Origin of the sequence: Micromonospora avicenniae, from assembly GCF_900156065.1 — a bacterium.
Taxonomy (GTDB): Bacteria; Actinomycetota; Actinomycetes; order Mycobacteriales; family Micromonosporaceae; genus Micromonospora; species Micromonospora avicenniae.
The window spans coordinates 172,372-230,042 of sequence record NZ_FTNF01000009.1 but is presented as its reverse complement, the minus strand read 5'-3'; the positions used below and the strand labels follow the sequence as shown (position 1 = coordinate 230,042).

Annotated in this window: 45 protein-coding genes and 1 pseudogene (2 of these 46 only partly in view); 19 read left to right on the top strand and 27 right to left on the bottom strand. The window is 72.5% G+C overall.

The features are described from left to right. The 4 genes in view from BXA10_RS16450 to BXA10_RS16435 are tightly spaced (at most 17 nt apart) and all read right to left on the bottom strand, a layout consistent with a single transcriptional unit that may run on beyond the window. Positions 1-222, bottom strand: partial view of a hypothetical protein gene (locus tag BXA10_RS16450; protein ID WP_245828275.1) — the 5' portion only. 198 nt of this gene lie to the left of the window's left edge; the window shows 222 of its 420 coding nt (coding positions 1-222); its start codon is at positions 220-222; its stop codon lies beyond the left edge, outside the window. 17 nt (positions 223-239) lie between these two features. Next, positions 240-4,451 (bottom strand): toxin glutamine deamidase domain-containing protein, encoded by a 4,212-nt coding sequence (locus BXA10_RS16445; RefSeq protein WP_076471233.1) that lies wholly within the window; start codon positions 4,449-4,451, stop codon positions 240-242. Between the two features lie 15 nt (positions 4,452-4,466). Then, the gene (locus tag BXA10_RS16440) at positions 4,467-4,811 is read right to left on the bottom strand and encodes a hypothetical protein (protein WP_076471232.1); all 345 of its coding nucleotides are present in this window, start codon (positions 4,809-4,811) and stop codon (positions 4,467-4,469) included. Next, positions 4,808-5,221: a YbaB/EbfC family nucleoid-associated protein gene (locus BXA10_RS16435; protein WP_076471231.1), complete on the bottom strand. Its 414-nt coding sequence runs from the start codon at positions 5,219-5,221 to the stop codon at positions 4,808-4,810. Before BXA10_RS16435 ends, BXA10_RS16440 begins: the two co-directional genes overlap by 4 nt. 78 nt (positions 5,222-5,299) lie before the next feature. Between BXA10_RS16435 and BXA10_RS16430 the strand changes: the two genes are divergently transcribed. Continuing rightward, complete coding sequence (locus BXA10_RS16430) at positions 5,300-6,532, top strand: SUKH-3 domain-containing protein (protein WP_076471230.1); 1,233 nt, start codon at positions 5,300-5,302, stop codon at positions 6,530-6,532. Positions 6,533-6,544: 12 nt separating this feature from the next. On the opposite strand, the gene BXA10_RS16425 is transcribed toward BXA10_RS16430, so the two are convergent. Then, positions 6,545-7,984: an aldehyde dehydrogenase family protein gene (locus tag BXA10_RS16425; protein WP_076471229.1), complete on the bottom strand. Its 1,440-nt coding sequence runs from the start codon at positions 7,982-7,984 to the stop codon at positions 6,545-6,547. A gap of 132 nt (positions 7,985-8,116) precedes the next feature. Here BXA10_RS16425 and BXA10_RS16420 point away from each other — a divergent pair, with 132 nt between their 5' ends. From BXA10_RS16420 to BXA10_RS16410, 3 genes are read left to right on the top strand one after another with little or no spacing between them, the layout of a single operon-like run. Beyond that, positions 8,117-8,536 carry a GntR family transcriptional regulator gene (locus tag BXA10_RS16420; RefSeq protein WP_076471228.1) on the top strand — a complete coding sequence of 140 codons (420 nt, stop codon included), beginning with the start codon at positions 8,117-8,119 and terminating at the stop codon, positions 8,534-8,536. Between the two features lie 12 nt (positions 8,537-8,548). Further along, positions 8,549-9,436 (top strand): ABC transporter ATP-binding protein, encoded by an 888-nt coding sequence (locus BXA10_RS16415; protein WP_076471227.1) that lies wholly within the window; start codon positions 8,549-8,551, stop codon positions 9,434-9,436. After that, positions 9,433-10,422: an ABC transporter permease subunit gene (locus tag BXA10_RS16410; RefSeq protein WP_076471226.1), complete on the top strand. Its 990-nt coding sequence runs from the start codon at positions 9,433-9,435 to the stop codon at positions 10,420-10,422. Before BXA10_RS16415 ends, BXA10_RS16410 begins: the two co-directional genes overlap by 4 nt. 135 nt (positions 10,423-10,557) lie before the next feature. Here BXA10_RS16410 and BXA10_RS16405 read toward each other — a convergent pair whose 3' ends face one another. From BXA10_RS16405 to BXA10_RS16385, 5 genes are all read right to left on the bottom strand, one after another. Beyond that, on the bottom strand, positions 10,558-11,193 hold the full coding sequence (locus tag BXA10_RS16405) for a M15 family metallopeptidase (protein WP_076471225.1): 636 nt from the start codon (positions 11,191-11,193) through the stop codon (positions 10,558-10,560). Beyond that, a complete protein-coding gene (locus BXA10_RS16400; protein ID WP_076471224.1) occupies positions 11,190-12,323 on the bottom strand; it encodes a D-alanine--D-alanine ligase family protein in 1,134 nt (377 codons plus the stop codon). The genes BXA10_RS16405 and BXA10_RS16400 overlap by 4 nt, the downstream gene beginning before the upstream one ends. Next, positions 12,320-14,533: a pyridoxal-phosphate dependent enzyme gene (locus BXA10_RS16395; protein WP_245828274.1), complete on the bottom strand. Its 2,214-nt coding sequence runs from the start codon at positions 14,531-14,533 to the stop codon at positions 12,320-12,322. Before BXA10_RS16395 ends, BXA10_RS16400 begins: the two co-directional genes overlap by 4 nt. 147 nt (positions 14,534-14,680) lie before the next feature. Beyond that, positions 14,681-15,739: a sensor histidine kinase gene (locus BXA10_RS16390; RefSeq protein ID WP_076471223.1), complete on the bottom strand. Its 1,059-nt coding sequence runs from the start codon at positions 15,737-15,739 to the stop codon at positions 14,681-14,683. Then, complete coding sequence (locus BXA10_RS16385) at positions 15,736-16,401, bottom strand: response regulator transcription factor (RefSeq protein ID WP_076471222.1); 666 nt, start codon at positions 16,399-16,401, stop codon at positions 15,736-15,738. The genes BXA10_RS16390 and BXA10_RS16385 overlap by 4 nt, the downstream gene beginning before the upstream one ends. Positions 16,402-16,689: 288 nt before the next feature. Between BXA10_RS16385 and BXA10_RS16380 the strand changes: the two genes are divergently transcribed. From BXA10_RS16380 to BXA10_RS16370, 3 genes are all read left to right on the top strand, one after another. Next, on the top strand, positions 16,690-17,973 hold the full coding sequence (locus tag BXA10_RS16380) for a GAF domain-containing protein (protein ID WP_076471221.1): 1,284 nt from the start codon (positions 16,690-16,692) through the stop codon (positions 17,971-17,973). Positions 17,974-18,012: 39 nt separating this feature from the next. Continuing rightward, positions 18,013-19,518, top strand: a complete 1,506-nt coding sequence (adh, locus tag BXA10_RS16375; RefSeq protein ID WP_076471220.1) for an aldehyde dehydrogenase — start codon at positions 18,013-18,015, stop codon at positions 19,516-19,518. A 98-nt stretch (positions 19,519-19,616) separates the two neighbouring features. After that, entirely contained in the window at positions 19,617-19,997 is a 381-nt protein-coding gene (locus BXA10_RS16370; protein WP_076471289.1) for a DUF779 domain-containing protein, read from the top strand. A gap of 63 nt (positions 19,998-20,060) precedes the next feature. Here BXA10_RS16370 and BXA10_RS16365 read toward each other — a convergent pair whose 3' ends face one another. Continuing rightward, positions 20,061-22,553: a hypothetical protein gene (locus BXA10_RS16365; protein WP_076471219.1), complete on the bottom strand. Its 2,493-nt coding sequence runs from the start codon at positions 22,551-22,553 to the stop codon at positions 20,061-20,063. 310 nt (positions 22,554-22,863) lie between these two features. Between BXA10_RS16365 and BXA10_RS16360 the strand changes: the two genes are divergently transcribed. Beyond that, positions 22,864-23,217 (top strand): nitroreductase/quinone reductase family protein, encoded by a 354-nt coding sequence (locus tag BXA10_RS16360; protein ID WP_076471218.1) that lies wholly within the window; start codon positions 22,864-22,866, stop codon positions 23,215-23,217. Between the two features lie 48 nt (positions 23,218-23,265). Here BXA10_RS16360 and BXA10_RS16355 read toward each other — a convergent pair whose 3' ends face one another. Next, the gene (locus BXA10_RS16355; protein ID WP_076471217.1) at positions 23,266-23,628 is read right to left on the bottom strand and encodes a DUF3499 domain-containing protein; all 363 of its coding nucleotides are present in this window, start codon (positions 23,626-23,628) and stop codon (positions 23,266-23,268) included. A gap of 162 nt (positions 23,629-23,790) precedes the next feature. Here BXA10_RS16355 and BXA10_RS16350 point away from each other — a divergent pair, with 162 nt between their 5' ends. Beyond that, positions 23,791-24,240 carry a metallopeptidase family protein gene (locus BXA10_RS16350; protein WP_076471216.1) on the top strand — a complete coding sequence of 150 codons (450 nt, stop codon included), beginning with the start codon at positions 23,791-23,793 and terminating at the stop codon, positions 24,238-24,240. Positions 24,241-24,343: 103 nt separating this feature from the next. Here the strand turns inward: BXA10_RS16350 and BXA10_RS16345 are convergent, their stop codons facing one another. The 3 genes from BXA10_RS16345 to BXA10_RS16335 form a co-directional block, all read right to left on the bottom strand. Beyond that, on the bottom strand, positions 24,344-24,601 hold the full coding sequence (locus BXA10_RS16345; protein ID WP_007455784.1) for a WhiB family transcriptional regulator: 258 nt from the start codon (positions 24,599-24,601) through the stop codon (positions 24,344-24,346). 1,034 nt (positions 24,602-25,635) lie between these two features. After that, positions 25,636-28,149, bottom strand: a complete 2,514-nt coding sequence (locus BXA10_RS16340; protein ID WP_076471215.1) for a bifunctional FO biosynthesis protein CofGH — start codon at positions 28,147-28,149, stop codon at positions 25,636-25,638. A 163-nt stretch (positions 28,150-28,312) separates the two neighbouring features. Continuing rightward, a complete protein-coding gene (locus BXA10_RS16335; RefSeq protein WP_076471214.1) occupies positions 28,313-29,266 on the bottom strand; it encodes a hypothetical protein in 954 nt (317 codons plus the stop codon). 99 nt (positions 29,267-29,365) lie between these two features. Between BXA10_RS16335 and cofD the strand changes: the two genes are divergently transcribed. Further along, on the top strand, positions 29,366-30,313 hold the full coding sequence (gene cofD / locus BXA10_RS16330) for a 2-phospho-L-lactate transferase (RefSeq protein ID WP_076471288.1): 948 nt from the start codon (positions 29,366-29,368) through the stop codon (positions 30,311-30,313). Beyond that, on the top strand, positions 30,310-31,395 hold the full coding sequence (locus BXA10_RS16325) for a coenzyme F420-0:L-glutamate ligase (protein ID WP_076471213.1): 1,086 nt from the start codon (positions 30,310-30,312) through the stop codon (positions 31,393-31,395). The genes cofD and BXA10_RS16325 overlap by 4 nt, the downstream gene beginning before the upstream one ends. 66 nt (positions 31,396-31,461) lie before the next feature. Here the strand turns inward: BXA10_RS16325 and BXA10_RS16320 are convergent, their stop codons facing one another. Further along, on the bottom strand, positions 31,462-32,454 hold the full coding sequence (locus BXA10_RS16320) for an ArsR/SmtB family transcription factor (RefSeq protein WP_076471212.1): 993 nt from the start codon (positions 32,452-32,454) through the stop codon (positions 31,462-31,464). Between the two features lie 369 nt (positions 32,455-32,823). Here BXA10_RS16320 and BXA10_RS16315 point away from each other — a divergent pair, with 369 nt between their 5' ends. Continuing rightward, a complete protein-coding gene (locus BXA10_RS16315) occupies positions 32,824-33,417 on the top strand; it encodes an NUDIX hydrolase (protein WP_076471211.1) in 594 nt (197 codons plus the stop codon). Here BXA10_RS16315 and BXA10_RS16310 read toward each other — a convergent pair. Together BXA10_RS16310 and BXA10_RS16305 are read right to left on the bottom strand one after the other, a co-directional pair. Beyond that, positions 33,386-34,474 (bottom strand): mannose-1-phosphate guanylyltransferase, encoded by a 1,089-nt coding sequence (locus BXA10_RS16310; RefSeq protein WP_076471287.1) that lies wholly within the window; start codon positions 34,472-34,474, stop codon positions 33,386-33,388. The two genes, BXA10_RS16315 and BXA10_RS16310, sit on opposite strands and share 32 nt — an antisense overlap. A gap of 52 nt (positions 34,475-34,526) precedes the next feature. Continuing rightward, positions 34,527-35,672: a glycosyltransferase family 4 protein gene (locus BXA10_RS16305; RefSeq protein ID WP_076471210.1), complete on the bottom strand. Its 1,146-nt coding sequence runs from the start codon at positions 35,670-35,672 to the stop codon at positions 34,527-34,529. A 151-nt stretch (positions 35,673-35,823) separates the two neighbouring features. Here BXA10_RS16305 and BXA10_RS16300 point away from each other — a divergent pair, with 151 nt between their 5' ends. After that, entirely contained in the window at positions 35,824-36,513 is a 690-nt protein-coding gene (locus BXA10_RS16300; protein WP_076471209.1) for a TIGR03089 family protein, read from the top strand. A 76-nt stretch (positions 36,514-36,589) separates the two neighbouring features. Here BXA10_RS16300 and BXA10_RS16295 read toward each other — a convergent pair whose 3' ends face one another. Further along, positions 36,590-38,575 carry an acetoacetate--CoA ligase gene (locus tag BXA10_RS16295; RefSeq protein ID WP_076471208.1) on the bottom strand — a complete coding sequence of 662 codons (1,986 nt, stop codon included), beginning with the start codon at positions 38,573-38,575 and terminating at the stop codon, positions 36,590-36,592. A gap of 270 nt (positions 38,576-38,845) precedes the next feature. Continuing rightward, positions 38,846-39,364, bottom strand: coding sequence for an acyl-CoA thioesterase (locus BXA10_RS16290; RefSeq protein ID WP_076471207.1), 519 nt, complete (start codon positions 39,362-39,364; stop codon positions 38,846-38,848). 23 nt (positions 39,365-39,387) lie between these two features. Here BXA10_RS16290 and BXA10_RS16285 point away from each other — a divergent pair, with 23 nt between their 5' ends. Continuing rightward, positions 39,388-40,041: a hypothetical protein gene (locus tag BXA10_RS16285; protein WP_076471206.1), complete on the top strand. Its 654-nt coding sequence runs from the start codon at positions 39,388-39,390 to the stop codon at positions 40,039-40,041. 81 nt (positions 40,042-40,122) lie between these two features. Here the strand turns inward: BXA10_RS16285 and BXA10_RS16280 are convergent, their stop codons facing one another. Then, positions 40,123-41,286 (bottom strand): acyl-CoA dehydrogenase family protein, encoded by a 1,164-nt coding sequence (locus BXA10_RS16280; RefSeq protein ID WP_076471205.1) that lies wholly within the window; start codon positions 41,284-41,286, stop codon positions 40,123-40,125. 245 nt (positions 41,287-41,531) lie between these two features. Here BXA10_RS16280 and BXA10_RS16275 point away from each other — a divergent pair, with 245 nt between their 5' ends. Continuing rightward, positions 41,532-42,959, top strand: a complete 1,428-nt coding sequence (locus BXA10_RS16275) for a UDP-glucose dehydrogenase family protein (protein ID WP_076471204.1) — start codon at positions 41,532-41,534, stop codon at positions 42,957-42,959. Positions 42,960-43,121: 162 nt separating this feature from the next. Further along, positions 43,122-48,032 (top strand): SCO7613 C-terminal domain-containing membrane protein, encoded by a 4,911-nt coding sequence (locus BXA10_RS16270; RefSeq protein ID WP_076471203.1) that lies wholly within the window; start codon positions 43,122-43,124, stop codon positions 48,030-48,032. Between the two features lie 368 nt (positions 48,033-48,400). On the opposite strand, the gene purE is transcribed toward BXA10_RS16270, so the two are convergent. The 4 genes and pseudogenes from purE to BXA10_RS16250 form a co-directional block, all read right to left on the bottom strand. Next, complete coding sequence (gene purE / locus BXA10_RS16265; RefSeq protein WP_076471286.1) at positions 48,401-48,901, bottom strand: 5-(carboxyamino)imidazole ribonucleotide mutase; 501 nt, start codon at positions 48,899-48,901, stop codon at positions 48,401-48,403. 53 nt (positions 48,902-48,954) lie between these two features. Then, a complete protein-coding gene (locus BXA10_RS16260; RefSeq protein ID WP_076471202.1) occupies positions 48,955-50,130 on the bottom strand; it encodes a 5-(carboxyamino)imidazole ribonucleotide synthase in 1,176 nt (391 codons plus the stop codon). Positions 50,131-50,261: 131 nt separating this feature from the next. Further along, positions 50,262-52,304: a thioredoxin domain-containing protein gene (locus tag BXA10_RS16255; protein ID WP_076471201.1), complete on the bottom strand. Its 2,043-nt coding sequence runs from the start codon at positions 52,302-52,304 to the stop codon at positions 50,262-50,264. A 28-nt stretch (positions 52,305-52,332) separates the two neighbouring features. Beyond that, a pseudogene (locus BXA10_RS16250) lies at positions 52,333-54,796 on the bottom strand (putative bifunctional diguanylate cyclase/phosphodiesterase). Here BXA10_RS16250 and BXA10_RS32450 point away from each other — a divergent pair. Then, positions 54,789-54,920, top strand: coding sequence for a hypothetical protein (locus BXA10_RS32450; RefSeq protein WP_281251436.1), 132 nt, complete (start codon positions 54,789-54,791; stop codon positions 54,918-54,920). The pseudogene BXA10_RS16250 and the gene BXA10_RS32450 sit on opposite strands and share 8 nt — an antisense overlap. A gap of 124 nt (positions 54,921-55,044) precedes the next feature. Here the strand turns inward: BXA10_RS32450 and BXA10_RS16245 are convergent, their stop codons facing one another. Next, positions 55,045-55,338, bottom strand: coding sequence for a hypothetical protein (locus BXA10_RS16245; protein WP_076471200.1), 294 nt, complete (start codon positions 55,336-55,338; stop codon positions 55,045-55,047). A 48-nt stretch (positions 55,339-55,386) separates the two neighbouring features. Then, positions 55,387-56,271 carry a mycothiol conjugate amidase Mca gene (mca, locus tag BXA10_RS16240; RefSeq protein ID WP_076471285.1) on the bottom strand — a complete coding sequence of 295 codons (885 nt, stop codon included), beginning with the start codon at positions 56,269-56,271 and terminating at the stop codon, positions 55,387-55,389. Between the two features lie 196 nt (positions 56,272-56,467). On the opposite strand from mca, the gene BXA10_RS16235 reads away from it, so the two are divergent. Then, positions 56,468-56,905, top strand: a complete 438-nt coding sequence (locus BXA10_RS16235) for a DUF4307 domain-containing protein (RefSeq protein ID WP_076471199.1) — start codon at positions 56,468-56,470, stop codon at positions 56,903-56,905. Between the two features lie 291 nt (positions 56,906-57,196). Next, on the top strand, positions 57,197-57,671 hold the 5' portion of the coding sequence (greA, locus tag BXA10_RS16230; protein ID WP_076471198.1) for a transcription elongation factor GreA. It continues 23 nt past the right edge of the window; the window shows 475 of its 498 coding nt (coding positions 1-475); its start codon is at positions 57,197-57,199; its stop codon lies beyond the right edge, outside the window.

Genomic DNA, 57,671 nt, shown 5'->3' with positions numbered 1-57,671 from the left:
GGTGAGGTAGTAACCACGCTCACGCTCCGTCTGCTGGACGAACTCCTCCCGTGTCAGCTCGTCGATCTCGTCCCCGCCAACGAAGAGCAGAGTGTCGATGAGCTTGTTCGCCGGAGTCCAACCGCCGGTGTCCTTGGAAAGGCGCCACGCCGCCACGCCACCGTCCGTCGTCTCCACGAGCTTGATCGGTGATTCGTAGTAGCTGAAGAAAGCTGGGAGCACCAAACCTCCGGGTCGGTTCATCCCTCCGACACCCCACCTCTGTCGTTGCCCAACGCACGCCAGTAAGCATCCTGTCCGCGCCGGAGCAGGCCGTCTCGCACCGCGCGTTCAGTCAGTGTCAACGGCCGGCCCGCCGCTCCAGCGATTGCATCCAGGTCCCGCCTGATCTCGTACAACGCATGTTCCCATTCCGCCACCCCCTCCAGCGCGACGAGATGAAGGCGCAGCTCGGCGACGTGCCCATTCGACATACGTAGCTTGAGCAGCACATCCCGGTATCCACTCGACGGCGGGCGAACGAAACGGTCCTTGATCTCGAGCACCACCACATCCGGGTCTCGGCTCAGCTCGTGTAGCGCGTCGTACAAGTCGTCCAGCCGCCGAAACTCCAACTTCGCGGCCGCGAGATCCGTCAGGCGCGACGCATCATTGTCGTATTCCACGAGCTTGTCCAGAACTCGTCGGTGTGCCTTCGGCGCGCGACGCCAGCCAGGCTGCCCGCGGTCGCCGGCCAGCCGCACGACCATGGCGTTCAGCTCCAGCTGCGCTGCCGCAGCTTCGTCGTAGAGGCGTCGCAGGTAGTCGGATCGGAATTGGTCGTCGTGGCACCGGGCCACATCAAAACCGGCCTGGATGCTCTCCTGCCGCCGGGCGCGCAGCCTCTGGCTGACCTTCAACTGACGTGGAGTGAGCGCGGTCGGCCGGGGTGGCGGTGGCACGTCCCGGGCGGCAACCGTCTCGGCTCCCCGCTCCGATATCTCGGCGAGTACGTCACCGAGGACGTCGATCGCCTGTTGGTGGCTCGCCAGGTGGTGCAACGTCAGGGGGCGAGAGGTCAACGAGTCGAACAGCTCCGGCGTCGCGAGGATCATGCGCGCCAGGTCTGGCCGCTCGGCCATTTGCCGGATCAGGGCCTCGGCGAGTAGCGGCTCGTCCGGTGGCGCATCCCGCCACGCCCCGTCCAGCAGCGCGCGCGCCCGCGGGTCGGCGAAGAAGGCGGCCACGTCCCCGGCGTCGGCGTCGCTCAGGTGCGGTACGAGGCGCCGCAGCGTCGGCGCGTCCAACGCTGCGGCCAGATCCGGCGGCGGCACGCCTGCCTGGAGGGCACTGTCGAGGTCCGACGCGCCGGTGATCACGTCGGTCACCGGCGCTCGCTCGGCAGCGGCCGATCCGGGGCCGGCAAGAACGTGCAGGCGGTTGAGGTACGGCTGCCCGTACCCCTCGTCGTGCTCGGCGGGTGGGTACTCGGGCAGGTCCGGGAGGACGCTCTGCCTCCCTCGAGCCAGCCCGCCCATGGGCATCGGCCGGGCGTCCGACCCGAGCACCAGGACCTCGAGGTTTATCGAGTTGTACCGGTTGGGCGTCCCGGTGTGCGGGTAGAGCGGCCGGGTGGCGATCCCCCCGGTCTGCGGGTCGAGGTAGAGCACGGTGCCGTTCTGGTTGAGGGCGACCGAGATGTGGGAGCCGCCGCCCTCCCACGTGTTGATCACGAATGCGTAGCTGCCGTGCCCGCCGAGCACCAGTTGGTCGCGCAGGTTGCGGTACCCGCGATCGATGGCGTACCGCCGTTGTGCCGGCGGCATGTCGTCGCCGGGCTCGCAGAGCCGCTGGAACCGACCACCGGTGACCTGCTCGACCCGACGGGGTCCGTTCAGTTCACCGTCCAGCGGCCGGTTGACGTCTCCCTCGGCGTACGCGTCGAAGGTGCGGGGCGCGGACACCCGTGGACGGCCGTGCACCCACGTGTCGAAGAGCGAGAGCGTGCAGTCGACGCAGTTGATCCCCCGCGTCGGGTCCGCAGCCGGGCCTCCGTCATTCAGCAGCCGGAACCAGTCGCCCTGGCGCGGATCCGGGGTGCGTGTCACCCGCCCGTCGGGCTGCCGGGGCACCCGTCGCTCGACGTCGGTCTGATGCAGCGCCAACGGCGGACGCAACCCGCCGGGCCGGCCGTAGCGGCGTGACCTGTCGATCGGCGGTGGCTGGCGGTCGCCGGTGAGCGCCGAGCGATCGGACGTCTCGACCGCGCCGGTTGCGAGGTCACCGACGTCGTCGTTGATGCGCTGGAAGTTCTCCTCGTCGACGCCGATCCTGGGCGATGCCACCGTGCCGGCGAGGATCTCCTCGGCGAGGTCCCACTGCTGGTGGTACCAGCGTTCCCGGTCGCGGGCCTCCGCGAAGTACCGCTCGGCGGTGGCGTGCCGGCCGGCCTGCGCCAGCTCACGGCCCTCGCTGATCAGCCACCGGATCTCGTCGTACGTGCGCTCGGCGTCACGGCGCCGCTCCGCGGCCCGGTCCCGGCGCCGATTCTCCTCGTGGGTACGGCGCTGGTGTTCGAAGTGGCCCCGGTGGCGGCGCAACTCGAAGGCGTCCCGGTCCGCGGCCCAGGCGGCCGCGTACCACTCGGGAGTCGTCGGCCGTGGCCCTTGCATGCCGACCGGCCCCGGCGAACCGTCGGCCGGCGGCCGAGGGTCCGGCGGCAGCGGCTGATCCGGCGTCCATGATCCGCCCACCGCCGGCCGGCGCGGCGGCGGTCCCCCGCCGTCCACCGACGGCACGGTCGACCTGTGCCCCGGGACTGGTTCGGGCACGCGGGTGGCCGGGGCCGACGCTACCGGCGGCGGTGCGGGTGCCGCGGGCTCAGCCGGCGTGGGCGTCGGCAGCACGGGGGTGGGCGTCGCCGGCTGGGCTGGCCAACCGGTCGAGATCGAGGCGGTTGGCCCTGGAGCCGTGGCGACCGCGGCCGAACCGATCGGGGAGGTTGCCGGCGGGGCCGTCGCGGTCGATCCGGCCGTCGCCGTGGCTATGCCGGCAGAACCCGAAAGGGACGGCGGCCCGGCCGTCATCGGTGGGGACGCCGTTCCGGCCGTGCTCAGCGTCGGGCTGTCGGTCAACGTCGCTGTGACCGGCGGCTGCGCCACCACGGTCGACGGCTGCACCGGCAGCACGGGTTGCGCGCTCGACGTCGGGATACCGGCGTTCGTCCCCGGGACCGACGGCTGCGCGGCCACGGCGAAGGACTGCGGCGGACCCGGTTCCACCGGTGGGGTCGATGCGGTGGGCGGATGGACGGCGACGCCCGTGGAGACCGCCTCGGCCAGGGTGACGGGTGCGGACGCCTCGTCGGTCGGCGGGCGGGGTGCGGTGGGAGGCACCGGCTCGGTCGGCCCCGGCAACCCGGGGTCGGGTGGTAACCCCAGGTCCATCGAGGCCAGCGCGTCCAGCCGGCCGTCGAGTCGCGCCTGGAGCGCCGCGTCCGCCCGCGCTGTCGCCGCTCCCGTGCCGCCGGAGACCGCGGCCCGTGCGGCGTCCTCCAGAGAGGTCGGGCCCGCCCCGGTGGCCAGGCCGGCGGCATTCTCCGCGATCACCTCGCCGGCCATCTCCCGGGCGAACTGCTCACCGATGCGCGCCCCGTGCCCGGTCGCGTGTCGGCCCAGCCCGGCCAGCGGTGCGGCGGCGCCCCCGGCGAGGCCGCCGAGCGCCGAGGCGCCGAGGTCGGTGAGGTCCAGCCCGTCGCGCCGGCCCGTGGAATTCTGGTACGCCTGGGTGGCGAGGCTGATCCCAGCCTCCTCGCCTGCCTCGGCGAGTCCGCCGAGCGCCGAGCGCCGGGCCAGTCCCCGTACGCCGCCCTCGGCGACCTGCCGGGCGGCCCGCTCGCCGGCCTCCTTCAATCCGTGCCGCAGCGACTTGCGGGCGAGCTGACCGGCGAGTCGCTTGAAGATCTGCTGCACGATCACCCGGCTCGCGGCGATCGCCGCGCCCGCAGCAGGCGAGGCGGCACCGGCGGTGAGAACGGCCGCGACCGCCAGCGACAGCAGCTCGACGACCAGGATGCCGAGTTCGATCCAGACTTCGAGTTTCGCGGCCTCGATGTCGCAGCCGCACTCCTCGACCATCCGGCCCAGGTCGCTGCTGACCACGAGCAGGACCGGCAGCGGCGCCTCGTCGCCCTCGGCCAACCGCCGCCAGGCCGCCTCGAATGCCTCGGGGACCGCGCCGACAGCGCCGTAGCCGCTCTGCACCTCGGCGGCGGCTTGGATCGCGTCGGCCCGGGGTGCGGCGAGCGCGCCGGCGACCGCGTACCACTGGTCGGCGAGGTCCCAGACGGCGCGCTCGTTCCCCTCCGGCCATTCGACGCCCACCACCCAGTCGAGGGCCTCGTGGATCCAGCCGGGCAGGTCCCACGGCGCGTAATCGAGTGGGTGCGGCACCGGGCTCGGCAGCAGGGTCATCGGGACGCCCCGCGGTCAGCGCTGACCGGTGACGCGGGAGAGGCGCTCCGCGGCGGCCCCGTCCGTGGCCACGTTGGCGCCGACCGAGCGCACCACGTCGGCGCCGAGCACGCTGAGGTGGTTGCCGACCCCCTCCCACGCGCGCAGGACGACCTGCTCGCAGCCGCGGTAGCTGCGCTCGAAGGCCGCTCCGATGTCGTCCCGGCCCCAGGGCTGCTGGGCGCTTGCCGAAACGATCCCGTCGCCGATCTCGACCCGCCGGGCGGTCACCGCCGCACCGGCGGCATCGAGGTCCGCGCCGCCGCGTCGGGCCCGGGCGGCGTCGAGCCACAGCTGCCCGTCGTCGGCCGCGCCGGTCACCTGCCGCCGCCCAGTGCCGCGTCGGCCCGCTCGAGCAGCGCGCCGAAGTCACCCGTACGCAGGAACTCCATCGAACCGGAGCCGGCGGGCAGGTGGTCGGCGACCAGCTCCTGCGTGGCGGTGACCGCGCGGGTGGTCGCCCGCCGAACCGTCTCGGTGATCGTCCGGCTCAGCGCGGCGGCGTCCCGCTCCCCGTAGATGGCGGACGTCAGCTCGACGGCGATCAGCTCGCCTCGGGCTCCCACCGTGGCGGTCACCCTGCCGTCGGCCGAACGTTCGGTCACGCGCAGGCCGGCGAGACGGTCGCGCAGTTCGTCCAAACCGGACCTGAGCCGCTGGTATTGACCGTAGACCTCGTCGAATCTGACCCGTAGCGGGTGATTCGCCGACCGGTCCGCCTCCTGCGCCACGCCGCCTCCCCGTCACCGTGTGTAGGCCGAACCATACCGGGCGCCACGAAACCTGTGGGGTCCGGTAGTTTTTGTGGGGTGATCGACCGTCATCAGGCCGAGCAACTCGCCGCCGCGTGGGCCAACCGCGACTCGCAACGCCTCGGCTACGAGTGCGTGCCGACCGTCGACGAGTTCGACCTGGGGTTCGTCATCACGTCCACTGTGTCCACCGGCGCCCGGGCGCTCCCGGGCGACCTGCCGACGACGGTGGTCGACCGCGAGACCGGCGAGGTGAGTACCTGGCCGCGGGTCCCGCCGAACGTGGTCGAGGAGCTCTACCGGCGTAACCGGCCGACCGGCCCGAGGGCTCCGCGTACCGTCGATCCGGCGGGCCAACTCCTGCGGGAGATCCGCCGGCTGCCCACCCCGGGCGCCGTCGCCCACCTGACCCTCGACGGCCGGTTGTTCCGGGCGCGGGGCGCCAAGGGGGACGTGGAGCTACGGCATCACCCGCTGGTCCGCCGCTACCTCGACGAACTACCCGCCGGTCACCTCGGCCGTGGTGGCGACCGGCACGCCGAACTGGTCGTGGTCTCCGACGTGCTGCACGAGTACGACCACCGCCGCGACACCGAGGGCATCGCGCCGATGGGCATGGGTGACGCCGAGATGCTGTTCGCCGCGGCCCGCTTCGAGGTGTTCCGCGTGCGTGAGCCGGGCGACCCGGCCGGTGGGCTCGCCGAGCGCCCCTGCGACTCGTGCCTGAACTTCCTCGTGCACTTCAACGTCCTCCCCTGGTCGACGCTGGCCTACACGCAGGAGTGGCGGCCCGACCACCAGCCCACGCACCGGCCCGAGCGGTTTCCCCCGGAGGTGGCGGATTCCCTCATGGACGGTGGCTGGGCGGACGGCCCGCTCAACGAGGTGCTGTGCGCCGGAGCGATCCGGGAGACCTCCGAAGTGCGGGGCCAGCGGCACCGCCACGTTCCGTTCCCGGCAGCCGTACGCGCGTTGACCGACTTCCCGGCGATCCTCAGCCGGCGGCGGGGTCCTGGCGAGCGGGTGTGGGTGAGCCGGTTCACCACCAACCCGCTGCGCGGTGCGCACAGCGCCGACACCCTCGCCGACTTCGCGGCCGTGCTCGGCAGCCGGCTGTTCCCGTTCGGCTCCGAGCACGGGGACAGCATCTTCGCCGTCGACGAGCAGGGCCGGGTCTTCGCGCTGGACCAGGCGGGCGAGTGGTTCCTCGGCTCGGACGTCGACGCCGCGCTGACCACGTTGCTGCTCGGACGGGACGCGCCCCGCGTCCGGGACGACGGCACGTGGTGAGCGACGGGCGGCCTAGAGGCGCACGCCGGTGAGCACGAGCACGCGGGGCTCGGTGTAGTCCTCCATGGCGCTGCGCAGCCCCTCGCGGCCCACGCCGCTGCCCTTCACCCCGCCGTACGGCATCTGGTCGGCGCGGTACGAGGGCACGTCCCCGACGATCACCCCACCCACCTCCAGCACCCGGGCGGCCAGGAACGCGGTACGTACGTCGTGGGTGAAGACGCCCGCCTGCAACCCGTACGCCGATTCGTTCACCGCGGCGAACGCGGCCTCGTCGTCCTGCACGCGGGTGACCACCAGCACCGGCCCGAAGATCTCCGCTGCGTTGACCTTGGCGTCGGCGGGCACTCCGGAGAGCACGGTCGGCGGATAGGTGGCGTCCTCGCGGCGGCCGCCGACCTCGATCGTCGCGCCGGCCACGACCGCCTCGTCGACCCACGCCTCGACCCGGCGGGCCGCGTCGGCGGAGATCAGCGGCCCGACGTCGGTCCGTTCGTCGCTCGGATCTCCGGTGCGTAGTTCCTGCACGGCGGCGAGCAGCCGGGGCAGGAAACCGTCGTAGAGCCATTCGTGCACGTAGACCCGTTGAACCGCGATGCAGGACTGCCCGGCCTGGTAGTTCGAGAACGTGGCGATCCGCTGCGCGGCGAAGGTCAGGTCCTCGTCGGCCGCCCAGTCCGCGCAGATGACGGCCGCGGCGTTGCCGCCCAACTCCAAGGTCACGTGCTTCTCCGGCACCGAGCGGCGGATTTCGGCGCCGACCGGTCCGGAGCCGGTGAACGACACGACCGGCAACCGCGGGTCGGCGACCAGCTCGGCGGCGCACTCGTTGGGCAGCGGCAGCACCGAGAACATCCCTGCCGGCAGGGCGGTCTCGGCGAGCAGCTCGCCCAGGAGCAGTGCGGTGAGCGGGGTGGCCGGCGCCGGCTTGACCACGATCGGCGCACCGACCGCGACGGCCGGGGCGACCTTGTGCGCGACCAGGTTGAGCGGGAAGTTGAACGGCGTGATGCCCAGCACGGGACCGCGGGGCACCCGGCGCACGAGCGCGATCCGGCCCGTGGCGGACGGGTCGGTGTCGAGGCGTTGCAGTTCGCCGGAGAAGCGCCGGGCCTCCTCGGCGGCCCAGCGGAAGGTGGCGACGGCGCGCGCCACCTCCGCACGGGCCCACTTCAGCGGTTTGCCGTTCTCGGCGGTGATGAGCCGGGCCACCTCGTCGGCGCGCTCGCTGAGCCGGCGCGACACGTGGTCGAGGGCGCCCGCGCGCACGTGCGCCGGGAGGGCCGCGGCCTCCGCCGCCACTTCGGCCGCGGCCGACACGGCCGCTTCGACCTGGTCCGGCGTGGCCACGGTGGTACGCCCCACGACCCGCCCGTCGTACGGATGGAGGACGGTCAGTTCAACCTCGCCGTGAGCGGGGCGGCCGGCTACGTAGAACGCTCTCGACTCCACGATCGAAGCCTAGACCGGCCCTTCGACCGACTGATCCGGCTGCTCGGCGGCGTGCGTGTCGCGGACGGGGCACCCACGAGACCCCATTCCATCCTATAGTCCTAGTGTCGTAGGACTATAGAGAGGGCTCAGGTGATCGAGTTCGTACTGGACGCCCGGTCCAAGGTGAACACGTACGTGCAGCTGATCCAACAGGTGAAGCAGGCCCTGCGCGTGGGATTGCTGGTGCCCGGCGACCAGCTGCCCAAGGTGCGTGACGTGGCTCAGTCGCTTGCGATCAACCCCAACACGGTGCTGAAGGCGTACCGCGAGCTGGAGATCGAGGGTCTCGTCGAGGGACGTCCCGGCGTCGGCACCTTCGTCCGCCGCACGCTCGGCGGGCCGCCCCTCGCCGACCAGGCCGAGCTGCGCGAAGACCTGGTGGCCTGGCTCCGCCGCGCCCGCACCGCGGGCCTCACCCCCGAGGACGTCATCGCCCTGGTCGAGACCACTCTGCGGGCCACGCTCGCCGCTGAGGCGGCCCGCACGCAACCCGCCGCCTCAGCCGGCTGAAAGGGAGAGCAGATGGACATCGCGCTGGAGACCGAGCAGCTCGGCAAACGGTACGGAAGACGGTGGGCGTTGCAGGACTGCTCGTTCCGCCTGCCGGCCGGTCGGATCGTCGGCCTCGTCGGCCCGAACGGCGCCGGCAAGAGCACTCTCCTGCACCTCGCCGTCGGCCTGCTCCAGCCCGACGCGGGTGAGGTGCGGATCTTCGGTCGTTCGCCGTACGACAACCCCGCCACCCTGCCCGACATCGGCTTCGTCGCACAGGACACCCCGCTCTACCGCGACTTCACCGCGGCGGAGCTGGTGCAACTCGGCGGCCGGATGAACGTGCGCTGGGACGCCGCGTTGGCCCGGGAACGGCTCGCCCAGCTCGGCATCCCGCCGAAGCTGCCGGTCGGCAGGCTCTCCGGCGGCCAACGCGCTCAGGTCGCGCTCGCACTCGCCCTGGCCAAGCGGCCCCGGCTGCTGCTGCTGGACGAACCGGTCGCCAGCCTCGACCCACTCGCCCGCCGCGAGTTCCTCCAGTCGCTGATGGGCAGCGTCACCGACTCCGGAACGACGGTGCTGCTCTCCTCCCACCTGCTCGCCGACCTGGAACGCACCTGCGACCACCTGGTCGTCCTGCACTCCTCCCGGGTCCGGCTCGCCGGCGCGGTCGACGACCTGGTCGACGCGCACCGGCAGCTGGTGGGGCCGCGGCACGTCGGTGAGACGATCGCCGGGGTCGGCACAGTGGTACGGGCACGGCACACGGAACGTCAGTCCACCCTGCTGGCCCGGATCGACGGCGTCGTCGATCCGGAGTGGACGGTGCACGACGTGACGCTGGAGGACGTGATCCTCGCCTACCTCGCCGATGGCGAGACGACCGTCGCCCGCACCGACTGGGAGGTGCCGGCATGATCTGGCTGACCTGGCGCCAGCACCGCAGGCAGGCGTTGTTCACCCTGGTGGGCCTGGTCGCGCTCGCCGCCCTCATGATTCCGACCGGGCTGATGATGCGTGCCTCGTACGCCGACAAGGGCCTGGCCGAGTGCCTCCGGGTGTTGAACGCCGCCCAGCCGGACCCGGAGCGCGCCCGGTTGTGCAACCGGGCCCTGAACCAGTTCGCCGACCGGTTCGACTCGATGTCCCTGATCGGCGTGCTCTTCCTCGTCCTGCCGCTGATCGTCGGGCTGTTCTGGGGGGCCCCGCTCGTCGCCCGCGAGGTCGAGCAGGGCACCCACCGGTTCGCCTGGACACAGGGGGTCGGACGCCGGCAGTGGGCGCTGGTGAAGTTCGGGTTCGTCGCGGTCGTCGCGGTGATCGTCGCCGTGGTCTACGGGCTCGGCATGTCCTGGTGGGCCACGCCGCTGACCGGGGCCGCGCAACAGAGCCGTTTCGACGTCATCTTCTTCGACATGCAGGGGATCGCCCCGATCGGGTACACCCTCTTCGCGATCGCCCTGGGCGTCTGCGCCGGGGTTCACTGGCCGAGGATGATGCCCGCGATGGCGGTGACGCTCGGCGGGTTCGTCGGCCTGCGCATCCTGCTGACCGTCGTGGCCAGGCCGCACTACCTGCCGCCGGAGACCCGGACCATTCCGATCCAGGGCACGATCGGGGAGCCGGGTGGCGCACTGGGCGACTGGATCCTCGAGAAGGGCATCCGGAACGCCGGCGGCAGGATGGTGCTCTCCGACGCCCAGGCCGCGTGCTCGGGCGCCGCGGGCCCTGCGGGCGGAAAGTGTCCACCCATCGTCGAGTTCGGCGAGGGCGCCTACAACTGGCAGCTCTACCAGCCGGCCGACCGGTTCTGGCTGTTCCAGGGCATCGAGTCCGGCATCTTCGTCGCGCTGGCCGCCGTGTTGCTGTACCTCGCCCTGCGAGGGATCCGCCGTGTCGCCTAGACCGCCCCGACCGGCGGCGGGATGCGGGCGGGCGGGAACGTCGTGGCGGTCCCCTCACGGGGGTGGCCGCCACGGCGTTCCCGCCGGCCCGGTCAGCTCAGCACGGCGGGCAGGACGTTCAGCGGCGCGCCGGAATCACAACGGACCGTAACGGGTGTGTGGGGCGCCGGTCATCAGGGCCCAGTAGCGGTCCCCGTACGACCAGTGCCACCACTCCGTCGGATAGTTCACCATTCCCGCCCCGCTGAGCGCGGCCACCAGGATCTCCCGGTTCCGCCGCGCCGCCGCCGGTATGTTGTCGGCCGCGGTGAAGCAGGCGTTCGCGCTCGCCTCCGGGGTGGCGTCGACGACCGTGCCCATGTCCAGCTCGAGACCGTCCGCGTCGCAGAGGGTCAGGTCGACCGCCCCGCCGGTGCTGTGCGGGGCCACCTCGACCGGCGAGACGAACTTGGTGGTCTCCACGTGCAGCCGCTCCGGCGACCACTCTGGGTACCGCCGGCGCAGCTCGTCCCGGTAGCCGGTGAAGATCTCCAGCTGTGCCTGGTACGGGCGGTAACCCTCGATGACCAGCAGACGCAGGCCCGTCGGGAGGGCACGCTGCGCGGCGAGCAGCCGGTCCGCGACGCCGCGCCGTACCCGGGCGTACGACCCGGCGGCATCGGCGGCGCGGACGTCGAGCCGCAATTCCGGCACCTCCCGCAGGTCGACCAGCTCGTCGCCGTCGTCCTCGCTCCGCACCGCGGCCACTCGCGGATCGGAGAGCAGGATCATCGGGGGTCTTCCACTGGGGTGCTCACCGGACGCTCGGCGTGCCGGACGAAGGCGAGCTCGACCAGGCGGCTCACGAGGTCCTGGTAGCTGACGCCGGACGCCGCCCACACCTTCGGGTACATCGAGTGCGCGGTGAAGCCGGGCATCGTGTTCAGCTCGTTGACGTACAGGTCGCCGTTCACCTCGTCGTAGAGGAAGTCGACCCGGGCCAGGCCCCAGCCGCCGATCGCCGCGAACGCCCGTACGGAGAGTTCCCGGATTCGCTCGGTGACCTCCTCCGGCAGCGACGCCGGAACGATCATCGGGTCGCTGTCACCGAAGTACTTCTGCTGGTAGTCGAACCAGCCACCCTTGACCTGGACCTCGCCGACCGCCGAGGCCTCCGGGCGCCACCCGCCGAGCACGCCGGCCTCCAGCTCCCGGCCGGTCACGCCCTGCTCGACCACGATGACGTTGTCGTGCTTCAGCGCCTCCTCGATGGCGGCCGCCAGGTCGTCACCCTCGGCCACGCGGGAGATGCCGATGGAGGACCCCATCCGGGCCGGCTTCACGAACAGCGGCCGGCGCAGCCCCAGCACCAGCTTCTCCGGGTCGTCCACGGTCCGGTAGGTCTGCGCGTCGAACGACACCTGCGGGGTGACCGGTACCCCCTCGGCGCGCAGCGCACGCTTCATGGCGACCTTGTCCATACCGATCGCGGAGGCGAGGATGCCGCACCCGACGTACGGCACGCCGAGGGACTCCAGCAACCCCTGCAGCACGCCGTCCTCGCCGTACGGACCGTGCAGGACCGGGAACACCACGTCCAGCTCGGCCGCGACGGTGCCGGGGGCGTCGGCCGCGGTCACCGCGAGGGTGCCCGCGCGGTCACCGGTACGCAGCTCCACCACCGGCCCGGTCACCGTGAGCCGGTCTTCGATGGCCAGCCCGGTCCCGACAGCCGCGCGCAGCTCCGCCAGCGTGGCGTCCGGCACCAGCCGGAAACCGCCGGTGCGGGTCACGCCGATGGCGAACACCTGGTGGCCGGCGTCGGCCAGGGCCCGGGCCACGCCGAGCGCGGAGGCGCAGGACACCTCATGCTCCGCGGACGGGCCACCGAACAGGATTCCGATCCGGACAGGCGTGCTCATGCCGCCACCCCTTCCATAGTCGCCAGGCTGGCGAACTGCCGGGTCGCCAACCGGGCGACGAGTTCTGCTTCGACATTTCCGCCGGTCAGCACCACGCCGACGGTCCGGTACCGCTCCCGCCCCTCGCCGCTCTGCACGGCGCCGGGCTTGGTGACCGCCTCGCCGAGGTCCGCCGCAAGCCGCAGCGCACCGGCGAGCCCGGCCGCGCCGGACGGCTCGGCGAGCACCTTCAGCTCCAGCAGGAGCATCTGGAACGCCTCGGCGATCTGGTCGTCGTTGACCCGTACGACGCCCCGGATGGCGTCGCGTGCGACCGCGAAGGGTAGCTCACCGACACAAGTGGGGCGAAGCCCGTCGGCGATGGTGGGCGCCGGTGAGACCGCTGTGGGCCGGCCGGCCGCGAGGCTGTGGGCCAGGGAGTCGCAGCCCACCGGCTCCACCCCGTACACCTCGATCGGGGTGCCCGAGGCGGCCAGGCAGGCACCCGCCACGCCGCCGCCACCGCCGACCGGCACCACCAGCGCGTCCAGCGGCGTGCCGGCGCGCTCCGCCTCCTCGATCAGTTCCAGGCTCGCGCTGCCCTGCCCGGCGATGACGTCCGGGTGGTCGTACGCGTCGATCAGTGGGTGTCCCTGGGCTTCGCTGATCTGACGGGCGGTCGCGATCCGCTCCTCGAGCGTGCTGCCCGCGAAGACGATGTTCGCTCCCGCCGCCCGCGCCCGGGCCACCTTGGTCGCCGCCGCGTCGACCGGCAACACGACCGTCGCTGCCAGACCGTGCCGGCCGGCCGCGAGGGCCACTGCCACCCCGTGGTTGCCGGTGCTCTGGGCCACCACGCCGGTGTATCCGGCCGCGGCGAGCCGGCCCACGGCCAGCATCGCGCCACGCATCTTGTACGAGCCGCCGGTCTGGAGGTTCTCCGCCTTCATCAGGATCCGGACCCCGGCCAGCCGGTCGATCGCCGGAGAGTTGAGCACCGGCGTCCGCACCACGCGGCCGGCCAGCCACCACGCGGCCTCCTGCACCCGCGCCCGGTCCGGTACGGCCCGGATCGGGACCGTCTCCGGCACCGAAGCTGCAGGTGGGACCTCGGTCGGCCGTTCTGTGCGCGACATGATCTCTCCTTCACGGTTGCGCTTCCGGCCGGTACGCGGTGGCAGCTGGAACATCCACCACGCGCCGACCGCCAGCAGTCCGCGGTGGATGGCCAGGCTCAGCGCCAGCACCGCCGCGGTTACCAGGACCGGATATCCGGCCACCAGCAGTTCCCGTCCCGGCCCGTTCAGCTCCGCGACCGGGCCGGCAAGGAGCCGGTGCAGCAGAGCGAGCACCGGCATGTGAATCACGTAGACCGGCAACGTCTGGCGCCCCAGCGTGGCGAGCATCGCGCCGGCTGCCCGCGCCCGCTGGGCGACAATAGCCGCCGCCGTGATGCCGAACGCCACCGCGGTGACCGAGACGACCGGCCACACGCCGAACCACTGCTCGGCGGCGGCCAGCCCCATGAAGGCCAGCGCGGCCACGTACACCGCGGCGGTCCAGACCAGGCGCCGACGGTTCGCGGTCGCCGCCCAGCGGGTCAGGTACGGCCGCAGGTGCACGCCGGCGAGGAAGAACACGAGGTTCTGGTACACACCGCCCCGATTGCCGGGTGTGTCCAGCAGCCCCGCTGCGGCGACGGCCGACAGCACGCCCGAGACGCCGAGCAGCACCGCCGGGTGGACCCGGCGCAGCGCCTTGGCCACCACGAAGTAGAGCGCCAGCGCGTACAGGTACCAGAGGTTGGACGGCGTGATGGTGAGCTGGGCCAGCAGCCCGCCGAAGCTGGTGGCCCGGTCGGTCGGGAAGCCCGGGGAGAGGGCCAGCAGCGCGGTGTGCACCAGCAGCCAGATCGCGTACAGGTACAGGTTGCCGGCGACCCGGGGGCGGGCGGCGGTCCGCCACGACCGATTGACCGCGTTGGCCGCGAAGATCCCGGAGATGGTGAAGAAGAGCGGCATCCGCAGCGGCAGCAGCTGCTCACCGAGCAGTCCCCATGCCCCCGGCACCGGAATGCCGACCCGCCAGTCGATCTGGAGGTAGTCCTTCACCACCACGTGCCAGAGCACCACGAGGATGATGCAGGTGCCTTTGGCCACGTCGGCCCACGCCTCGCGCCCCGCCTTCGTTGGCACCGCGGGCGCGGTCGACGTCTCGGTTGCGATGGTCACAACGTCCTTTCCTCTCCGGCTCCGGGCGGTGCCGGCGGGCCGCGGGCGCGGACCGCCTGCCTTTCCGGGCAGGCCGGAGTCGGGGATCCGCGTATACACGGATCCCGGGGCCGATCGGTTCGGTCTCTGGTCGGCGGCGCTGCCGATCTAGTGCGGTACGGGTAGCTGGACGTCGACGCTCAGGCCGCCGCCCTCGAGGGGCCGGGCGGCGATGATGCCGTCGTGTGCCTGGGTGATCGAGCGGGCGATGGCGAGCCCCAGTCCGGCGCCACCGCTCTGGTTCGTCCGGTCACGAGCCAGCCGCCGGAAGGGCTCGAACAGGCCGGCGACGGCCTCCGCCGGCACGATCTGCCCGGTGTTGGCCACGGTCAGCGCCGGTGTCCGCCCGACCGTGACGGCGAGCCGACCGCCGGGCCGGTTGTACTTGATCGCGTTCTCCACGAGGTTGGTCACCAGGCGCTCCAGCAGCACCCGCTCCCCCATCACGACCCGGGGTGCGAGCCGGCTCTCCACGGTCACCCCGGCCGCGGTCGCCCGATCCTGGTACGCGGCCAGCACCGCGCGGGTGATCTCGTGCAGCGGCTGCGGGGTGGAGGAGCGGAGTCCCTGATCGCTCTCGCTGAGCGCGAGCAGCCCCTCGATGAGCCGCTCGTTGCGCTCGTTGGTCTGCAACAGCTGGGCGGTCAGCAACTCGAGCTGCTCGCCGGTGAGCGCCTGAGCCATGCCGACCTCGATCAGCGTCCGCTGGACCGCCAGCGGTGTACGCAGCTCGTGCGAGGCGTTCGCGGCGAACCGTCGCTGCCCGTCGTACCCAGCGGCGATACGTTCCATCATCTGGTCGATGGCCCGGGAGAGCTGGGCGAGTTCGTCACGGCCACGCCGCCGGATCCGGTAGCCGAGGTTCTGCGGCCCGACGTGCGCGATCGGCTCGGCGAGGTCGCGTACCGGCCGCAGGCACCAGACCGCGGCACCCCAGACCCCGACCACCGCGACCACCGCGAGGACGAGTTCGACCAGTTGGGGGATCGCGTTGTCGAGCTGGCGCGCCGGATCGCACGCCAACCGCAGTCCGGGGGCCGGCAGACCGCAGATCTCCTCCGCGGGCAGCCACAGCATGCCCAGCACCCATTTGCCGAGGCCGGGCAGGAACAGCCCGGCGAGCAGCGCGAGCACGCCCACGAGCACGACGCGGCGGCGCGGACTCACTCCGGCCCGCCGATGCGGTAACCGGCCCGGGGCACCGTGTGGATGATGGCCGGCTGCCCGAGCTTCTTGCGCAGGGTCATCACCGTCACCCGCACCGCGTTGGTGAACGGGTCGGCGAACTCGTCCCACGCCTGTTCCAGCAGTTCCTCCGCGCTGACGACCCGACCGTTCGCACGCATCAGCACGTGCAGGACGGCGAACTCCTTCGGGCTGAGGTTGACCGGACGTCCGTCGCGGGTGACCGTGTGCCGGGCGACGTCCAGCGCCATGTCGTACTGCTCGAGCACCGGCGGCACGGCCGGCGCGGACCGGCGGCCGAGCGCCTGCACCCGGGCGACGAGCTCGGCGAACGCGAACGGCTTGGTCAGGTAGTCGTCGGCGCCCAGGCCGAGGCCCTCCACCCGGTCCCGGATGCCGGCGGCCGCGGTGAGCATCAGCACCCGGGTGCCGGCGTCCGATCCGGCGAGGCTGCGGCACACCTCGTCGCCGGTCCGCCCCGGCATGTCCCGATCGAGCACGGCCACGTCGTACCGGTTCACGGCGATCCGCTCCAACGCCCCGTCGCCGTCGTAGCAGACGTCGACCGCCATGGAGACCCGACGCAGCCCCTCGGCGATCATGTCCGCCAACAACCGCTCGTCATCCGCCACCAGCACCCGCACGCTTGCCGCTCCCGTGATCCTTCGTTGTCCGGCATACGGTCTCAAGCGGGAGATAAGCGTTTTGTAAACACCCGCCCGAGCAATCGTCCACGACCCGGGAGCAGGGACAAGCGGGGGCGAATCGGCGCTGTCCTGTTCGTACCGTACGAGGCGATCCGTCCCGGCTCTGGACGCGCGGCGACGTCACGAAGTGAACCGGATCACGCCGAGGGCTCACTCCGACTCCGTCGACCGCGCACTTGGCGGGCAGGGGTGACCTGGGTCACCATGGGCGCAAGGAGGTCGCCGGTGGCTGACCCGTGGCTCGCCCTGGAACTCGGCGCCGATCCCGCGGAGCGGATCGCGCAGGTCGCCGCCGCGCACGAGGCGTTCCTCACCGTCGGCACCGCCCCCGGCCGGGTCCGCGACGTGGTCCGGCGGTCATGGGAGCGATCCGCCCTGCTCGACCCGGAGGCCACCGCGCCGGTCGACCTGACCGACGACGCGCTGGTCGACTACCGCGCCGCCCACCCGCTGGCCCGGGTGCTGCCGCTCTTCCGGGACCTCCTCGGCGGCATCGCGTTCGACGGCGCGCACCTCATGGCGGTCTGCGACGCGCACGGACGACTGCTCTGGGTCGAGGGCCATCCGGGGGTGCGCCGGCGCGCGGAGGCGATGAACTTCGTCCCCGGCGCCCGGTGGGACGAGGCGCACGCGGGCACGAACGCCCCTGGCACCGCGCTGGCCGTCGACCACAGCGTGCAGATCTTCGCCACCGAGCACTTCAGCCGCCGGGTGCAGCGCTGGACGTGCGCGGCCGCACCGATCCACGATCCGCGCACCGGGCGGCTGCTCGGCGCGGTCGACATCACCGGCGGCGACCACCTGGCCAACCCGCAGAGCCTGGCACTGGTACGAGCCACCGCCCGCGCCGCCGAGGCGGAACTCGCCGCGGAGCGGCCGTCCGAACCGGGCGTGGCGACCGTCCTGGCGCTCGGCCGGGACGAGGCGGAGTTACGGGTGGACGGGCGGCGGGTCCGGCTCGGGCGCCGGCACAGCGAACTGCTCGTGCTGCTGCTCGAGCACCCCGAGGGGCGTTCCGGGGAGCAACTCGGCCTCGACCTGTACGGCGACGACCGGCTGCACCCGGTCACCGTACGCGCCGAACTGTCCAGGCTGCGCCGGGTACTCGGCCCGGAACTGCTCGACTCCCGCCCGTACCGGCTACGCGGGACCGTACGTGCGGATTTCCGCTCCGTCACCGCCCTGCTCGACCGGGGCGACCCGGCCGGCGCGCTCGACGCGTACACAGGTCCGCTGCTGCCCACCTCCGACGCGCCGGGAGTGGCCCGCCTGCGCCGGCTCATCGACGGCCAACTCCGGGCGGCCGTGCTCGCCACGACGGATCCGGCGCTGCTCGCGGCCTGGACCACAACGCCCGCCGGCGCCGACGACCTGGCCGCCTGGCAGGCGCTGGCGCGGGCGCTGCCGCCGGGCGCGCCGCGCCGACCACTCGCGGTCGCCCGCGTCCACCAGCTCGCCCGGGAGTACGGCCTGCCGCGCGCAACGTCGTTGCAACGTTCCGGTGACTAGCGTCGCCGCCGTCACCGCACCTCGACGGCGGAGGTAACCATGACGCGCTACGACGCGCCCACCCACTGGCAGTCCCGCTACGACCACTTCATCGGCGGCGAGTACGTCAAGCCGCACGGCGGACGGTACTTCGAGAACCCCACCCCCGTGACCGGCGAGACCTTCTGCGAGGTGGCCCGGGGCACCGCCGAGGACGTCGAGAAGGCCCTCGACGCGGCGCACGGCGCCGCCGACGCGTGGGGCCGCACGTCCGTGGCCGAACGGGCCCGCATCCTCAACCGGATCGCCGACCGGATGGAGGAGAACCTCGAATCCCTGGCGATCGCCGAGACCTGGGAGAACGGCAAGCCGGTACGCGAGACGCTGGCCGCGGACATCCCGCTCGCCATCGATCACTTCCGCTACTTCGCCGGGGCGATCCGGGCCCAGGAGGGAAGCGTCGGCGAGCTGGACGACGACACGGTCGCCTACCACTTCCACGAGCCGCTGGGTGTCGTCGGGCAGATCATCCCGTGGAACTTCCCGCTGCTGATGGCCACCTGGAAGCTCGCCCCGGCCCTCGCCGCCGGCAACGCCGTGGTGCTCAAGCCGGCCGAGCAGACCCCGGCGTCGATCCACCACTGGCTCTCGCTGGTGGCCGACCTGCTGCCACCCGGCGTCGTCAACGTGGTCAACGGCTTCGGTGTCGAGGCGGGCAAGCCGCTCGCCTCGTCGGCGCGAGTGGCGAAGGTGGCGTTCACCGGCGAGACCACCACCGGGCGGCTGATCATGCAGTACGCCAGCGAGAACATCAAGCCCGTCACGCTGGAGCTGGGCGGCAAGAGCCCGAACATCTTCTTCGACGATGTGAGCGCCGCGTCCGACGACTTCCTGGACAAGGCGCTGGAGGGCTTCACCATGTTCGCGCTCAACCAGGGTGAGGTCTGCACCTGCCCGTCGCGGGCGCTGATCCAGCAGGGCCACTACTCGGACTTCCTCGCGGCCGCGGTGGAGCGGACCAGGGCGGTGCGGCAGGGGCACCCGCTGGACACCGAGACGATGATCGGCGCGCAGGCGTCGAACGACCAACTGGAGAAGATTCTGTCCTACCTGGACATCGGCCGGCAGGAGGGCGCGAAGGTGCTGACCGGCGGGGCGCGGGCCGACCTGGGCGGTGAGCTGTCCGGTGGGTACTACGTGGAGCCGACCATCTTCGAGGGCGACAACTCGATGCGGATCTTCCAGGAGGAGATCTTCGGTCCGGTGGTCTCGGTGACCTCCTTCGCCGACCTCGACGAAGCCGTGAAGATCGCCAACGACACCCTGTACGGGCTCGGTGCCGGCGTCTGGACCAGGGACATCAACACCGCCTATCGGGCCGGACGGTCGATCCAGGCCGGACGGGTGTGGACCAACTGCTACCACGCGTACCCGGCGCACGCGGCGTTCGGCGGGTACAAGCAGTCCGGGATCGGCCGCGAGAACCACAAGATGATGCTGGAGCACTACCAGCAGACCAAGAACCTGTTGGTCAGCTACTCGCCGAAGAAGCTCGGCTTCTTCTGATGGGCACCGACCCGTCGGGCGCCGCGGTTCCCGGTCCGCCGGGCGCCGCGGCGCCGCCCGGCCCCGTTCCACTTCCTCGGGCGGCGGCACCGATCTCGCTGCCTCGCCCGGCGGAACCGGTCTCCGTGACGCCGGCCGCGGCGGAGCTGCTCCGGTCGCTACGGGAGCAGCACGGGCCGCTGATGTTCCACCAGTCCGGCGGCTGCTGCGACGGCAGTGCCCCGATGTGCTACCCGGCGGGCGAGTTCCGCACCGGCGGCTCGGACGTGCTGCTCGCCTCGCTGCAGATCGACGGTGTGCCGGAGCCGGTGGAGTTCTGGATGTCCCGTGCGCAGTGGGACCTGTGGAAACACACGAGGCTCACTGTGGACGTGGTGCCCGGCCGGGGCAGCGGCTTCTCCCTGGAGGCCCCGGAAGGCGTCCGCTTCCTGATCCGCTCCCAGCTCGCCGGGGCCGCACGGCCGGACGACCTCGCTTGACCCGGGTCGGCCGACGGCGATCTGCCACGGTGAGGTGGCTCAGGTCGCTGACACTTTCGCCGGTCACCCGGACGCTTCCTGTCCGGTCGCGCCACCGCCGCCGTCCACCGGGCCGGCCGCTGGATCCGCCTCCGGCCCCTGCCGTTCCCGGTGCAGCCGATGCAACACGTAGCCGACCAGCACCGCGATTGCCAAGACCACGAGGGCCAGCATCAGCGCCCAGAACGTACGCAGGTCGTAGCCGGCCTGGATCAGTTGCATCACCCCGGAGAGACCGATCGCCGCGACCACGCCCAGCAGGATGTCGATCCGACGGCGGTTGACTCGCTCACGCTCCGCCCGCCGCCGCGCAGTCGCCTCCTCGCGCGCCAATCTCAGCCGCAGCTCCCGCTCCTCCCGCTCTCGCGCGGCCCGCGCTGCCGCGATCGCCCATTCCTGCTGGCGACGCATCGACGCCTCGACCAGCGCACCGGCCCGGTCGGCGACCTTGTCGACCATGTCCTCGAACTCGGCGCGAAGCTCACCGAAGCGCGCGGCCGCGAGCAGCTGGTCGATCGTCACCCGGATCGCCGGGGACGTGACCAGCGACGGCGCGGTGAGGAACATCAGGACGGTACGGCTCGACATGACGAAGGCGTGCATCCGGAGCTGCAGGGCCTCCAGCCGCCCCTGCAGTTCGGTCAGCTCCTCGACATCGTCCCGGTGCGCGGACGAGGAGGCCGCCGCCGGGCCCAGCCCGGTGCGCGTCCGGTCCAGCCGTGTGGTCATCTCGGCCAGTTTCTCCAGCACCACCTGGTGGTAACTGGCCAGCTGGCCCTGCCAGCTGGCGAACATGCCGTCTAGGGAGGCCACGAACTCTGCCGTCTCGGCGATCGACCGCATCTGGTAGCTGGGGGTGCCCGGCGTCATCATCAAGGTCGTGTTGCAGCTGGACATCAGCAGATCACCATGGAAGCGGGACACGTCCACGACGGGGAGCCGCGCCGCGTCGACGGGATAGCGCAGCCACTCCGCCACGGCGCTCAATCCGTCCCGTACGGGGTTGCAGAGTGGTTGCGCGCCGAACGCCGAGAGCAGTTCCGCAGCCGTACGAACCGGCTCGACTGCGCCGGTCGATGGCGAGACGAGTGCGGCCCGGCCGACGGAGAGCAGCACGTGGTACATGCCCGGGCGCCCGCTGCACCGGACCCGCCGGGCCGTGGCCCGGGCGAGCTGCCCGGTCAGATCGGAGATCACCCGGTCCGCGAAGTCCGACAGCCGATACCACTGCGGGGCCGACGGGTCCGTCTCGACCATCCGCAGCGGAATGCCGAGTTGGGCCAGGTTGCCGGACTCGGGGGCGACCCGGACCATGGCCGCGTACACCTGCGGTGGGGTGGCCCCGGAGAGCTGCCCGGCGATACGCAGGAAGTGGTTGCCCAACTCCGACAGCCGCAACTCGACAGTGAAGGTCTGCGGCTCCGCCTCGGGCCGGTCGACGTCCCTGATCTCCAGGTCTGGCAGCATGATCGTCATGCCGCGGTACTGGCGCGCGTGCGGGTCGTCGCCCTTCCAGACATCGCTCAGTGAGAGATCGGCCGACACATCGGCCCGCGGATGGTCCCGAATCGCGCAGCCCGCGAGGGTCCAGTCGCGCGCCTCCCGGCGAGCAGCGCTGATCAGCTCCTGGGGCAGGTTGACGCTCGGCGGCGCCCCCATCCACGTTCCGTCACCGGGTACCTCCTCGAAGAGACCGAAGGGGTAGAGGTAGACGATCTGACCGTGCTCGACGCGGAGCCAGGGTTGCTCGACGGAGGCGGCGAGCGCCTCCAATGCGTAGCGGTGCGCCCGCAGCTCGCTGCGCTCGATGCCGTCGGGCAGGCTCTCCTCCGCTTCACGCAGGGTCCCGATCGCGCCGCCCACATCGCTTCCGCCGGTGGTGAAGTGGTCGTGGACCGCCCGCGCCGCCAGGGAGACCGCGCGGTAGTAGCGGACGTCGCCGCCGGCCTGGTCGGTCACGAAGGCCGACAGCGGGGACGGCGGGCAGGATGCGGCGTCCGCCAGCATCCGCTCGGCCCGGCCGGCCACCCGTCCGGCCAGCTCGGACCACGCGGCGAGGGAGCCGGCGTACCCGGCGTCGTAGCAGACCATCTCGAGGGCCAGTAGTTCGATCATCTGCAGCACCAGCCCGGCCGTCGCCACGTCGACCGCCTGCCCCTGCGCCGTGAGTCGCGACCACCCCTCGCCCACGAACCGCATGTGCTCCAGCGCCGGTTCGATGTCCCAGGCCTCTTCCCAGTACTCCTCGAAGAGCGCCTCGAGGTAGAGCAGCAGGGCCGGTGCCGCTCCCGGCAGGGGTGCGGCCACCGTCAGCGCATGCTCGATCGCCGATCGTAGCCGCAGCTGCTCCACCAGCGCCGAATCCCAGGTGGAGAGCGAGGCCAGCAGGTCGAACTCCTCGACGGCGAGACCGCCGGGCCGGCACAGCAGCCCGGAGAGCCAGCGACGCAGTGGCCGCAGGTCGCCCTCACCGAGCGCGTCGAGATGCTCCGCACCGATCTCCGCCACGATGTCCACTGAGCACTCCTCCGCTGCGGGCCGGCGTCGCACCGGGCACTATGCCAATTGACCGCAAGGAATCTCTACCCGGTGACGCCACGTCGGGCCCCGCACGACCCGGCCGCCATACGCTCCGGCCCGGCTCCCCGCGGCAGGCGCCGGCCGGCCGACGGTGGCCTGGCGGCTCTCGCCGAGGCGTCCGGCCGCCTCGATCACGAGGCGGGAGATCGTCGCTGAGTGGCCGGTGTGCCGGAACCGGCACCGAGGCGCCCTCCGGATACCTAGCCTGACAGGCAGGAGCGGCTCAGCGACGTTGACGGAGGCTCGCATGAGCATGGAGGCCATGGACGCGTTCGCCCGCGAGCGCGAAGTCGAGATCACCGTGACCGGCCGGAGGACGGGCCGGCAGATCTCCCACCCTGTCTGGTTCGTGCAGGAGGAGCAGAGCATGTTCCTGGTGCCGGTCTCCGGCCCCGACAGCGACTGGTACAAGAACGTCCGGCAGACGCCGGTGATCCGGGTGGCCGCGAACGGTACGGCGGTCAACTCGACGGCGACCCTCATCCAGGACCCGGATCGGGTCGACCACGTGGTGTCGCTGTTTCGCGAGAAGTACGGCGCGGACCAGGTGGAGAGCTACTACCCGAGGCACGACGTGGCGGTGCAGGTGCCGCTCGGCTGACCGGGGTCGGCGAGCGGCGGCGACGCGAGCCCGCCCGCCCGCCCGGCCTCAGAGGTTCGGCGGAATGACCCGCAGGTGACCTCGGCGGCCGGTCGAATGGGACTGCTTGTCCTGGTCGTCCTCCGGCGGACGCGGAGTCGGACGTGCCGCCTCACGGACCGCCTCGGCCAGTGCGACCAGGTCGTCGGTGGTGGGCGGGGGCGGCTCGAACTCGCCCTCGTGGCGAACGACGTCCCAGCCCCGCGGGGCGGTCAGGCTGCGGGCGTGCGGCTCGCAGAGGTCGTACGTGTGCGGCTCGGCGAAGGCCGCCAGGGGGCCGACCACCGCGGTCGACTCGTTGTAGACATAGGTCAATGTGGCGACCGCTTGCCGGGGGCAGCCGTTTCGGGAGCAGCGCCGTGGTGACCTCACGGCGGCAGGGTATCTCCATTACCGGGTCCGGCGCACCGGTTCGCGTTGCGACACGCCCGTCACGGTGATCACAATTCCCGGGTTCGGTGCCGGCCCGGCCCCGGCACGCCCGAACGGAGGCGCTGCCACCGGCCGAGGTCGCCCGGGGCTACCCTTTGCCTCATGACGAGCCCGGAACACCGCCGCCCCGGCTCCGGCCGGCGCGCACACCGCGACCGGCACGGGCGCGGCCTGCGCGGACGGCTGGTGCCGGCCACCGTACCGCTGGCCCGGACGAAGGCCGAGGTCTTCGACGACCTGGTCCTGGACACCGTCGAGACGCTTGAGCGGCGCTTCGCGAAGGAGCTGGCCGGGGTCGAGTTCGCGGTGGAGGACGTCCCGCCGGAGCTGAACGTCTACGACTCCGACGTGCTCGAGGACGGCGAGGTGCCGCTCGCACGCCTGCTGCCCGGGCGGCCGGGCCGGCAGGAGGTGCCACCCCGGATCGTGCTCTACCGGCGGCCGCTCGAGTTCCGGGCGATGGACCGGGAGGACCTCGCCGACCTGGTCCACGACGTGATCATCGAACAGGTGGCGAATCTGCTCGGAGTCGATCCGGACGAGTTGGCCTGACCGGTCCGGCCCCCACCGGACCCGGTCACGACTCACCCGCTCGCGGAGACCCTGGTCACACGCCTGCACCCGGGCGGCCCCCACCGCCCGGGCTCCGCGTCGATCAGGCGGCCCGCCGCTTCAGCTTCCGCCGCTCCCGCTCGGAGAGACCGCCCCAGATCCCGAACCGCTCGTCGTGGCCGAGAGCGTATTCGAGGCATTCCGTCTTGACCTCGCAACGCGAGCAGATCCGCTTCGCCTCACGGGTCGAGCCGCCCTTCTCGGGAAAGAACGCCTCCGGGTCGGTCTGCGAGCAGAGCGCCCGCTCCTGCCACTCCGGCGCGTTTCCGAGCAGGTCGGCCACCTCAAGCTGGCCGTCCATCAAATGCCTCCTTGTCGCGCACCGGCGTCATCGCCGCTGCAACCCCCCACGCGAAAGGCGTGCGTGTCCGTCCGGTCCGGTTTTGATGCGTTCCGCGCGAACAACCCCATTCAAATTACACGCGTGTAATACGTGCGCCGTCAAGCCAAACTTGATAATGGAGTCGTCCTCCCGACATGACCCGGACGGCCATCCGACCACCCGGCCTCGCAACCTGCCCTATCGATTCAGACCCCGGCCGAGTAACGCCCTCTCCGGCGAGTTGCCGGAGTTTTTCCCCGTGGCGCACCGGCGCCGGCCGCGCCGGAGCGGTCGCGAAACGCCACGGGGGCGCACCCGGACAGCACTGCTGATCTTGGTGGGGCACCAGGTTAACGCGACTCGCGACGGACCGCCCGTCGAGCGACCGCCGACGATCGCGGCTCGCCCACATTGTGGACGAGGCACCACGGACGAGAGTGGACGAAGATGCGTACGACGCGGGCGCGTCCTGCTCCGACCGATCACCACGCCTCCGCCAGCCCCGCGAAGGCCAGTGCCGAAACTTCCCACCAGACGGTACGGACCTCGACGCGGGTTCGAACGCGGCGCACGGTGGACCGCACGGCGGCCCGGCCTGCGGCCGGTCCGCACGGGGGTCCCGCCCGCCCGGCCGGCGAGACGATCCCGGCCAGGGACGAACATCGAACGCCCTCGGCATCGTGAACAACTGGTTGCCCGACCGCGCCCACCCCCGCCGACACCCGGCTTCGCCGATCGGTGCGACCAGGCGGTGGCGCGGAAGCCATTCGACCCGCATGATCCGGAATCGAATTCGCCCCGGCACGCAATTGTCGAGATCCACTCGCCTTCCATGATGTCGGGGTATCCCGATCAAGGCGATACCCCGACTACAAGGAAGGCGAGTTGACCATGACGGCGTTCGACACGGCGGAGGTCCGCCCGGATACCCAGGTGGCATCCGGGCGGACCGACAACGCCGCCGCGCGTCGAATGGGGCCGGCGCAGCGGGCACGGCCTTCTCGATCGCCCTCTCAGGACCCGACGGTTCCGTACGCGGTGCTCCGCCGACGCGCCGGACGTCCGGCGGCCGCCGCGATCGCCCGCAACTGCTCCTCCGTCCGGGCCGACCCGTTCGCCGAGCCGGCCATCCGGGAGATGGTCTCCTCCATGAGGGTGCCGCCCAGGTCGTTGCAACCGCCCTGGAGCATGGCGACCGTGCCGGCGTCGCCGAGCTTCACCCAGGAGCACTGGATGTTGTCGATCCGGCCGTGCAGCAGCAGCCGCGCCATCGCGTGCACCACCCGGTTCTCCCGCCACGTCGGACCGGGCCGGGCGATCCCGGCCAGGTAGATCGGGGCGTTGGTGTGCACGAAGGGCAGCGCCACGAACTCGGTGAAGCCATTCGTACGGTCCTGCACCCCGGCGAGTACCCGGAAGTGGGCGAGCCACTGCCCCGGGTGGTCGACGTGTCCGTACATCATCGTCGAGCTGGACCGGATGCCCAGCTCATGTGCGGTGGAGACCACCTCGACCCAGGCGGCCGCCGGCAACTTGCCCTTGGTCAGCACCCAGCGGACCTCGTCGTCGAGGATCTCGGCGGCCGTACCCGGGATGGTGTCCAGCCCGGCCTCCCGCAGTTGCGTCAGCCACTCCCGCACCGGCACGCCGGCCTTCGCGGCCGCGGTGACGATCTCCATGGGCGAGAACGCGTGCACGTGCATCTCCGGCACCCGCGCCTTGATCGCCCGGACGATGTCGGCGTACCCGGTCACGGGCATCTTCGGGTCGATACCGCCCTGCAGGCAGACCTCGGTCGCGCCGGCGGCCCACGCCTCCTCGGCCCGGTCGGCGACCTGGTCGACCGAGAGGCGGTACGCGTCCGCGTCCCGCTCGCGCTGGGCGAACGCGCAGAACCGGCAGCCCACGTAGCAGACGTTGGAGAAATTGATGTTGCGGTTGACCACGTACGTGACGTCGTCGCCGACCGCCGAGCGGCGCACGTCGTCGGCGATCCGGCACAGCTCGTCCAGGGCCGGGCCGTCGGCGCCGAACAGTGCCAGCGCGGCGTCGGTGTGCCGCGGCTCCAGCAGGGCCGCCGGATCGTCTGCGGCCAGTCGCAGACCGGCGCGCAGATCGTGGTCGCCCGCACCGGCCGGCGCCGGTGCGGCGGTCACCTTCGTGGCGACCTCGGCCCAGTCGCCGTACACGTTGTCGAAGTCGCCCCGACGGTCGCCGGTGCGGCCTGTCGTGTCGATCGTGACGTGCAGATCGGTACGCCCGCCGAAGACCTCCTCCGGCTCCTGCCACGGCCGGCCGACCGGGTGGGCGTCCTCGACGGCCAACCCGGTCTCCGCGTCGGCCAGCGCGGTGACGTGCGCCAGGACGCGCGGATCCAGCCACGGATCGCCGGCGCGGACGTACTCCGGATAGATGGTCAGCCGCTCCCGCAGGGTGAACCCGCCGTCGGCCGTACGCCGGGCCAACTCGTCCAGCTGCGGCCAGGGACGCTCCGGGTTGACGTGGTCCGGGGTCACCGGGGAGACCCCACCCCAGTCGTCGATGCCGGCGCGCAGCAGCAGGTCGTACTCGCCCTCGATCAGGTTCGGCGGCGCCTGGATGCGCATCCGCGGGCCGAGCAGCAGCCGGGCCACCGCCACAGTGGCCGCAAGGTCGTACAGTTCCGCGTCCGGCATACCGCGCATCGCGGTGTCCGGCTTGGCGCGGAAATTCTGCACGATCACCTCCTGGAGGTGGCCGTACTCCCGGTGGGCGCGGCGGATCGCGAAGAGCGCGTCGACGCGCTCGGCGTGGGTCTCCCCGATACCGATGAGGATCCCCGTCGTGAACGGGACGCCGACGCGGCCGGCGTCGTCGAGCACCCGCAGCCGTACCGCCGGTTCCTTGTCCGGCGACCCGAAGTGCGGGCCGCCCGGCTCGGACCAGAGCCGGGTCGCCGTCGTCTCCAGCATCATGCCCATGCTGGGGGCGACCGGCTTGAGTCGTTGCAGCTCGGACCAGGAGAGCACACCGGGGTTCAGGTGCGGCAACAGCCCGGTCTCCTCCAGCACCGCCACCGCGCAGGCACGCAGATAGTCCAGTGTGGAGTCGTAGCCGCGCTCGTCCAGCCAGCGCCGGGCCGCCGGCCAGCGCTCCTCCGGCCGGTCACCGAGGGTGAACAGCGCCTCCTTGCAGCCCTGTGCCGCGCCCTCCCGGGCGATCGCCAACACCTCGTCCCGGTCGAGGAAGGGCGCCGGGAGGCGGTGTGGCACGGTGGCGAAGGTGCAGTAGTGGCAGCGGTCCCGGCACAGCCGGGTGAGTGGGATGAAGACCTTCTTGGAGTATGTGACGACCCCGGGCCGGCCGGCGTCACGGAGTCCGGCGTCACGAATTCCGGCGGCAACGCCGAGCAGCTCGTCGAGGGCGTCGCCGCGCGCGCCGAGCAGCGCGGTCGCCTCGTCGACGTCCAGCGCCCGGCCGGTGGCGGCGCGGCGCAACGCCCGGCGCACACTCGCCTCGGTCGGCGCGGAGTCGGTGCGATCAACCATCCGCCCAGCCTAAGCGGTCATCGGCGGCGCCTTACCGCCCTCGTGGGCAACCACACCCCCGACACGCGCCACACCCGCCCGGGCGCGGAAGGACACACGTTCACCGAAAGAGTGGCCTACCCAGCTCAGAAGGCCACTCTTTCGGTGAACGCGTGCGTACCGGTCAGGCTCGCGCGTCGCCGGGGTTCAGCGGGTCGTCGCCCGGGTTGATCGGCTGGGTCCGGTCGCTCTCGCCGTCGCCGGGGCGCGGGATGGCCTGGGTGGGCTCGGCCGGTTGACGCGGAATCGTCTGGGTCGGCTCCGCCGACGGCGGCTGCCCGAACGGCGGTGCCGACGGCGGGGCCGGGTTCGCCGGCGGGGCGGACTGCGGCACGACGTTGGCCGGCGGAGCCGACTGCGGCGCCGGAGTGAACGGCGGCGTGGGCTGACCGTACTGCCCGTACTGGCCGGGCTGGCCGGGCTGGCCGGGCTGACCGGCGTACGGGTAGCCCGTCGGCTGGCCTGGCGCCGGGTACGCGCCAGGCTGGCCGGGCACCGGGTAGCCGCCGGGCTGGCCCGCGCCCGGCCAGCCACCGGGCTGCGGCGGCCAGCCGGGCTGCGGCGAGCCGTAGACGCCGGGCTGCGGCTTGGGCTTCGGCACGTAGTAGAACGCCCGCCAGATCGTGTACACGACGTACACGGCCACCGCGAAGAGCGCCAGCTGGGCAAGCCGAGTGAGCAGGCCGAGCAGGGTGTCGAGGACCGCGCCCTCGGCCAGCCGCCCCACCGTCGCGATCAGGAACGTCAGCGCGCCGAACAGGGCGCCGACGGCGTACTCGACCAGCGCCACCTGGGTGATCGTCTTCGCCTTCGACAGGACCGGCTCGATGTGCGTGGCGAGCAGCACGGCCAGCAGCGGCAACGCCGCGGCCTCGAAGCCGACGAACGCGAAGAAGGAGCTACCCGCACGGTCGCTGAAGCTGCCGTAGTCGGTCGGTGTCAGCAGCCGGATCAGGCCGACGAACAGGAACACGGCGTTCGCGCCGAGCAGCGCGAACGCGGCCAGTTCGCGTAGCGGCTTGGTCAGCTGGCGGGCCCGGTTCGCGTCGGCGGACGCGGGCTCGGCGGGGCTGGTCACTAGCTCTCCCAGGGGCGAGGCGGACGGTTTGCCGGACGTGAGCCTAGTCTCCCGGGCCACCGGAGGACCGCAGGCGTGGCGTGCGGGAGGATGGTCGGCATGCGCATCGTGGTTCTCGCGGGTGGCATCGGAGGCGCCCGGTTCCTGGTCGGCGTACGGGCGTACGCCCGCCAGGTGGGTGCCGAGGTGACCGCGGTGGTCAACGTCGGCGACGATCTCTACCTGCACGGGCTGAAGATCTGCCCCGACCTGGACAGCGTCATGTACACCCTGGGTGGCGGAGCCGACCCGGAGCGGGGCTGGGGACGGGTCGGCGAGACCTGGACGGTCAAGTCGGAGCTGGCCGCGTACGGGGCGGAGCCGACCTGGTTCGGCCTGGGCGACAAGGACATCGCCACGCACCTGGTGCGCACCACGATGACCAGCGCCGGCTACCCGCTCTCCGCCGTCACGGAGGCGCTGGCCACCCGCTGGCAGCCGGGCGTACGGCTGCTGCCGGCGACGGACGACCGGCTGGAGACGCACGCGGTGGTCGACCTCGACGGCGCCCAGCGGGCGATCCACTTCCAGGAGTGGTGGGTACGCCACCGGGCCGAGGTGCCGACCCACCGGTTCGTCTTCGTCGGCGCGGAGACTGCCAAGCCGGCGCCCGGCGTGTTGGACGCCATCGGGTCGGCCGACATCGTGCTGGTCGCGCCGAGCAACCCGGTGGTGAGCATCGCGCCGGTCCTGGCCGTGCCCGGGCTGCGGGAGGCGGTCACCGACGGGCCGGCCCGGGTGGTGGGCGTCTCGCCGATCATCGGCGGCGCGCCCGTGCGCGGGATGGCCGACCGCTGCCTCGCGGTGCTCGGGGTCGAGTGCAGCGCGGCCGGGGTGGGCGGCCTCTACGGCGGACGGTCGACGGGCGGCCTGCTGGACGGCTGGCTGGTCGCCGAGGAGGACGAGGGCACGGTGGTGCCGGACGTGACGGTCCGCGCGGTACCGCTGCGGATGACCGACGAGGCGGCGACGGCGGCGATGGTCCGCGCCGCGGTGGAGATGCAGTGAAGCTGGAGATCCTGCCGGTGCTGGGCATCGGCCACGTGTCCGAGGGCGACGACCTGGCGGCGCTGATCGCGACGGCGGCACCCTGGCTGCGCGACGGCGACGTGCTGGTGGTCACCAGCAAGATCGTCTCCAAGGCGGAGGGCAGGCTGGTGGACATCCCAGCCGACGGGCCCGAACGGCAGGTCGCTCGCGACGAGGTGCTGGCCGGGGAGACCGCCCGGGTGGTGGCCAGCCGGGGCGCGACCCGGATCGTGCAGACCCACCACGGTTTCGTGATGGCCGCCGCCGGCATCGACGCCTCGAACGTCGACAAGACCCGGCTCGTGCTGCTGCCGAAGGACCCGGACGCCTCGGCCCGGGCGCTGCGCGCCGCGCTGCGTGAACGCTACGACCGGGACGTCGCGGTGATCGTCAGCGACACCATGGGCCGGCCGTGGCGCAACGGGCTCACCGACGTGGCGCTCGGAGTGGCCGGGATGGACGCCATCCGCGACCACCGCGGCGAGACCGACCCGTACGGCAACGAGCTCAACCTGACCGAGATGGCGGTGGTGGACGAGCTGGCCGGCGCCGGCGAGCTGATCAAGGGCAAGATCGACCAGGTGCCGGTCGCCGTGATCCGCGGCTACCTCGGCACCACCCGGGACGACGACGGCGCCGGCGCGGCGGTGCTGGTCCGCGACGCCACGCAGGACCTCTTCTCGCTCGGCACCGCCGAGGCCAGGGCGGCCGGCCTCGCCGCCGGCGCCACCCTCGCGGACGGCCCGGGTGAGACACCGGCCGACCCGAACGGGATCCGGCGGGCGGTCGGCGCGGTCGCACACACGGTCGCACCCGGCACGGTGTTCACCCTCGTGGACGACGACGCACACCCCGGGCTGGCCGCCGCGGTGGCCGGTTGGCCGTCGCAGGCGACCCGGCTGATCCTCGGCTCACCGCCGACCCCGGTGAACAGTCTGGACCTGGTCCGCTTCGGCGCCGACCTGCACCGGCTGCGTATCGCGCTGGCCGTCGAGGGCATCCCGTCCCTGCTCCTGCCGCCCCCGGCGGCGAGCACCGCGAGCGCCGCCCTGGCCGTCTGACCGGTCCTGGCCGGTTCCGCCGCCGGCCCACGGCTCCGTCCCGGCGATCGGCGTGGACGGTCCTGATCAGGCGTCGAGGACGGCGCGGCCCAGCGGGGTCAGGGTGTGCAGCACCGTGTTGCGGTCCCGCTGGCTGACGAGCAGTCCGGCGTTGCGCAACACGGCCGTGTGCTGGCTGGCTGCCGCCGGCGAGATGTTCAACCGCCGGGCCATCTCGCCGGTGGTTAAGCCGTCGTCGCTGGCCTCCAGCACCGCGGCCCGGGTCCGCCCGATCAGCGCGGCGAGCGTCTCCCGACCGGTTACGGGCCCGGCCTCGTCGCCGGCGGGCAGCAGCCCACCCAGCCGGTCCACCGGATAGGCGAGGACGGGCGGCAGCGCCGGGTCCAGCAACGCCACGGGGGTACGCGCGCAGAAGAACGACGGCACGAGCAGCAGCCCCCGCCCGTCCAGGTGCAACTCGCGGCTGTCCGGGTAGTCACGCACCTCCAACACACCCGAGTCCCAGCGCATGTTCGGCCGCAGACTGGCGAGCAGCCCCTCCACGCCGCCGTCCAGCACCGCGCGGGCCCGGCGCACCCGGTCGGCCTCCACCGCCGCCTGGATCCGCCCCCAGTACGGGCTGATCGCCACCGACCGGTAACGCTCCATCGAGCCGGTCAGCGCGCGCAGCGCCTCCGGCTCGCCCCTGGCCAGTGCGGACGCCGACGGCGGCAACGGATTCTCGCCGGCGAGCACGGCCAGGTCACGACGCAGCAACTGGGCCGGCGTGCTGCGGACCGCGTCCAGTCCCGCCTCGAAGCCGCCAACGCTGGCGTACGGGGTGAGGAAGTCGGGGAAGTATCCGCGTGGCGGGTTCAACGCGAGCAGGAGATGCAGCTGCTCGGATGCGCTCTCCCGGCGCAGCCCGCCGGCGACGGTACGCCGCCAGGCGGCCATCATCGGGTCCCGGCTGCGGCCACGCAGGAGGTGCAGACTGAGGACCAGCTCCCAGACCGGATCGGCGGCCGGGGCGACCCGGGTCCGCAGGATGTCCTCGCCGGAAAAGTAGATCTTCAACATGGCGCGCTCCCGCTCGTCTGACCGGGGTGTGTCAGGCGACCGTTTGCACTCTACCGGCCGGCACTTATCTCCATCTTTAAGCGTGGGCTGAAAAACCTCGACGTACTCCGGGCGGGTTGGGCATGCTTCCAGTGCCCGTCGGTGCCGGCGCGTTCGTTGCGCGACGCTTCCGAGGCACCGGGCCGGGGAGGACCGGCGACCGGGCGGCGCCACGAGGGTCTGCGGCCCTTGCACCGCAGGGGTGCCGCCCGGCCGTCTCGCCGGGCGTTCAGGGCCAGCGGCTCGCGAGATCGATGCGGGGGCGGCTCGTACAGTGTCGGGATGCCCGACGTCGCGCCCGCGCCGAACAGCGCACCCAGCCATCCGACAATGCCCGCGATCACCGGCGACGACGACCCGTACGCGGCCTTGTACGCCGACGCGACGGCGCTGCTGACCGAGTGGACACCCACCAGCCCCGCCGCCGGCATGGCGCGGGAACGCACGCTGGCCCTGCTCGCGGCCGGACCGGTTGCGATGAGCCGGGCGCACCGCCCGGGGCACGTCACCGCGAGCGCGCTGGTCCTGGACGCCACCGGCAGCCGGGTACTGCTCTGCCTGCACGGCAAGTTCCACCGCTGGGTGCAGCTCGGCGGGCACTGCGAGCCCGGCGACCGGACGCTCGCCGGCGCCGCGCTGCGCGAGGCCACCGAGGAGTCCGGGATCCCCGGGCTGCGGATCGACCCGGTGCCGATCGACGTGGACATCCACCCGGTCACCTGTCAGGGTGGCTCACTGCACTACGACGTCCGGTTCGCGGTCCTCGCTCCGGCCGGCGCGGTGGAACACGTCAGCGACGAGTCCACCGCGCTCGGCTGGTTCCCGCCGGGGCAGCTGCCCGAGCCGCTGGCCGACGGGACAGTCCAGCTCGTGGCGCCCGCCCTCGCCACGCTCAGACGTAGTCCTCTTCGCCCCGCTCCTTGAGCTCGTCCACCAGGGCCTTCACGTCCTGCGCACGCTCACGGGGACAGACCAGCACCGCGTCCGGGGTGTCCACCACGACGAGGTCGTGGACGCCGATCGCGGCCACCAACCGGCCCGAGTGCGGCACCACCACGAGACCGGTGCTGTCCCTCAGCAGAACGCCCGGCTTGGCGGCGCCGAGCACCACATTGCCCGTGTGGTCCGCCGGCAGCACGTCACCCAGCGTGTGGAAGTCGCCGACGTCGTTCCAGCCGAAGTCACCCGGGACCGTCGCCACCCGTCCGGCCATCGCCGCGCCCTCCATGACCGCGTAGTCGACGGAGATCTTCGGCAGCGTCGGCCAGACCGCACCCAGCACCTCGTCCTGCTCCGGGGCGCCCCACGCTGCCGAGATGGCGGTCACGCCGGCGTGCAGAGCCGGCTGCTGCCGGGCCAGCTCGGCGAGGAACACGTCCACCCGCCAGACGAACATGCTGGCGTTCCAGAGGTGCCGACCGGAACGGAAGTACGCCTCGGCCACCTCGGCGGCGGGCTTCTCCTTGAACTCCGCGACCATGCGCAGCGGGCCGTCGCCGAGCAGGTCGCCGCACTCCAGGTAGCCGTAGCCGGTCTCCGCGCGGGTCGGGGTGATCCCGACCGTCATCAACAGCCCCTGCTCGGCGCCGCGCATCGCCTCGCGTACCGTCTCCGCCCAGCTCAGCGGATCACCGATCAGATGGTCGGCCGCGAAGGAGCCCATCACCGCGTCTGGATCCCGCCGCGCGATCACGGCCGCGGCCAGCGCGATGGCCGCGCACGAGTCCCGTGGCGACGGCTCCACGAGGATGTTCTCCTCCGGCAGACCGGCCAACTGCCGTGCCACCGCCGTCACGTGCGCAGCCCCCGTGACCACCATCGTCCGCTCAGGTGTGGTCAGCGGGGCCAGCCGCTCCACCGTCGCCTGTAGCAACGAGGCGGACGTCCCGGTGAGCGGATGCAGGAATTTGGGGTGGCCGGCACGGGACAGTGGCCACAACCTCGTGCCACTGCCTCCCGCCGGGATGACGGCATAGAGCATCAGCACATCATGCCCGAACGGCGCACACGCGAACCGGCGGTTTCGATGGACGTCAGGACCGGGCCCGGCTCCACGCCGCGATGTGCACCTCGGCGCTGGACTCCCAGGTGAACTCCTTGGCCCGGTCGAAGCCCGCCTTGGCCAGCGACAACCGGCGCGGCTCGTCGTCCAGCAGCGCCGCGAGGTCGGTCGCGACCTGGTCCGGGCTCTCACTCGTGTACGCCACGGCGTCACCGCCCACCTCGGGCAACGAGAGCCGGGGCGTGGTGAGCACCGGGGCGGCGCAGGCCATCGCCTCCAGGATCGGCAGCCCGAAACCCTCCCCGTAGGACGGGTAGGCGGCCACCAACGCCCCGCCGAGGAAGCCGGGCAGGTCCGCGTAGCGCAGGTAGCCCGGACGCAACAGCCGCAGGTGCGCAGGCACCTCGGCGACCGCCCGGTCGATGTCGTCGTCGTGCCCCTGGCCGCCGGCGATCACCAGAGCCGGCGGGTTGGGACGATCGGCGACCGCCTGCGCCCAGCCCCGGATCAGGTTGGGCACGTTCTTGCGCGGCTCCTTGGCGCCGAGGAACGCGATGTAGCTGCTGCTGCCCAGCCCGAGCCGGGCCCGCACGCGGGCCTTCTCCTCGTCGCTGGGCGCGTGGAACGCGGCGTGGTCCACCCCGTGGTAGGCGACGTCGATCCGGGTCGGGTCGGCGTCCAGCAGGCGGATCAGCTCGTCCCGGGTGGCCTTGCTCGGCACGATCACCCGATCGGCCCGGCGCAGCGACGTCTTGATGGCGCTGCGGAAGAACGTGCGGCGGGACTTGTCGTAGTGCTCGGGCTCGGTGAAGAAGGTCGCGTCGTGCACGGTCACCGTGACGGGACAGCCCGCACGTAGCGGACACGTGTAGAAGGGAGAGTGCAGCACCTGCGCGCCGAGCTGCTGGGCCAGCAGCGGCAATCCCGTCTGCTCCCAGGCGAGCCGGGCCGGCCGGTGTGCCACAGCCGCCGGCGCCGGCACGATCTCGGCGCCCGGCAACATCCGGGAGTATCGCTCGAGGTCGGTGCGGAGGCTGACGACGGCCAGATCCACACCCGACCCACACACCTTGCCCAGCGCCCCGAGCAGGCCGTCGACGTATCTCCCGACGCCGCCACGGTCGGCGGGGACACTCGTGGCGTCGATGAGCACGCGGGGCGGGCGACCGGCGGTCACGGGGCGACTCCTTGCTGGCGGGTCTGTGGGGAACAACACTCCGGTCGCAAGCCTACGCCGGAGCCCCCCGCCGACGCTGACTGCGACCCGACGGTACGCGTACTTGTCATCGTCGTCAGGTACGTACCGTGGCGGCGTATCGTTCGCGCCGATGGCCGAGAACATTGCCCGGGTCTTCGCCGACGCGATCGCACCCGATCCGACCCGACCGTTGCTCACCTGGTACGACGACGCCTCCGGCGAGCGCACCGAACTGTCCGGCGCCACGCTGGCCAACTGGGTGGCCAAGACGGCCAACCTGCTGGTCGACGGGGCCGCCGTGGGGCCCGACGACACCGCCGGAGTGCTCCTGCCGCCGCATTGGCAGACCGCCGCGGTCCTGCTCGGCTGCTGGTCCGCCGGGCTCACCGTGGCCGAGGTGCCGGGTCCGGTCGACGTGCTCTTCGCCGCCCTGGACCGGGTGACGGAGACGGACGCCTGGCCGGCGGACGAGCGGTACGCGCTCGCGCTCGACCCGTTCGCCCTGCCGCTGCGGGAGGTGCCCGCCGGTTTCGCCGACTACGTGGTCGAGGTGCGTGGCCACGGCGACCACTTCAGCTCGCACGGCTTGGGCGGCGGGGCCGACGCGGAGCTGCTCGGGCGGGCACGGGCCCGCGCGACGGAGTTCGGCCTGGTCGAGGGCGACCGGGTACTGATCGACGCGGCTCGGCACCCCGAGCCGGTGGACTGGCTGCTCGCGCCACTCACGGTCGGGGCCAGCGTCGTCCTCTGCGGCAACCTGGACCCGGCCCGCGTCGCCGACCGCGTGGCGGCGGAGAAAGTCACCCGGACCGTGGCCTGACACCCGGCACCGCTCGCGTCACCGTCGCGCGACGACTGCCGGAGTGCGGCACGCCGAGGGGCGGGGAGCGGGGGCGTCAGGCCGGGGTCGGGTGGTCCAGCGGGGCGCGACGTTGGGCCAGCTGCGCGAAGGCCGTGAGCGACTCCGGGTTGGCCAGGGCCCCCTTGGCCGCGGCGCGGTCGATCGGGGTGCCGGTGAGGATCCTCTTGACCGGCACCTCGAGCTTCTTCGCCGACAGCGTGCGCGGCACCGCCCGCACCTGATGGATCTCGTCGGGGACGTGCCGCGGCGACAGCGCGGTACGCAGCTCACGGCTGATCTTCTTCCGCAGCGCGTCGTCCAGCTCCAACCCGTCGGCGAGCACCACGAAGAGCAGCAGCTCGCCGGCACCGCCCTGGTCGTCCTCCAGGTGCACGACCACCGAGTCGACCACCTCGTCCAGCCCCTCCACCACGGAGTAGAACTCGGCGGTGCCGAGCCGTACGCCACCCCGGTTGAGAGTGGCGTCGGAGCGTCCGGTGATCACACAGCCGCCCCGCGAGTTGATCGTGATCCAGTCCCCGTGCCGCCAGACTCCCGGATAGACGTCGAAGTACGCCTCCCGGTAGCGGGAGCCGTCCACGTCGTTCCAGAAGCCCACCGGCATGCTCGGCATCGGCTCGGTGATCACCAGTTCGCCCAGCTCGTCGATGACGGCGGTGCCGTCGGCCGAGCGCGCCTCGACCTTCGCGCCGAGGGCCCGGCAGGTGATCTCGCCGGTGTGCACGGGGAGCAGCGGCACCCCGCCCACGAATCCCGTGCAGACGTCGGTGCCGCCGGAGAGGGACTGGAGCTGGAGGCGTTCGCCGACCGTCTCGTACACCCAGGTGAAGCCCTCGGCCGGCAGCGGCGCGCCGGTGGAGCCGAGGCCGCGCAGCGCGGAGAGGTCGGCGATCTCCTTCGGCACCAGGCCGGCCTTGCGGCAGGCCAGCAGGAACGGCGCGGACGTGCCGAAGTACGTGGTGCCGGTCTCCTCCGCCAACCGCCACAGCGCGCCGAGGTCGGGGTGGCCCGGGTTGCCGTCGAACAGCACGATCGCCGCGCCCACCGCCGGCCCGGAGACCAGGAAGTTCCACATCATCCAGCCGGTGGTGGTGAACCAGAAGAACCGGTCGCCGGAGCCCAGGTCGTGGTGCAGGGCGAGCATCTTCAGGTGCTCCAGCAGGATCCCCCCGTGCCCGTGCACGATCGGCTTGGGCAGCCCCGTGGTGCCGGAGGAGTAGAGCACGTAGAGCGGGTGGTCGAAGGCGACCGGGGTGAAGGTCAGCGGCTCGTCGGTCGGCGCGGCCAGCTCCGCCCAGGATGTCGCCGCATCGGGCACGGCCGCCGGGTCGAGGTAGCCGATGCCGACGGTGTGCCGCAGTGACGGCAGCGCGGCGCGGATCGCGGCGACCTCGGCGCGGCGGTCCACCGCCTTCTCGCCGTACCGGTAGCCGTCGACGGCGACCAGCACCGTCGGCTCGATCTGCTGCCAGCGGTCGGTGACGCTACGCGTACCGAACTCGGGGGCGCAGGACGTGAAGATCGCGCCGAGACTGCTCGTGGCGAGCAGCAGCACGTACGTCTCCGGGATGTTCGGCGCGTACGCCGCCACCCGGTCGCCCGCGGTGACCCCCAGCCGGCGCAGTCCCGCCGCCACCCGCCGGACCTGTTCGCGCAGCTCGGCGGCGGTCAGGGTGACCGGCGTACGGGTCTGGCCGTGCGCGATGACCACTGGATCGGCGTCGGCCCGGCCGGGCATGCGCAGCACGTTCTCGGCGTAGTTCAACGTCGCGCCCGGGAACCAGCGCGCTCCGGGCATGCTCCGGCCGGTCAGCGTGGCGGTCGGGGGAGTGTGCGCCACCACCTCGAAGTGGTCCCAGATCGAGCGCCAGAACGCTTCCAGATCGGTGACCGACCAGCGCCACAGCGCGTCGTAGTCGGCGAAGTCCAAGCCACGGTGCTCCCGCAGCCAGCGCAGGTAGCCCCCGATCCGGGACCGCTCGCGTACGTCCGCCGGCGGCGTCCACAGCACGTCACCCACTGCTCTGCCCTCCCCTGGCCCCGGACACGACTCTGTGCGATGGGCCGTGGCGCCATCTTGCCCTACGTCGAAGCGCCATTCTCCGCACCCGTCGCCACCGAAGGCGCGTGGCGGCCCCACATGTCAACCGGCTCTCCTGTGTGGGACCAGGGCGAGGAGGGGACACCTCGTCACGTCTCGCGGTCCCACCGGGGGTGCTCGTCGATCACCGGCTGCCGGCATGGCCCCCGCCCGCCGGGGAAGGCCGAGCAGGGGCCGCCTCCGCGCAGGTCAGCCGGCGCGGTGGGCCTGGATCGCGCGGCGGCGGGCCAGACGGTGGGCCCGCCGGATCTCCGCCTCCCGGAAGCGTCGCTCGTCCTCGGTCGTCTCCGGCAGCACCGGCCGCACCGGTCGCGGCGCGCCGCCCACGTCGACGCTGACGAACACCAGGTACGCGGTGGCGACCCGGATCGGCTCGTCCTCGGCCGAGTCCCACCGTTCCGCCACGACCCGGACACCGACCTCCATGGAGCTGTGACCGGTCCAGTTCACCTGGGCGTGCGCGTGCAGCAGGTCACCGACCCGGACCGGCTCGGAGAAGACGATCTCGTCGATCGCGGCGGTCACCGCCGTGCCGCCACTGTGCCGGGCGGCGGCTGCTCCGGCCACGTCGTCCACGAACTTCATCAGCACACCGCCGTGGACGGTGCCGTACAGGTTGACGTCCACGGCGGTCATGATCCGGCTCAGGGTGACCCGGGAGTACGACGTCGGCTTGCCGGCCGGCGCGGTGGAGGGGTGCTCGGTCATGACGGAAACGGTACGGTGCGCGGATGCGACATCTCTGGAGCTTCCTCGCCGGTTTGGTGGTGGCGCCTGTCACCTGGGTGCTGGTCACGCTCGGGCAGGACGGGTCGAGCGGCACGATCGGCCGCTGGGTGGAGATCGGAAAGTTCAACACGGCCAACCTGATCGAGCCGGCCGTCTACCTGGGAGTCGGTGGCATCCTTCTGGGCCTGCTCGGCACGCTGCGCATCTCGCCGGTCGGTCCGCTGGTGGCCGGACTACTGATGGTCGTCCCGTACATCGGGATGTTCGTGGCGCCGTTCGAGGTACGCGACACCGTCCCGGACGGCTGGAAGGTGTTCGGCGATCCGCTCCCGCTGCAACTGCCGGTGGAGAACGGCATGCTCTTCCTGCTCGGCATGATGTTGATCATGGCGACGTTCAGCCTGCAACGTTGGCGGCGCTGGCCGGCATCGGCAGGCGCGCCGGTGCCCGCCGAGACGGAGAAGAACACCACGGACAACGAGGTCACGTTGACCGACTGGCCGCCGGTCGCCTCCCCGGAGCGGGACACCGCCGCTCCGATCACCCTGGCCTACCCGGACTCCACCCCGACCGAGCCGCTCCCCCGGCGTACGGGTGGGGAGTCGCCGTGGTCGGCCCCGCCCCGTAAGCCGGAGGACAGCACCGGTATCCGCTGAGAGTGGGGCGGGTCGGCACCGCCGGCCCGCCCCCGACCCCGTGTCCACGGGAGCGGGGGCAACCCGACGGCGTACCTCGCGTCAGCCGCGCAGCAACTGGCGGGCCATCACGATGCGCTGCACCTGGTTGGTGCCCTCGTAGATCTGGGTGATCTTGGCGTCCCGCATCATCCGCTCGACCGGGTAGTCCTTGGTGTAGCCGTAGCCACCGAGCAGCTGCACCGCATCCGTGGTGATCTCCATGGCGGCGTCCGAGGCGAAGCACTTGGCCGCCGCGCCGAAGTAGGTGAGGTCCGCGTCGCCGCGCTCGGACTTGCCCGCCGCGGCGTACGTCAACTGCCGGGCCGCCTCCAGCTTCATGCCCATGTCGGCGAGCATGAACTGGACGCCCTGGAACTCGGCGACCGCCTTGCCGAACTGCTTGCGCTCCTGGATGTAGCCCTTGGCGTAGTCGAGCGCGCCCTGCGCGATGCCGAGCGCCTGCGCGGCGATGGTGACCCGGGTGTGGTCCAGAGTGCGCATCGCGGTGGCGAAACCGGTCCCCTCGGCGCCGATCATCCGGTCCGCCGGGATCCGCACGTCGTCGAGGTAGACCTCGCGCGTCGGGGAGCCCTTGATCCCGAGTTTCTTCTCCGGCGCGCCGAAGCTCACGCCCGGGTCCGACTTCTCCACCACGAACGCGGAGATGCCCTTCGACCGGGCGGACGGGTCGGTGACCGCGAAGACGGTGTAGTACTCCGACACCCCGGCGTTCGTGATCCACCGTTTCACGCCGTTGAGCACCCAGTGATCCCCGTCACGCACCGCCCGGGTGGTCATCGACGCCGCGTCGCTACCGGCCTCCGGTTCCGAGAGGCAGTACGAGAACATCGCGTCGCCGCTCGCCACCGGCGTCAGGTAGCGACGCTTGAGCTCCTCGGAACCGGCCAGCAGCAGCGGCATCGTGCCGAGCTTGTTCACCGCCGGGATCAACGAGGACGCGGCGCAGGCCCGGGCCACCTCCTCGATCACGATCGCGGTGGCGAGCGCGTCCGCGCCGGCGCCGCCGTACTCGACCGGGATGTGCGGCGCGTGGAAGTCCGCAGCGCGCAACGCGTCGTACGACGCCTTGGGGAACTCGCCGGTCTCGTCCGCCTCGGCGGCGTTGGGTGCCACCTTCGCCGCGCAGACCTCCCGGACCGCCTCACGGATCGCCTCGTGCTCCTCGGGCAACCGGTAGACGTCGAACGACTCCTCTGCGGCCATGCCGGCCCCTCCCCTTCACCGCTATCATGCGCAGTCTGTACCGTCTCCTGACCGCGGACCGCGCAGACTGAAGGATAGCGACCAAGGTTCAGGTACAAGTTACCGCGGCGTAGGCTCGTCCTCGACGGGTACCGCCGCCGCCCGGCGACCATATAAAGACGAGCAGTTCCCTCCGGTGCCCGGCCAGGCGCCGCAGCAGTAGCGACGCGACGTAGCGCCGCCCAGTGCGAGCGGAGAAGACAGGCGTGACGATTCCGTACCCAAACAGCCAGCCGGTGACCCCCATCGCCACGGTGACGCCGCCGTCGGGCGCCGCCCGGCCCCGGGTGACCTTCCTCGGCACCGGCTACCTCGGTGCGACCTACGCCATCTGCTACGCAGAGCTGGGCTACGAGGTGCTCGGCTTCGACGTCGACGCCGACAAGATCGCAATGCTCAACGCGGGTCAGGTGCCGATCCACGAGCCAGGCCTCGACGAACTGCTCCGGCGCAACCTCGCGGCCGGCCGGCTGCGGTTCAGCACCGACATCGCCGAGACCGCCGACTTCGGTGACGTGCACTTCATCTGCGTCGGCACGCCGCAGCGCGCCGACGGCATGGGCGCCGACCTGTCGTACGTCGAGGCGTCGGTGACCGGCCTCGCGCAGCACCTCACCCGCAAGGCGCTGATCGTGGGCAAGTCGACGGTGCCGGTCGGCACCGCCGAGTGGGTGGAGCAGCTCGTCGGCAAGCACACCCCGGCCGACCTCGGAGTCGAGGTCGCGTGGAGCCCGGAGTTCCTCCAGGAGGGCTTCGCCGTCGACGACGTGCTGCGCCCCAACCGGATCGTGGTCGGCGTGAAGAGCGAGTGGGCCAACGGGATGCTCTACGCCGCGCACAAGGGCGTCTTCGACCTGGCCGCCACCGAGGACCGCGAGGTCCCGCTCGTGGTCACCGACTTCGCCACCGCCGAGCTGGTCAAGGTCGCCGCGAACGCGTTCCTCGCCACCAAGATCTCGTTCATCAACGCGATGGCCGAGGTGTGCGAGGTCGCCGGCGGTGACGTCACCCAGCTCGCCCGGGCCATCGGCTTCGACCCGCGGATCGGCAACCGGTTCCTCCAGGCCGGTCTCGGCTTCGGTGGCGCGTGCCTGCCCAAGGACATCCGCGCCTTCCAGGCCCGGGCCCAGGAACTGGGCGCGGGGGAGGCGTTGCGCTTCCTGCACGAGGTCGACCTGATCAACCTTCGCCGCCGTACCCGCGTCCTCCAGCTCGCCGCGGACCTTCTCGGCCGCCGGACTGGTCCCGCCGGACCGGACCTCTCCGGTACCCGGATCGCCGTGCTCGGCGCCACCTTCAAGCCCAACACCGACGACGTACGCGACGCCCCGGCGCTCGCCGTGGCCGGGCTGCTGCGCAAGGCCGGCGCGGAGGTGCACGTCTTCGACCCGGAGGGCATGGAGAACGCCCGCCGAGCCATGCCCGAGCTGATCTACGAGGCCAGCATGACCGACGCCGTGACCGGCGCGGACCTGGTCTGCGTGCTCACCGAGTGGGCGGACTTCCGCAACGCCGACCCGGTCGCCCTCGGCGAACTGGTCGCCGGCCGAAAGGTCGTCGACGGGCGCAACTGCCTCGACGCAGCAATGTGGACGCAGGCCGGCTGGGAGTACCGGGGCATGGGTCGCCCCTGATTGAGATAGCCACGACGGCCGGCCGCGGAACTCATCCGCGGCCGGCCGTTGCCTTTTGCCGGAAGCCTCGTTTGTCCTGGACCCGCCGACAACTGTCGAAAATCGCGCCGGATTTGGGCATGCTGCGACAGTGGAGGTCCACAGTGCGGGTGGAGGGGTGTCGTGGCGACCTTTCAGTGCTCGTCGTGCGGTCGGGAGATCAAACCGGCCGACCGGTGCCCGCACTGCGGCGCCGAGCAGCCACAGTGGGTCGAACACCTGGCGGAGATCGAACGCTCCATAGCGGAGATGAAGGCGCGCGAAGCCGCCATCGCCCGTGAGCAGCGGCAGATCGCCGCGAAGATGCAGGCCGCGCTCTTCCAGCGGGACATCCTCGCGCACGCCGGCGAGGAGCGCACCAAGCAGGCGACCCGACCGCGCCGGGTGCTGCGTCGCCGCCCCGGCCGACGTCCGCCTACCGCCACCACCGGCGCGCCGCCTCGGGTCCCCCGGCAGGGCACCCCGCCCGGATCCGCCGAGCCGCCACCGCCACCACCGCCGGTGACCTGGTTGGACGCCGACGATCCCGAACACCCGCCAGAGGCGTCCTCGCGGGAGGTGCAGAACATCCCGCTCGGGCTGGGCGCGCTGCTGCTCGGCGTCGCCGCGGTGGTCTTCGCCGCGGTGGCGACGAGCTCGATGGACGCGCTCGTACGGCTCGGCATCCTGCTCGTCGCGACCGTGCTGCTGCTGCTCGCGCCGCCCGTGCTGGCTCGGCGCGGGCTCACCTCCACCGCCGAGACGATCGCCGCCGTCGGCCTGCTGCTGGTGCCCCTCGCCGGGTACGCGCTCTGGGCGGTGGACCGGATCGGCAACGGCGGCGCCTCCGGCGCGGTCTTCGCCGGGCTGATCTTCCTAGCGACCACCGCCGTCTCGGTCGGCTACGCCGCCTGGGCTGGGCTGCGCGCACCCCGGTTCGCCACGGTGCTCGCCGCCCAGCCGGTGGTGCCGTTGCTGGCGTACGACCGGATCACCGGGCCGGCCGGTTGGGCGCTGGCGCTGACCGCGGTCGCCCTGCTGGACCTCTGGTTGGCCCGTTCCGGAGTGGCGGTGGAACGCCCGGTCCGGCGCGACCTGCCGGAATCGCCACCCGCGTCCCCGGCACCGCCGACCGCGCCCCGGCAACGGTCCGCCGACACTCGTCCCGAGGCTGCGCCGGAGGAGGCCGGAGAGGTCCTCACCCCGCCGGAACCGACGGCCGCCGAGGCGCCACCCCGTCCGGTGCCCGGGCTGCGTGAGTTGACCTGGCTGCTGCACGGGGTCGCCGTCGCCATCGCGCTGGCGTACGCGGTGACCGCCCTGCTCCGGGCGACCACCGTGCCGGCCGCCACCGGCGCCGGGCTGGTGCTGCTGCTCGCCGCGATCGTGGGGATGGCCAGCACCCTGGCGCTGCGCCGCCCGCCACTGCCGGACCTCGGCGCGGGCGTCCTCACCCTCGCGGTCATCGGCGCGCTGAGCCGAGTCGCCTCGGTGGCTCTGCCGGGCCGGGCGCTGCTGCTGATCGCGGGTGTCATCGCGGTCACCGGCCTGGCCGTCCGGGCCGTACCGGAGGCAGCCCGGCGCGGGCCCCAGCTCGCCTCGGCGGTGGCGCTCACGGTGAGCGGTCTGGTGGTGGCCGGGAGCGCGCTGCGCGCCGGCGTCGCCCCGCTCCGCGCCGCGCTGCCCGCCTGGGCCGCCGACCTCGACCGGTACCCCGCCGAACTCGCCGCCGCGGTCGGCCCGGCCGACTGGCAGTTGGCCGCGAGCGCCTTCCTGCTCACCATCGCCGCGGTGCTGGCCCTGCCGCCGGAGATCCGGCGCGAGTTCGCGGTGACCGGAGCGGCGCTGACCGCCTTGGCGGTCCCGGCGTCGTTCGGTCTGGGCTGGGCGGCCGCGCCCTGGCCGATGGTGCTCACGGCAATCGGCATCGGCGTGGTCGGACTATCCGCCCGCACCAGACGGGCCGCGCTGGCACACGCGGTAGGCGCGGCAGCAGTGGGCCTGTTCGGGGCGGGAGCCGGCCTCGCGCGACCCACGCTGACCGCGGCCGTGCTGGTGGTGCTCTTCCTGGCGGGCGTACTCGTCGCGGTGGCGCCCCGGATCCGGATCGCCCCGGCACCGGCCGACGTCGTCTCCGCGTGGGCCGCCGGCGGCGCGGCGTTCGCCCTGCCGGGCGCGGTGGCCGCCTTCGTCGCCGCCACCACACCGGCGGATCCGACGCCGACCCCGGCGAGCCTGCGCGAGGAGACCGTCCCGGTGCTCGCGGCGGCCTTCCTGGCGGTGTGCGTGACCCTCGGATACACGGCGATCGTCCAGGTCTCGCAGCGGCACATCCCGGCGCCACTGGCGGTCGGCACCGGGCTCGGCGCGCTGCTCGTGACCGCCGCCGCGTTCGGCGCTCCCGGGGCGACAGTGGCCGACGCCTGGGTCGGCGCGCTGTTGCTGGTGGCCGCGGTGCTGCTCTTCCTGGCTCCGTCGATCGACGCGGGCCGCCGCTCCGACCTCACCCTGGACGGGTCGGACCTCGCGGCCGCCGCGGTGACGGCGGCGCTGATCGCCACGCTGGTCCGGATCACGGCCGTGCTCGCTCCCGGCGGCCAGCTCGCGGTCGCCGCCGCGCTGGTGCTGCTCGTGGCAGTGGCGGCTCGGGCGATGCCCGAGGAGTGGCGGCGCGGCCCGATCCTCGGCGTCTCCGTGGGTGGCCTGCTGATCGGCCTGGCTGCCGGCTGGATGGCGCTGCGCGGTGGGGTGGGTGTGCTCGCCACCCCCGGTCCGATCTGGAACGGAGACCTCTCCGGCTGGCCGGCCGCGCCCACCGGAGGATCCACCTGGCAGGCGCCGGTCGCCCTGGGGCTGCTCGCCCTCGCGGCCGCCGTCCTGCTGCCGCCGCCCTGGAGGTACGACGTCGCCGGTGTCGCCGTGGTGCTGGCCACCATCGGGGCACCGGCCGCGTTCGCCCTGCCGTGGTGGTCGCCGGTGCTGGTCGGCGGCATGGTCGCCGCCGTCTTCGGGATGGCCGCCACCGCCTCGTTCGATCCGCGCGCCGCCCTCTCCCGGGCGACGGTCGCCGGGGTGGTGGCCCTGCACGCAGCCGGGGCGGGACTGGTGCGCCCGTGGACGACCGCGCTGGCGCTGGGCAGCATCGCGTTGATCGGTGTGGTGGTGGCCGTGCTGGCTCGCAATTTCGCCGGCACACTCACCGAGGACGTCGAGACCGAGGGCATGCCGCCGCACCTGGCCCAGATCGGGGGCGCGGCGGCGGGCGCGGCGTTGCTCGCCCTGCCGGGCGCGCTCGCGGCCCTGTCCGCCGAGTTCGACCGCTCGGCGCAGGTGGTGCTGACCGCCGCGCTTGCCGCGTCCAGCCTCGGGTTGGCAGCGGTGGCCGCGGCACGCCGCCGCATCCCGCAGTACCTGCCCTGGGCCAGCGTGGCCGTGGCCGGCGGCGCGACGATCAGCGCCCTGGCCGCCTTCCCCACCAGCCTCGCGGTCGGCGTGTACGCGGCCGCGGCCGCCCTGCTCGGCGTACTGGCCGAGTTGGTCCGCGCCGCCACCGTCCCGCCCGCCGGTGCGGCGCAGCCGGTACGACGCTGGTCGGTGCTGCTGGACGGGGCGCTGCGCCGATCGCCCGACGGTCTCGAGCGGCGCCGCTGGCGGGTCAGCCCGGCCGCCGGGGCACTGGCCGCCGCCGTGCTGCCCACCGCCCTGGCGCTCGCCTCGATCGCCCACGCTCTGGAGGTGGCGCTGGTCGAGCCGCACCGGACGCTGGCCCGGATCTGGCAGGGGCCACCGCCGGAGCTGCTCACCCCGCCGCCCGGCGCGGTCGACCCCACGCACGTGCTCACCGCGCTCCTGCTCACCGCGACCGCGACGCTCGCGGCCACCGGGTTCAGCGGCGGTCGGCCTACCCGGGCGGTGCCGGTGGTGCTGCCGGGCGCGGCCGTCACACTGCTCATCGCCCCGACGGCGCTGGGCGCCGGCTGGCCGGCGAACGTCCTCGCCGCGCTGTCCGTCTTCACCATCTCGATGCTGGGGCTCGCCCTGACTCCGCCCCCGCCGCTGGTCGAGCCGGCGCGATCCCTGCGCCTCGCGCGGGTGCTGGTCTTCGTCATCGGCCTGGCAGCGGGCGGCGCGGGGCTCGCCGGCAGCCTGGCCACCCGGGAGCTGACCCTCTTCACCCTCGGTGGAGCGGTGGGCGTGGGCGCGGTGGCGGCGGTCTTCGGCACCACGCAACGCGCCCGGATCCTGGGCTGGCTCTTCGCCTCGTTGATGGCGCAACTGTTCGTGCTGACCGCCGGCCTCGTCGCCGGGCTGGCCGCGGTCTGGTCGGCGTTCGGCGTGCTCGCCGTCGGCGCCGCCCTGCAGGTCTTCGCCGCCGTGCTGCCCCGGCTGCGTCGTCCGGAGGCGCAGCGCGAGGCGGCCACGGTGGAGTGGAGCGGTCACGCTGCCGCGCTCATCGCGCTGGCGCTGGCGTTCGACTCACCTCGGCACATCGCCGCCCTGCTGGCGGCCTGGGGTGCGGTGCTCGGTGTGGCGGCCAGCCGGCCCAACCGCCGGCCGATCGAGCGCCGAGTCCTGTTCTGGGCCGTGGTGGTGTGTGAGATCACCGCCTGGTGGATCCTCATGCGGGTCGCCGACGTGGCGCTGCCCGAGGCGTACACGCTGCCGTTCGCCGCGCTGGCCCTGCTCGTGGGAGTGCTGGAGCTACGCCACCGCCCGGACCTCAGCAGCTGGGTGGCGTACGGCCCGGCGCTGGTCGCCGCGTTCGTGCCGAGCCTCGCGATCGTCCTGGCCACCGGCTCGACCACGCTACGGCAGGTGCTGCTGCTGCTCGGGGCGGTCGCGGTGCTCGTCTTCGGCTCGTCGAGCCGGCAGCAGGCTCCCGTGATCGTCGGGGCCACGGTCACCGCGATCACCGCGATCCATGCGCTCTTCGCCTTCGGGCCGTGGCTGGTGCTGATCCCCGTCGGCATCCTGCTGCTGGTCCTCGGAGCGAGCAACGAGCGCCGCCGCCGCGCTCAGGAGCGCCTCCAGACCGCCCTGCGCGGCATGCGGTGAGGCCGAGGGCGCGCCGGGCGGAAGCTTCGCTCATGGCCGGATGAGGAGCTTCCCCGCAATGACTGTCAGTGATGTCGCTCGCTAGTCACCGAACGTGACGGGCAGCTCCGCCGGACTGCCACCCACTTCGGAGACTTTGCTCTGCACCCCGATACGCACCACCCACCTGGGCAGGGGAATCACCAGCCGCAGTCGCCCGACCGCACAGCAGCGATGGTCACGCACCGCGTCTGGTGCGTATGTGGGTGCAGAGCAAAGGATGGTGGTGGGGGTTGCCCGGTAGCGCGCGAGGATCACCGATGGTCACGGTGGTTCACGTTGGGCGCGGTGGTTGCCGCCGGGCGCGGCGGCAGGGGCGGCGCGGCGGGTCAGGCCACCGCGTTGACGCTCGCCTGGAGCTTCGCGTCCTTCTCGTTGATCATCTGCTCCAGGTTCTCCTGGAAGGAGACCATCCGGGCCCGCAGCTCCGGGTCGGTGGCGCCGAGGATACGGACGGCGAGCAGGCCCGCGTTGCGGGCGTTGCCGATCGAGACCGTGGCAACCGGGATGCCGGCCGGCATCTGGACGATGGAGAGCAGCGAGTCCATGCCGTCCAGGTGCTTGAGAGGCACCGGGACCCCGATCACCGGCAGCGGCGTCACCGAGGCGACCATGCCCGGCAGAGCGGCGGCGCCGCCGGCCCCCGCAATGATCACCTTCAGGCCACGGTCAGCGGCGGCACGGCCGTACTCGATCATCTTCACCGGGGTGCGGTGGGCGGAGACCACCCCAACCTCGTAGGACACGCCGAACTCGTCGAGGACCTCGGCGGCGGCCTTCATGGTCGGCCAGTCCGAGTCGCTGCCCATGATCAACCCGACGGTGGTCACGCGGTTCTGCCTCTCGTTCATCTTTGCGGGGGACGCGAGCTCGCTCCTCGCGTTCACTCATGCCCCTCGCGCAGCCAGCGCGCCGCTCGCACGGCCCGCGCCCGTACGTCGGCCAGATCGTCGCCGAGCACCGTGACGTGCCCGATCTTGCGGCCCGGGCGGACCTGCTTGCCGTAGAGGTGCACCTTCGCGCCCGGCTCGGCGGCGAAGAGGTGGTGCAGCCGCTCGTCGATGGAGATCCCGCCCGGCTCACCGCCGAGCACGTTCGCCATGACCACCACCGGCGCGGCCAGCGAGGTGTCCCCCATCGGATAGTCGAGCACCGCACGCAGGTGCTGCTCGAACTGCGACGTACGCGAGCCCTCGATGGTCCAGTGCCCCGAGTTGTGCGGCCGCATGGCCAGCTCGTTGACGACGATGCCGGGCTTCCCCGAGGCGTCGGCCACCTCGAACAGCTCGACCGCGAGCAGGCCCACCACACCGAGCGAGGTGGCCAGGTCGATGGCGAGCTGCTGGGCGGCGACCGCCAGCTCCTCCGGCAGGTCCGGCGCCGGGGCCAGCACCTCGACGCAGATGCCGTCGACCTGCACGGTCTCCACCACCGGGTACGCGGCGACCTGCCCGAACGGCGAGCGAGCCACCTGCACGGCCAGCTCCCGGCGCAGCGGTACCCGCTCCTCGACGATCAACTCGGTGCCCCCGGCGAGCAGCGTGGTGGCCAGCTCGGCCGCCTGCGCCGCGTCCGTCACCATCCAGACGCCCCGGCCGTCGTAGCCACCGCGGGCCGCCTTCAGCACCACCGGCCAGCCCACCTCGGCGCCGAAGGCCACCAGGTCGTCCGGCGCGCCGACCGGCCGCCAGACCGGTACCGGGGCGCCCAGCTCGGTCAGCCGCTCCCGCATCGCCCGCTTGTCCTGGGCGTACCGCAGCGCGTCGGCCGGCGGGTAGAGCTTCGCCCCTTCCGCCGCGAGGGTGCGGACGTGCTCGTTCGGCACGTGCTCGTGGTCGAAGGTGACGACGTCACAGCCCTTGGCGAAGGTGCGCAGCGCCGCGAGGTCGGTGTGATCGCCGTACTGCACGTCGGCGGCGACCAGCGCGGCACCGTCGTCCGGCGCCAGCGCGAGGACGTGTAGCGACTGACCGAGGGCGATCGCGGCCTGGTGGGTCATCCGGGCCAGTTGGCCACCACCCACCATGCCGACAACAGGCAGACCGGTACGGGAATCCATAGCGGCGCAAGCCTATCCGGGCCTCCGGTCACGGCCACCCCCGGATGGCGAATCGCACGTTCGGCCGCCGTGACGGCGCACTGCCCGGCGTGGCCTGGTAGCACCGGGCCACGCCGGTCGGCCGACGCCCCTCAGCGCCGGTCGAGCTGCGCGACCAGGTCGTCGACCTCGTTGACCGGACGCTCGCAGACGAAACCCCGGCAGGCGTACGCGGTGGAACGCCCGTCGACCAGGGGCCGGTCGGCGAGCAGCGGCACCCCGGGCTGGTCGCTGTGCCCCGCCACGATCACGGCTCCGGGCGGGGCGTGCCGGTGCGCAGCCGAGAGCAGTGGCTCGTCGGCCGGCTGATCGGTCACCACGGCGATCTCGTACGGGCCGGAGACGAGCGCCTCGCCGACGGCCGCCGCGTACCCGGTGAAGCGGGCGTGTCGGGCGACGATCGGCGCGACGGTGGCCAACGCGGCCTCAGCCGCCTCCCGGTACCGGGGCGCGCCGGTCAGTGCCCCGTACGTCACGAGCGCCGCGACGATCGCCGAGCGCCCGGAGGGGGTGGCGTTGTCGGTCGGGTCGGCCGGCCTGGTGACCAGCCGCTCGGCGTCGTCGGCGGTGTCGTAGAAACCGCCGCCCGGTGCCGCGAACCGCTCCAGCGCCACGTCGAGCAGCTGCCCGGCCAGTTCCAGCCAGCGCCCCTCGCCGGTCAGCTGGTGCATCGCGCAGAACGCCTCGGCGACGCAGCCGTAGTCCTCGAGTACGCCGGCGGGGGCACCGACGACACCGCCGCGGGAGACGCGGCGCAGCCGCCCGTCCACGATGTGCGCGGTCGCCAGGTGCTCGGCGGTGTCCCGCATCGCGCCGTCGATGACGATGACGACGCCCTCCATCAGGTTCGCGTCCTCGTCGTCCGGGTTCGCGTAGAGCCTCGCCACCTGCTGGAACTCGGCGATCGCGGTGATCGCGAGCCCGTTCCAGGACGCCACCACCTTGTCGTCCCGGGCCGGCTGCGGGCGGGTGTCCCGGGCGGCCAGCAGCCGGCCGACGACACCCTGCCAGCGGGCGCGGACCTCAGGGTCGGCGTCGTCCACGTCGCGGGCCAGTTTGAGCACGCTGGTGCCGTGCTCGAAGGTGCCGTCGGCGGTGACCCCGAACAGGTCGGCCGCCCAGCGGCCATCCTCCTCGCCGAGCGCCTCGACGAGCTGTTCCGGCGTCCAGACGTAGGTGAGGCCCTCCACGCCCTGGGTGTCCGCGTCCAGGGCGGAGGCGAATCCCTCGCCGGGCCGGTGCAGCTCGTCGGCGAGGAACCGGGCGATGTCCCGGGCCACCCGCCGGGCCAGCCGGTCTCCGGTCAGCCGCCAGAGCTGGGTGTACACCCGCAGCAGCAGCGCGTTGTCGTAGAGCATCTTCTCGAAGTGCGGCACGGTCCAGTGCGCGTCCACCGAGTACCGGGCGAACCCGCCGGCCAGCTGGTCGTAGATGCCGCCCCGAGCCATCGCCTCGCAGGTGTGCCGGACGATCTCCAGACTCCGGGCCGAGCCGGTGCGCTGGTAGTGGCGGAGCAGGAACAGCAGGTTCATGTGCGGCGGGAACTTCGGCGCGCCACCGAACCCGCCGTGCGTCTCGTCGTACTCCTCGGCGAGCTGTGCGGCCGCGGCGTCGAGCAGGTCGGCCTCCAGCGGCGCGGTGGGCCCACCCACGGCCTGGGCGCCACCGATCGCCTCGACCACCGCGCCGCCCTGGCGCACCACGTCATCCCGCTGGTCACGCCAGGCGGTGGTGACCGACTGGAGCAGCCGGACGAAGTTGGGCTTCGGGAAGTAGGTGCCGCAGAAGAACGGGGTGCCGTCGGGCGTGGCGAAGACGGTCATCGGCCAGCCGCCCTGGCCGGTCATGGCCTGCGTGGCGGTCATGTAGACCGCGTCGACGTCCGGGCGCTCCTCCCGGTCCACCTTGATCGAGACGAAGTCGGCGTTCATGAGGGCGGCGACGGACTCGTCCTCGAACGACTCGTGCGCCATCACGTGGCACCAGTGGCAGGCGGCGTAGCCGACCGAGATGATCACGGGTACGTCGCGCCGACGCGCCTCGGCGAACGCCTCCTCGGACCACGGCCACCAGTCGACCGGGTTGTCGGCGTGCTGGAGCAGGTACGGGCTCGTGGCTTCGGCGAGTCGATTCACCCGACGACCTTAACCAGGCGGCCCGGGGTCAGGACGCGCCGTCGGCTCGAAGAGGGAAGACGTTGGGGCGGGCCCGGTCCAGCAGGGTGCCGAGGACAGCGCCGATCTTGTCCGCCGGCATCGGCTTGAAGAAGTGGTAGCCCTGGGCCGCGGTACAGCCCAGCTCGGCCAGCGCCAGCCGCTGCTCCGCGGTCTCCACCCCCTCGGCCACCACCCGCAACCCGAGCTCGTGTGCGAGCCCGACGGTGGTCCGCACGATGGCCGCGGCCTCCGGCGACTCGGCCATCCGGATCACGAAGGAGCGGTCCACCTTCAGTTCGTCGACCGCGATCCGGGTGAGGAACGTCAGGGACGAGAAACCGGTGCCGAAGTCGTCCACCGCGAGCTGCACACCCATCGACCGGAGCGTCGCCAGCACCTCGTCGATGATCTCCAGCTCGCTCATCACCACCGTTTCGGTGATCTCCAGCACCAGCCGGTGCGCCGGCACCTGGTGGCGACGCAGCGCGTCGGCGATCTCGCCGGGCAGCCGCGGATCCAGCAGGCTCCGCGCGGAGAGGTTCACCGAGATCGGGATGTCCAGCCCTTCCCGGGCCCAGCCGGCGGCGACCGCGAGCGCCTTGTCCAGCACGTACCGGGTGAACGTGCCGAGCTGCTCGCTGTTCTCCACCGGCCGGATGAACTCGACCGGGCTGAGCCAGCCACGGCGCGGGTGCCGCCAGCGGATCAGTGCCTCCACCCCGGTCGGCGCCCCGGTGGCCAGGTCGACCGCCGGCTGCAACGCCAGCACGAGCTGGTCGTCCACCTCCAGCGCCTCGCGCAGTTCGGCCAGCAGCGCGAGTTGGTCGGTGCTCGCCGCGTCGCGGGTGCTGTCGTACGCGGCGACGTTGCCGCCGCCCTCCTTGGCCTGGTACATGGCGATGTCGGCCCGGCGCAGCAGCTCGGTCAGGTCGGCGGTGCCCGCGTCGGCCACCACCACCCCGACGGAGACCTCGACGGACATCCGCACCCCCGGCGATCTCGGTGGGTGCGGCCAGCCGCTCGGCGATCTCGCGGGCCTGACGCAGCGCGTACGCCATCGGGGCACTCCGGTCGCCGAGCACCGGGACCGACGCCAGCAACAGCGCGAACTCGTCGCCGCCGAGCCGGCCGAGCAGGTCTCCCGAGCGGGCGAGCGCGCCCAGCCGGCTGGCGGTCAGCCGCAGCAGCTGGTCGCCGGCCACGTGCCCGAGGGTGTCGTTGACCTCCTTGAACTGGTCGATGTCGAGCAGCAGCAGCGCCACCGGATGATCGTGTGCGACCCGGCGCAGCAGCTGGTCGCCGCTACTGAGCATGGCTGCCCGGTTGACCAGGCCGGTAAGCGGGTCGTGCACCGCCTCGTACGACGACCGGGCAGTGACCTGGCGCAGCTCGTGGTGGGTCGCCGCGTCGTGCAGCGCGGCGGCGAGCGCGTCGCCGAAGGCCGCCACCGCATCCCGTTCGCGCCCGCTGGGCGGCGCCGACCGCGGGAAGCGGACCCGCAGGCGCCCGACGGGGAGGTCGCCGACGGTGAGCGAACGGACCAGCTCATGGTCCTCGGGCTCCCCGGGCCCGGATTCGGTGATCTCGCGGTCGACCAGACCACCCGCGGCGTCGCCGCGGTAGCGCCACCAGCACCCGTCGGCACGGACCACGTCGACCTCGACCAGCTCGGCGTGGAACATCGCGAGCGCACCAGCAACCGCCGCACCCGCCACCCCCCGCTCGTCGAGCTGGTTGAGGGCGGCCGTGGACTCGGCGAACGTCCGCCAGGTGCGCCGTTCCTGATCGGCCCGGAGCCGGTGCCGGTAGGTCTGCTGGAGAAGCCAGAGCGGTGGCGGGAGCAGCAACAGCCAGCGCGCGTCGATGTGGAGGAGGACCACCACGACCAGGCCGACCGCCACGTTGCCGACGAACATCAGCAGCTTGCCGCGAAGCGCCGCGAACAGCGGGGGCCCGATCGGTACGCCGTGCCGCAGGCCGAGCGTGACCCCGCTGAGCCAGGCGGTGACCAGCAGGTACGTCACCGCGCCGGCGACCATCGCGGCGGCGAGTCCCGGCGCCGGGGTGGCGAGCAACGGGTGCGCGAGGGTGGTGGTGACCGCCACGGCGAGCGCGGAAGCGGCCGCCAGCGACGCCGCGATCCGGACGGTCTCCAGCACCGGCCGTCGCTCGCCGAACGCCGAGAGCGCCGACCAGGCGAGCCCGGTGCCGACCAGGGTGGCGGAGGGGATCCAACCGGCGGGCACCAGGTAGAGGCAGATGATCAGAGCTGCCTCGCCCCAGGTGATGCTCACCATCCCGGCGGGCGCACGGAACCGCAGTCGGGCCAGTTGGGCGAAGGCGAGGACGGCGACCGCGATGCCATAGCGCGCGGGCGCGGGAATCGGATCGTCGGCGGGCAGGCGATGCGGCAGTACCAGACCTACCACCGCGGCGGCGAGAGCGGCCACGACCAACGCCGCCGTGAGCATCAGGACCTGGGGCGGGATGCCGCGCAGCCCGAGCCGGTCGGCCTGCTCGGGGGCCCGATCGGAGGTCACCGACCCGCTCCGTGGACCGGTACGCACGCCGTACGACGGGCGGGCGCTGCTGTGACGGTCATCGGCGCCCCCTCCCGCGCACGGTTCGGGGACGCGTGGTCCCCCCGGCGAGAGGCTAAGCCAAACCCGGTGGCCGCAACAGGGGTCGACCGCCGGGTTCGGCGTGATTCACGCTCGGACTACCCGTTTCGGTGCTGCTGGCGCCCGGTGGGAGCGTTCAAGGATGAATCCTGTCCTTCACTTCCGTCCGTCGGCTCCACGACCACCGCGTCCGCAGTGCCCGAGTTGCCCGCCGGACCCTGTTGCGCGAACCGATCGGGCAGCCGGCGCAGCCGGGAGTTCATGTTGCGGATCAGCAGGACGGTGGCGGTGCCCAGCACCAGGATGAGGAGAAGACCCATCGGGCCGGCCAGGCCACCCGTGCGGGTGTCCCCGAAGTTGTTCTCCGCGAGCACCTGGGCAGCGGTCAACATGGCGTTCCTCCGATGTGCGGTTGTACACCAGCGTAACGCCGCACCAGATCAGCGGGCATGCGCCGTCTCACGTACACCGGCGAAGAGGTCCGACTCGGGCATCGAGCTCTCCACCAGCGAGCGCGCCAGGTGGAAGTCCTCGGTCGGCCAGGCACTCTGCTGGATCTCCATGGGCACCCGGAAGAAGAACCCGTCCGGGTCGACCTGGGTGGCATGGGCGCGCAGCGCGTCGTCGCGGACCGGGAAGTACTGCGCGCAGGGCACCTGCGTGGTGATCTGCGGGCGATGATCGTTCGGGTTCTCCTCCCAGCGCTTGAGCCAGTCCTGGTAGGGCGACTCCAGTCCGGCGGCGAGCACCGCCTCGTGCAGCGCCATGATCTTCGGCTTGGAGAAGCCGATGTCGTAGTAGAGCTTCAACGGCTGCCAGGGCTCGCCGAGCTCGGGATAACGCTCGGCGTCACCCGCGGCGTCGAAGGCGGCGACGCTGATCTTGTGACACATGATGTGGTCGGGGTGCGGGTAGCCACCCTGCTCGTCGTACGTGGTGACCACGTGCGGGCGGAACTCTCGCATCAGCCGCACCAGGGGGCCGGCAGCCAGCTCGACGTCCTGGAGCGCGAAGCATCCCTCGGGCAGCGGCGGCAGCGGCTCGCCCTCGGGCAGCCCCGAGTCGACGAAGCCGAGCCAGGCTTGCTCGACGCCGAGGATCGCACGCGCCGCGTCCATCTCACCGCGGCGGATCTCCGCGATGTTCGCCCACACGTCGGGCCGGTCGAGCTTCGGGTTGAGCACGCTACCGCGCTCGCCCCCGGTGCACGTCGCGACGAGGACCTCCACGCCCTCGGCGACGTACTTGGCCATGGTTGCGGCACCCTTGCTGGACTCGTCGTCCGGGTGAGCGTGGACGGCCATGAGGCGCAGCTGTTCTGCCAACTTCGGCACTCCTCGTCTGGGTCGGCCGGCCGGCCCGGGACTGGGCCGTTGACCTGCCATGATCCTCCGCCCGATACCCACCGGGCGGTCACCTCCGACAGCCGACCCGCCGTGCTTGACCAGGAGCCGGGCTGGGAGGATGGACTGAGTCATTCTTACTGATGCCACTGACAACGACGCCAGGAGATACCCGCCGGTGAGCGAGACGCACACCACAGTTGCACCGGAAGTCCCGGTGTTTCCGCCCGGGCGGTACGGCCGCCGCCGGGAGATGGGCCGTCGCCGCTCGAAGGTGCCGGCCATCCTGGCGCTCGTCGTCCTGCTGGCCGCGCTGAGTGTGATCTCCGTGCGGCTCTATCGCCAGTACGGCGATCCGAACTATGACGCACAGGTCATCACTTACACCGACATAACCGACAACCAGGTACGACTCGACTTCCGGCTGACCGTGCCGAGCGGCGGTTCGGCGGTCTGCCTGCTGCGTGCCCGTGACCGGGCCGGCAACGAGGTGGCTCGCGAGGAAGTCACCGTGACCGCGCCGCCGGGCGAGAAGCACCTCACCGTCCAGCACCGGCTGTCGACCACCGGCCGCGCCTTCATCGGCGAGGTGCTGCGCTGCCGCCCGGCGGCCTGACCCCCGTGACCGGCCCGAGCCGGCGAAGCGACCGCGCCCGTACCCGAGCGGCGGACGGACCGCGCCGCCGGCCCCGCGCGGCCATCGACCGGCACCCGCCTTCGCCCCGGAACCGCACCTGACCAGCCCGTACCCGGCCGCACGGTAGGCGCGCAGGTGGACGGATGGGCGTGCCGGCGGACAGGCTCTGGATGATCCGCTGCTGGTGTTCGTCGCCACCTCGTGTCGTATCGCACTGGTAACTTGGAGATTCACCTGTCAGCCAGCCACGCACAACTGAGGAGATCGCCTGTGTCCACTGGCAACGAGGCGCCCGCCACCTGGCTGTCGCAGGACGCTTACGACCGGCTCCAGGCCGAGCTCGACGAGCTGATCGCCAACCGGCCGGTCATCGCCGCCGAGATCAATGCCCGGCGCGAGGAGGGCGACCTGCGCGAGAACGGCGGATACCACGCCGCCCGCGAGGAGCAGGGCAAGGCCGAGGGGCGCATCCGCTACCTCCAGGAACTGCTGCGCACCGCGCAGGTCGGCGAGGCCCCGTCCGCCGACGCGGTGGCGCCCGGCATGGTGGTGACGATCTACTTCGACGACGACAAGGACGACACCGAGACCTTCCTGCTCGGTTCCCGCGAGATCGCGTCCACCACCGACCTGACCGTCTACAGTCCCGAGTCGGCGCTCGGCAAGGCCATTCTCGGCGGCCGCGCCGGGCAGACCTGCACCTACACGGCGCCCAGCGGGGCGGACATCAAGGTGACAGTGGTCA

Coding starts and splice junctions, on each gene's coding strand:
- BXA10_RS16280 (WP_076471205.1), bottom strand. CDS start 41,286: ATGGCCGCAGAGGAGTCGTTCGACGTCTACCGGTTGCCCGAGGAGCAC.
- BXA10_RS16350 (WP_076471216.1), top strand. CDS start 23,791: ATGACGAGCCCGGAACACCGCCGCCCCGGCTCCGGCCGGCGCGCACAC.
- BXA10_RS16345 (WP_007455784.1), bottom strand. CDS start 24,601: ATGGACGGCCAGCTTGAGGTGGCCGACCTGCTCGGAAACGCGCCGGAG.
- BXA10_RS16400 (WP_076471224.1), bottom strand. CDS start 12,323: ATGAGCACGCCTGTCCGGATCGGAATCCTGTTCGGTGGCCCGTCCGCG.
- BXA10_RS16290 (WP_076471207.1), bottom strand. CDS start 39,364: ATGACCGAGCACCCCTCCACCGCGCCGGCCGGCAAGCCGACGTCGTAC.
- BXA10_RS16445 (WP_076471233.1), bottom strand. CDS start 4,451: ATGACCCTGCTGCCGAGCCCGGTGCCGCACCCACTCGATTACGCGCCG.
- BXA10_RS16360 (WP_076471218.1), top strand. CDS start 22,864: ATGAGCATGGAGGCCATGGACGCGTTCGCCCGCGAGCGCGAAGTCGAG.
- BXA10_RS16300 (WP_076471209.1), top strand. CDS start 35,824: ATGGCCGAGAACATTGCCCGGGTCTTCGCCGACGCGATCGCACCCGAT.
- adh (WP_076471220.1), top strand. CDS start 18,013: ATGACGCGCTACGACGCGCCCACCCACTGGCAGTCCCGCTACGACCAC.
- BXA10_RS16320 (WP_076471212.1), bottom strand. CDS start 32,454: ATGTTGAAGATCTACTTTTCCGGCGAGGACATCCTGCGGACCCGGGTC.
- BXA10_RS16415 (WP_076471227.1), top strand. CDS start 8,549: ATGGACATCGCGCTGGAGACCGAGCAGCTCGGCAAACGGTACGGAAGA.
- BXA10_RS16340 (WP_076471215.1), bottom strand. CDS start 28,149: ATGGTTGATCGCACCGACTCCGCGCCGACCGAGGCGAGTGTGCGCCGG.
- BXA10_RS16315 (WP_076471211.1), top strand. CDS start 32,824: ATGCCCGCGATCACCGGCGACGACGACCCGTACGCGGCCTTGTACGCC.
- BXA10_RS16405 (WP_076471225.1), bottom strand. CDS start 11,193: ATGATCCTGCTCTCCGATCCGCGAGTGGCCGCGGTGCGGAGCGAGGAC.
- cofD (WP_076471288.1), top strand. CDS start 29,366: ATGCGCATCGTGGTTCTCGCGGGTGGCATCGGAGGCGCCCGGTTCCTG.
- BXA10_RS16260 (WP_076471202.1), bottom strand. CDS start 50,130: ATGGATTCCCGTACCGGTCTGCCTGTTGTCGGCATGGTGGGTGGTGGC.
- BXA10_RS16245 (WP_076471200.1), bottom strand. CDS start 55,338: ATGTTGACCGCTGCCCAGGTGCTCGCGGAGAACAACTTCGGGGACACC.
- BXA10_RS16285 (WP_076471206.1), top strand. CDS start 39,388: ATGCGACATCTCTGGAGCTTCCTCGCCGGTTTGGTGGTGGCGCCTGTC.
- BXA10_RS16410 (WP_076471226.1), top strand. CDS start 9,433: ATGATCTGGCTGACCTGGCGCCAGCACCGCAGGCAGGCGTTGTTCACC.
- BXA10_RS16310 (WP_076471287.1), bottom strand. CDS start 34,474: ATGCTCTATGCCGTCATCCCGGCGGGAGGCAGTGGCACGAGGTTGTGG.